Origin of the sequence: Rhizobium rosettiformans, from assembly GCF_016806065.1 — a bacterium.
In the GTDB taxonomy this organism is placed as follows: Bacteria; Pseudomonadota; Alphaproteobacteria; order Rhizobiales; family Rhizobiaceae; genus Allorhizobium.
On record NZ_CP032405.1, the window covers coordinates 1,613,595 to 1,670,719 of the forward strand.

The 57,125-nt window shown below is 60.1% G+C and carries 52 protein-coding genes (2 of these 52 cut by a window edge); 27 read left to right on the forward strand and 25 right to left on the reverse strand.

Annotated elements, in window-relative coordinates; translation table 11 throughout:
* Positions 1 to 2,582: the 5' portion of a UvrD-helicase domain-containing protein gene (locus D4A92_RS07640; RefSeq protein ID WP_203019083.1), read on the reverse strand. The gene continues 223 nt to the left of window position 1, outside the view; 2,582 of the gene's 2,805 nt are visible here — the first part of the coding sequence; its start codon is at positions 2,580 to 2,582; its stop codon lies off the left edge, out of view.
* 404 nt (positions 2,583 to 2,986) lie between these two features.
* On the opposite strand from D4A92_RS07640, the gene D4A92_RS07645 reads away from it, so the two are divergent.
* Both D4A92_RS07645 and D4A92_RS07650 read left to right on the forward strand, forming a co-directional pair.
* Positions 2,987 to 3,661, forward strand: a complete 675-nt coding sequence (locus D4A92_RS07645; protein ID WP_203019085.1) for a ParA family protein — start codon at positions 2,987 to 2,989, stop codon at positions 3,659 to 3,661.
* Entirely contained in the window at positions 3,658 to 3,948 is a 291-nt protein-coding gene (locus D4A92_RS07650; RefSeq protein ID WP_203019086.1) for a hypothetical protein, read from the forward strand. The genes D4A92_RS07645 and D4A92_RS07650 overlap by 4 nt, the downstream gene beginning before the upstream one ends.
* Before the next feature lie 371 nt (positions 3,949 to 4,319).
* Here D4A92_RS07650 and D4A92_RS07655 read toward each other — a convergent pair whose 3' ends face one another.
* Positions 4,320 to 4,979 carry an SH3 domain-containing protein gene (locus D4A92_RS07655; protein ID WP_203019087.1) on the reverse strand — a complete coding sequence of 220 codons (660 nt, stop codon included), beginning with the start codon at positions 4,977 to 4,979 and terminating at the stop codon, positions 4,320 to 4,322.
* Between the two features lie 28 nt (positions 4,980 to 5,007).
* A complete protein-coding gene (locus D4A92_RS07660) occupies positions 5,008 to 5,493 on the reverse strand; it encodes a CC0125/CC1285 family lipoprotein (RefSeq protein ID WP_203019088.1) in 486 nt (161 codons plus the stop codon).
* 279 nt (positions 5,494 to 5,772) lie between these two features.
* Here D4A92_RS07660 and D4A92_RS07665 point away from each other — a divergent pair, with 279 nt between their 5' ends.
* A complete protein-coding gene (locus D4A92_RS07665; RefSeq protein ID WP_203019089.1) occupies positions 5,773 to 6,747 on the forward strand; it encodes an ArdC family protein in 975 nt (324 codons plus the stop codon).
* A 238-nt stretch (positions 6,748 to 6,985) separates the two neighbouring features.
* Here the strand turns inward: D4A92_RS07665 and D4A92_RS07670 are convergent, their stop codons facing one another.
* The 13 genes from D4A92_RS07670 to D4A92_RS07730 all read right to left on the reverse strand — a co-directional run bounded on the left by D4A92_RS07670 (position 6,986) and on the right by D4A92_RS07730 (position 22,405).
* Positions 6,986 to 7,963, reverse strand: a complete 978-nt coding sequence (locus D4A92_RS07670) for a hypothetical protein (protein ID WP_246754044.1) — start codon at positions 7,961 to 7,963, stop codon at positions 6,986 to 6,988.
* A gap of 663 nt (positions 7,964 to 8,626) precedes the next feature.
* A complete protein-coding gene (locus tag D4A92_RS07675; RefSeq protein ID WP_203019091.1) occupies positions 8,627 to 9,076 on the reverse strand; it encodes a hypothetical protein in 450 nt (149 codons plus the stop codon).
* A gap of 241 nt (positions 9,077 to 9,317) precedes the next feature.
* Entirely contained in the window at positions 9,318 to 9,854 is a 537-nt protein-coding gene (locus tag D4A92_RS07680) for a hypothetical protein (protein ID WP_203019093.1), read from the reverse strand.
* A 103-nt stretch (positions 9,855 to 9,957) separates the two neighbouring features.
* The gene (locus tag D4A92_RS07685; RefSeq protein ID WP_203019095.1) at positions 9,958 to 11,061 is read right to left on the reverse strand and encodes a hypothetical protein; all 1,104 of its coding nucleotides are present in this window, start codon (positions 11,059 to 11,061) and stop codon (positions 9,958 to 9,960) included.
* Positions 11,058 to 11,447: a hypothetical protein gene (locus tag D4A92_RS07690; RefSeq protein WP_203019097.1), complete on the reverse strand. Its 390-nt coding sequence runs from the start codon at positions 11,445 to 11,447 to the stop codon at positions 11,058 to 11,060. Before D4A92_RS07690 ends, D4A92_RS07685 begins: the two co-directional genes overlap by 4 nt.
* A gap of 1,036 nt (positions 11,448 to 12,483) precedes the next feature.
* The gene (locus D4A92_RS07695; RefSeq protein WP_203019098.1) at positions 12,484 to 12,942 is read right to left on the reverse strand and encodes a helix-turn-helix domain-containing protein; all 459 of its coding nucleotides are present in this window, start codon (positions 12,940 to 12,942) and stop codon (positions 12,484 to 12,486) included.
* A complete protein-coding gene (locus D4A92_RS07700; protein ID WP_203019099.1) occupies positions 12,939 to 13,274 on the reverse strand; it encodes a DUF4258 domain-containing protein in 336 nt (111 codons plus the stop codon). Before D4A92_RS07700 ends, D4A92_RS07695 begins: the two co-directional genes overlap by 4 nt.
* Before the next feature lie 538 nt (positions 13,275 to 13,812).
* Positions 13,813 to 15,102: a hypothetical protein gene (locus D4A92_RS07705; protein WP_203019100.1), complete on the reverse strand. Its 1,290-nt coding sequence runs from the start codon at positions 15,100 to 15,102 to the stop codon at positions 13,813 to 13,815.
* Positions 15,099 to 15,395, reverse strand: a complete 297-nt coding sequence (locus tag D4A92_RS07710; RefSeq protein WP_203019101.1) for a helix-turn-helix domain-containing protein — start codon at positions 15,393 to 15,395, stop codon at positions 15,099 to 15,101. The genes D4A92_RS07705 and D4A92_RS07710 overlap by 4 nt, the downstream gene beginning before the upstream one ends.
* 274 nt (positions 15,396 to 15,669) lie before the next feature.
* Entirely contained in the window at positions 15,670 to 16,437 is a 768-nt protein-coding gene (otnI, locus tag D4A92_RS07715) for a 2-oxo-tetronate isomerase (protein WP_203019102.1), read from the reverse strand.
* Positions 16,438 to 16,636: 199 nt separating this feature from the next.
* Positions 16,637 to 18,859 carry a mechanosensitive ion channel domain-containing protein gene (locus tag D4A92_RS07720; RefSeq protein WP_203019103.1) on the reverse strand — a complete coding sequence of 741 codons (2,223 nt, stop codon included), beginning with the start codon at positions 18,857 to 18,859 and terminating at the stop codon, positions 16,637 to 16,639.
* Positions 18,860 to 19,193: 334 nt separating this feature from the next.
* Positions 19,194 to 21,602, reverse strand: coding sequence for a phosphoenolpyruvate synthase (ppsA, locus tag D4A92_RS07725; RefSeq protein WP_203019104.1), 2,409 nt, complete (start codon positions 21,600 to 21,602; stop codon positions 19,194 to 19,196).
* A 155-nt stretch (positions 21,603 to 21,757) separates the two neighbouring features.
* Positions 21,758 to 22,405 (reverse strand): TetR family transcriptional regulator, encoded by a 648-nt coding sequence (locus D4A92_RS07730; RefSeq protein WP_203019105.1) that lies wholly within the window; start codon positions 22,403 to 22,405, stop codon positions 21,758 to 21,760.
* Positions 22,406 to 22,590: 185 nt separating this feature from the next.
* On the opposite strand from D4A92_RS07730, the gene D4A92_RS07735 reads away from it, so the two are divergent.
* The gene (locus tag D4A92_RS07735; protein ID WP_203019107.1) at positions 22,591 to 23,478 is read left to right on the forward strand and encodes a shikimate dehydrogenase; all 888 of its coding nucleotides are present in this window, start codon (positions 22,591 to 22,593) and stop codon (positions 23,476 to 23,478) included.
* A gap of 214 nt (positions 23,479 to 23,692) precedes the next feature.
* Positions 23,693 to 25,582 (forward strand): bifunctional sugar phosphate isomerase/epimerase/4-hydroxyphenylpyruvate dioxygenase family protein, encoded by a 1,890-nt coding sequence (locus D4A92_RS07740; protein ID WP_203019109.1) that lies wholly within the window; start codon positions 23,693 to 23,695, stop codon positions 25,580 to 25,582.
* A 35-nt stretch (positions 25,583 to 25,617) separates the two neighbouring features.
* Here D4A92_RS07740 and D4A92_RS07745 read toward each other — a convergent pair whose 3' ends face one another.
* Positions 25,618 to 26,295, reverse strand: coding sequence for a GntR family transcriptional regulator (locus D4A92_RS07745; protein WP_203019110.1), 678 nt, complete (start codon positions 26,293 to 26,295; stop codon positions 25,618 to 25,620).
* 206 nt (positions 26,296 to 26,501) lie between these two features.
* Between D4A92_RS07745 and dctP the strand changes: the two genes are divergently transcribed.
* The 4 genes from dctP (at position 26,502) to D4A92_RS07765 (ending at position 30,409) form a co-directional block, all read left to right on the forward strand.
* Positions 26,502 to 27,512: a TRAP transporter substrate-binding protein DctP gene (gene dctP / locus D4A92_RS07750; protein ID WP_203019111.1), complete on the forward strand. Its 1,011-nt coding sequence runs from the start codon at positions 26,502 to 26,504 to the stop codon at positions 27,510 to 27,512.
* Between the two features lie 78 nt (positions 27,513 to 27,590).
* Complete coding sequence (locus tag D4A92_RS07755) at positions 27,591 to 28,154, forward strand: TRAP transporter small permease (protein ID WP_203019112.1); 564 nt, start codon at positions 27,591 to 27,593, stop codon at positions 28,152 to 28,154.
* On the forward strand, positions 28,151 to 29,446 hold the full coding sequence (locus D4A92_RS07760; RefSeq protein ID WP_203019113.1) for a TRAP transporter large permease: 1,296 nt from the start codon (positions 28,151 to 28,153) through the stop codon (positions 29,444 to 29,446). The genes D4A92_RS07755 and D4A92_RS07760 overlap by 4 nt, the downstream gene beginning before the upstream one ends.
* Positions 29,447 to 29,479: 33 nt before the next feature.
* Complete coding sequence (locus tag D4A92_RS07765; protein WP_203019114.1) at positions 29,480 to 30,409, forward strand: dihydrodipicolinate synthase family protein; 930 nt, start codon at positions 29,480 to 29,482, stop codon at positions 30,407 to 30,409.
* A gap of 17 nt (positions 30,410 to 30,426) precedes the next feature.
* Here the strand turns inward: D4A92_RS07765 and hydA are convergent, their stop codons facing one another.
* From hydA to D4A92_RS07790, 5 genes are all read right to left on the reverse strand, one after another.
* A complete protein-coding gene (hydA, locus tag D4A92_RS07770; RefSeq protein ID WP_203019115.1) occupies positions 30,427 to 31,836 on the reverse strand; it encodes a dihydropyrimidinase in 1,410 nt (469 codons plus the stop codon).
* A 25-nt stretch (positions 31,837 to 31,861) separates the two neighbouring features.
* A complete protein-coding gene (locus D4A92_RS07775; protein ID WP_203019116.1) occupies positions 31,862 to 33,133 on the reverse strand; it encodes a cysteine desulfurase-like protein in 1,272 nt (423 codons plus the stop codon).
* A gap of 28 nt (positions 33,134 to 33,161) precedes the next feature.
* Positions 33,162 to 33,911, reverse strand: a complete 750-nt coding sequence (locus tag D4A92_RS07780; protein ID WP_203019117.1) for an amino acid ABC transporter ATP-binding protein — start codon at positions 33,909 to 33,911, stop codon at positions 33,162 to 33,164.
* Positions 33,911 to 34,582, reverse strand: a complete 672-nt coding sequence (locus D4A92_RS07785) for an amino acid ABC transporter permease (RefSeq protein WP_203019118.1) — start codon at positions 34,580 to 34,582, stop codon at positions 33,911 to 33,913. Before D4A92_RS07785 ends, D4A92_RS07780 begins: the two co-directional genes overlap by 1 nt.
* A 61-nt stretch (positions 34,583 to 34,643) precedes the next feature.
* A complete protein-coding gene (locus D4A92_RS07790; protein ID WP_203019119.1) occupies positions 34,644 to 35,438 on the reverse strand; it encodes an ABC transporter substrate-binding protein in 795 nt (264 codons plus the stop codon).
* A 154-nt stretch (positions 35,439 to 35,592) separates the two neighbouring features.
* On the opposite strand from D4A92_RS07790, the gene D4A92_RS07795 reads away from it, so the two are divergent.
* The 10 genes from D4A92_RS07795 (at position 35,593) to ngg (ending at position 45,910) form a co-directional block, all read left to right on the forward strand.
* Positions 35,593 to 36,291 (forward strand): FadR/GntR family transcriptional regulator, encoded by a 699-nt coding sequence (locus D4A92_RS07795; protein WP_203019121.1) that lies wholly within the window; start codon positions 35,593 to 35,595, stop codon positions 36,289 to 36,291.
* A gap of 148 nt (positions 36,292 to 36,439) precedes the next feature.
* The gene (locus D4A92_RS07800; protein ID WP_203019123.1) at positions 36,440 to 36,742 is read left to right on the forward strand and encodes a hypothetical protein; all 303 of its coding nucleotides are present in this window, start codon (positions 36,440 to 36,442) and stop codon (positions 36,740 to 36,742) included.
* Positions 36,743 to 36,783: 41 nt separating this feature from the next.
* Positions 36,784 to 36,993, forward strand: coding sequence for a DUF2945 domain-containing protein (locus D4A92_RS07805; RefSeq protein WP_203019124.1), 210 nt, complete (start codon positions 36,784 to 36,786; stop codon positions 36,991 to 36,993).
* A gap of 95 nt (positions 36,994 to 37,088) precedes the next feature.
* Positions 37,089 to 38,246: an osmoprotectant NAGGN system M42 family peptidase gene (locus D4A92_RS07810; protein WP_006725133.1), complete on the forward strand. Its 1,158-nt coding sequence runs from the start codon at positions 37,089 to 37,091 to the stop codon at positions 38,244 to 38,246.
* Positions 38,247 to 38,417: 171 nt separating this feature from the next.
* Positions 38,418 to 39,404: a GlxA family transcriptional regulator gene (locus tag D4A92_RS07815; protein ID WP_203019126.1), complete on the forward strand. Its 987-nt coding sequence runs from the start codon at positions 38,418 to 38,420 to the stop codon at positions 39,402 to 39,404.
* A gap of 183 nt (positions 39,405 to 39,587) precedes the next feature.
* Positions 39,588 to 39,935 (forward strand): hypothetical protein, encoded by a 348-nt coding sequence (locus D4A92_RS07820; protein WP_246754045.1) that lies wholly within the window; start codon positions 39,588 to 39,590, stop codon positions 39,933 to 39,935.
* Between the two features lie 175 nt (positions 39,936 to 40,110).
* Complete coding sequence (locus tag D4A92_RS07825) at positions 40,111 to 40,713, forward strand: helix-turn-helix domain-containing protein (RefSeq protein ID WP_203019128.1); 603 nt, start codon at positions 40,111 to 40,113, stop codon at positions 40,711 to 40,713.
* Between the two features lie 27 nt (positions 40,714 to 40,740).
* Positions 40,741 to 42,153: a PepSY-associated TM helix domain-containing protein gene (locus D4A92_RS07830; RefSeq protein ID WP_203019129.1), complete on the forward strand. Its 1,413-nt coding sequence runs from the start codon at positions 40,741 to 40,743 to the stop codon at positions 42,151 to 42,153.
* A gap of 174 nt (positions 42,154 to 42,327) precedes the next feature.
* A complete protein-coding gene (locus D4A92_RS07835) occupies positions 42,328 to 44,103 on the forward strand; it encodes an N-acetylglutaminylglutamine amidotransferase (RefSeq protein WP_203019130.1) in 1,776 nt (591 codons plus the stop codon).
* 1 nt (position 44,104) lies between these two features.
* Positions 44,105 to 45,910, forward strand: a complete 1,806-nt coding sequence (ngg, locus tag D4A92_RS07840; protein ID WP_203019131.1) for an N-acetylglutaminylglutamine synthetase — start codon at positions 44,105 to 44,107, stop codon at positions 45,908 to 45,910.
* A gap of 78 nt (positions 45,911 to 45,988) precedes the next feature.
* Here the strand turns inward: ngg and D4A92_RS07845 are convergent, their stop codons facing one another.
* Positions 45,989 to 46,981 carry a YihY/virulence factor BrkB family protein gene (locus tag D4A92_RS07845; RefSeq protein ID WP_203019132.1) on the reverse strand — a complete coding sequence of 331 codons (993 nt, stop codon included), beginning with the start codon at positions 46,979 to 46,981 and terminating at the stop codon, positions 45,989 to 45,991.
* Positions 46,982 to 47,111: 130 nt separating this feature from the next.
* On the opposite strand from D4A92_RS07845, the gene D4A92_RS07850 reads away from it, so the two are divergent.
* The gene (locus D4A92_RS07850) at positions 47,112 to 47,567 is read left to right on the forward strand and encodes a hypothetical protein (protein ID WP_203019133.1); all 456 of its coding nucleotides are present in this window, start codon (positions 47,112 to 47,114) and stop codon (positions 47,565 to 47,567) included.
* Positions 47,568 to 47,649: 82 nt separating this feature from the next.
* Here D4A92_RS07850 and D4A92_RS07855 read toward each other — a convergent pair whose 3' ends face one another.
* Entirely contained in the window at positions 47,650 to 50,736 is a 3,087-nt protein-coding gene (locus tag D4A92_RS07855; RefSeq protein ID WP_203019135.1) for a DNA translocase FtsK, read from the reverse strand.
* A gap of 253 nt (positions 50,737 to 50,989) precedes the next feature.
* Between D4A92_RS07855 and D4A92_RS07860 the strand changes: the two genes are divergently transcribed.
* Complete coding sequence (locus D4A92_RS07860) at positions 50,990 to 51,382, forward strand: hypothetical protein (protein ID WP_203019137.1); 393 nt, start codon at positions 50,990 to 50,992, stop codon at positions 51,380 to 51,382.
* A gap of 11 nt (positions 51,383 to 51,393) precedes the next feature.
* Positions 51,394 to 51,981: an IMPACT family protein gene (locus D4A92_RS07865; RefSeq protein WP_203019138.1), complete on the forward strand. Its 588-nt coding sequence runs from the start codon at positions 51,394 to 51,396 to the stop codon at positions 51,979 to 51,981.
* 4 nt (positions 51,982 to 51,985) lie between these two features.
* Here the strand turns inward: D4A92_RS07865 and D4A92_RS07870 are convergent, their stop codons facing one another.
* Positions 51,986 to 52,759 (reverse strand): tetratricopeptide repeat protein, encoded by a 774-nt coding sequence (locus tag D4A92_RS07870; RefSeq protein WP_246754093.1) that lies wholly within the window; start codon positions 52,757 to 52,759, stop codon positions 51,986 to 51,988.
* A gap of 195 nt (positions 52,760 to 52,954) precedes the next feature.
* Between D4A92_RS07870 and D4A92_RS07875 the strand changes: the two genes are divergently transcribed.
* The 5 genes from D4A92_RS07875 to D4A92_RS07895 all read left to right on the forward strand — a co-directional run.
* A complete protein-coding gene (locus tag D4A92_RS07875; RefSeq protein ID WP_203019139.1) occupies positions 52,955 to 54,346 on the forward strand; it encodes a leucyl aminopeptidase family protein in 1,392 nt (463 codons plus the stop codon).
* A 94-nt stretch (positions 54,347 to 54,440) separates the two neighbouring features.
* Complete coding sequence (locus D4A92_RS07880) at positions 54,441 to 54,788, forward strand: MarR family transcriptional regulator (RefSeq protein WP_203019140.1); 348 nt, start codon at positions 54,441 to 54,443, stop codon at positions 54,786 to 54,788.
* A gap of 13 nt (positions 54,789 to 54,801) precedes the next feature.
* Entirely contained in the window at positions 54,802 to 55,656 is an 855-nt protein-coding gene (locus D4A92_RS07885) for an NlpC/P60 family protein (RefSeq protein WP_203019141.1), read from the forward strand.
* A gap of 71 nt (positions 55,657 to 55,727) precedes the next feature.
* Positions 55,728 to 56,108 (forward strand): hypothetical protein, encoded by a 381-nt coding sequence (locus tag D4A92_RS07890; protein WP_203019142.1) that lies wholly within the window; start codon positions 55,728 to 55,730, stop codon positions 56,106 to 56,108.
* A 193-nt stretch (positions 56,109 to 56,301) separates the two neighbouring features.
* Positions 56,302 to 57,125, forward strand: the 5' portion of a protein-coding gene (locus D4A92_RS07895) for a TadE/TadG family type IV pilus assembly protein (RefSeq protein ID WP_006725115.1). Its footprint extends 403 nt past the window's final position; the window shows 824 of its 1,227 coding nt (coding positions 1–824); it begins with the start codon at positions 56,302 to 56,304; its stop codon lies off the right edge, out of view.

Genomic DNA, 57,125 nt, shown 5'->3' on the forward strand with positions numbered 1-57,125 from the left:
TCAAGTTCATTCAAGAATGTTGAGCACTGTCCCCGCACGCTGAACAGTGCAACGGAGCGTTTGGCACGTGTGAGGGCCACATAGAACAGCCGCCGCTCCTCACTGTCGGGGTAGTTGTCTCCGGCTGGCATTGCCAAACCTAAGACCGGATCATCCGCACGCGTGTTGGGAAAGCTACGCCCTCTCAACGCGCTGATCATTTCGGGCAGGATGACAAAGTCCGCCTCGCTGCCTTTAGACCGGTGGATGGTCAGGAAGGATACCGTTACCCATTTCTGCGCGGCACTCGTAATGCGAGGCACATATTGCTGATCGGCATTGTACCGACCCAGGACATAGATCGACACCTTGCCATTTCGGCCGGGTCTGACGTCTCCAGACTGGATGCGTTCCGCCAAGCGCTCGACATACTGGCGGATGGCGTCCGCCAGTTGCTCTCGTCCATCCACCTGATAGGCTTGTATAACAGGCCCTTCAGCAGGCGTTTGTGAGCGTACCTTCTTCGGGAGCTGGGCAGGGTTCTTGGACACGAACCGGCTGGAAATATCACACAGTTCTTGCGGGCAGCGGAATGTCTGCTCGAGTTTCATGACCTGGCCATGGCCGAACCAGTCGCGGAAGCCCGTCATGACAGAGATGTCGGCCCCCGCAAATCGGTTGATGGATTGCCAATCATCGCCAACGGCGAAGAAGAAGCGCCCCTTCTTCTGCACTAAGGCCCGGCAAAGTCGGGCTCGCGCCCGGGACGAATCCTGAAACTCATCCGCCATCACAAGTTGATACGGTTCTTCAATAGCACCCTCTTCAAGGTATTTGGCTGCGAGATTGAGCATGTCTTCAAAGTCGATGCCGCCTTCCGCCGCAAGCGCTTCGTCCCAAGCTTTGATGATGGGGAGAGCGAGTGCGGCAAACATCCGATAGCGATACTTAAAGGCATCCGTGGGCAGTCTATCCAAGCGTTCCTCTAGGTCTGCCGGAGTCATGCTATTGCTTTTAAAATGGCCGATGAACGCCCGGACCAAGCCTATCAGTTCCTCTGCAGGCATAGGCTTCAGACCATCCTTGGGGATCTGTCTGTCGGGATTTGGGTTGAGCACGATGCCCCGTTGGGTGAGTTCCCTTTCGAGATGCTCAAATAAGGTTCCCGTGCGCACCTGGTGCGAGGTCGTCTCGATCAGCGCGGTGCCCTGCTCTAAATGCAGGTTTCGCTTCCATTCCACGCCTGAGACATAATCGTCGAAATGGGTAGGGGCGTTGCCTCGCGCATCAAGCGCGAAATGCTCGTGATAGAGGTCTATGTCGGGATAATAGAAATCTGGACGGTATTGCCGGTGCGTCGCATCCGCCGTGTCCAAGACATAGGATTTTTCATACCTGTAATTGACCCCGTTGTAGAAAAGCCAGTTCGCAATGAGCGCTTCTTCCTGGCTGCGCACGCGTGTCCCGTCAGCCGTGAGAACCATTCCCCTGCCTTGCTCGTCCCACGCGGTCGGCGCGGACTCGCCAGGTTTCGGCAAATCCCGTTTGAAGACAAAGCGAAACAGGTCCCACTGCGCGCGAAAGCTCAAAGAGCTGTCTTTCAAACCGTCGATCAAGTCAGCGAGCTTGCGCAGGCCATCCGCAGGATCGATTGCCCACTGCGGGATATCTGGCTTCTTTCCGGTGGCCCTACCGATGATTCCAAGACCCAGAGCGTTGAACGTGAAAGCCTTCACGGGGACATCATACATGCCCAGACGCGCAAACGATTGGCTGGCCCGTTCTGCAAGTTCTTCGGCAGCCTTCTTATTGAACGCGAGCATGACGATCTGTTCGGGCTTGGCGATACCTCGATGGATCGCGTAAGCCGCTCTAGCTACCATTGTGGAGGTTTTACCAGAGCCCGCAGAGGCGACCACCTGCACTCGATTGTCGAAGCAGACGACGGCTCGCGCCTGCTCTGGTGTCAGTGGTTTGCTTTCGACCTTGTCGAGCAGCTCTTTGCACTCGATGAGCTCTCTGTCTGTGTGTTTGGAGTTCAGGTTTTGCCATGCTGTAGCGATGTCGGCGCCCCAGTCCCGCAAGTCCTGTTCCAGCTGGATGGCTCTCTGGCCGAACCGGGCTTTCAGCGAACCATCACGCAGCAGCATTCTCATCCTGGCCGTATCCAGTTGAGGCCGTTCACTCTCCAGAGAATTTAACATCTCGTGCGTCAGCCAGCGCCTTTGTGACGCCGCCGTGTCCTCCACCGATCTGCGTTTGCTAAGCCAATCGCTCATGGTCTCGTGAGCGCGAACCAGCAGGGCGGTATCTTCCCTGAGGCGGATCTCGCTCAGGACATCATCGAAATTGGCTCGCAGGTTTGCTGCCCCGCTCTTGGACAGTCCGCCGACCTGAATGGCATCCGAGCCGGCAGGCTTCAGCGTGACGCTGGCCCACAGTAGGCCGTTTCTCACCGAGAATGATGCAGAGTCGCGGACATTGACCGTGTGAGAATCTCCATCGATTAGGAGGGTCAGGCATATGCCGTCCTGAACCAGCAGCCACTTTGGCGACCGGGAAACAATGCGTCCCCATTTCGATGGCTCCCACTCGTTCTTCATTAGATTATCCAAATGGTTGCATATGGAGTCGGCACTACCTCGTCTGCTGCATGCGGACAAGCCCGTTCAATCGGACATTGCTTAGGCAGGGAACATCAGGGGCAGGTTAAGGGCGGTTTCTTGAGATGCTGTCAACAAAGGAGCTGTCGTCATACTGGATCGCCAAGACGGGGGTGCGGGTCATAGTTCGTGTCGAGGGGGGAGATTTGCGGCTCCGTTATTCGCCGAATATCCCGCCTGCTCTTCAGACATTTGCTTTCCGAGGGCGCTGTTGAGCACACAAGAAGAAAATTGCGGAAGGATGACGCTAATTAACGCGCACGCATTGTGATGCGTGGTAAGGCATTATAACGTCTATTGACGCATCATGATGCGTGTATTCTGCGTTAGGTTGGAGACTGAAGATGCCGGTCATTACGGTGGCGAACCCCAAGGGTGGGGCCGGGAAGTCAACAGCGGCCCTCGTGCTCGCCACGTCGCTTGCCCAGCAGGGTGCGAGCGTCATTATTCTCGACTGCGATCCCAACAGGGCGATCGAGGGGTGGCGGGCAGGGGCCTCGAAGAACCCCGTCATCGTGGATGGTGGGATCACTGAGAGCACGATCACCACCAAGCTCGATGAATATCGCAAGAAGTATCAGTTCGTCTTTGTCGATCTGGAAGGCACCGCCAGTCGGCTCATGTCGCGTGCTCTTGCCCGGGCGCAGCTCGTGATCATTCCGATCCAGGCAAGCCCGCCTGACGCGGAACTCGCAGCGCGCGCAATCCATCTGATCCGTGAAGAAGAGCAGGCCTTCGAAAAGACCATCCCCCATAGGGTGCTGTTCACCCGGACCTCTCCGGCGATCGCCTCTAAGCTGGAAACGCAGATTACGGCTCAGTTGAAGGCAAGCGAGGTGCCGATGTTTCGCAATCATCTGAACGAGCGGTCCGCCTACAAGGCGATGTTCTTCTACCAGCAGGATCTGGAGGAGCTTGATCCGCGGAATGTGAATGGGCTGCCGGCAGCCCGGGACAATGCGTTCCGGCTTGCAGAGGAACTGGTCAATCTGGTCATTGATGCGAGGGTTGCGGCATGAGCGGGAAGAACCTGGGCTTTGGCGACAAGCTCGCCAACATCACGCCCGACACGGAAGAGCCGGCGCGGATTCCTGATGCCAGGATCGACGAGGTTGGTGAACGCCATGGTTTCGTAGCACGAGAGCCTATCCAGAAGCTGACGCGGCGCAAGCCTTCTGAGCCGTCTGCAAATCTCAACATCCGCCCGCCGATCACGACCTTCAATCGGTTTCTGATCTTTTGCGAGCAGAACCGCATGTCATATCCTGAGGCGTTGAAGGAGCTCATGGACCGCGCAGGTGTCTGAACCTGATGCAGAGAGTTGGCTGCGTCACCATTGACGCGCGTTCATGAAGCTCGGCATCCGAGTTCCGTTGATATGCAGCGACAGCGCGTCTATGCGACCGATTGATAGAGGGGAGTTGTCCTGATCGCCGGGCTTCGCAAGGTAAACCCGCGCCTGAAATGCAGGCTTAAGGGCTCCAAGCGTTTCTACGGTGCCGTAGGAGGTCGTGGGAGTCATAACTAAACACGATAAGGATCACGTCGACGGTCAGGCCCCGGCATAGGCGCTTGCTTTGGCGATGCAGGCTATCAGCCCCTCAAGCAACCATGAACGAGTGATGGGCTCGACCCTCGGGGCCACAGTCTCGATACCTCCCAGGCGGGAAGAAGTCGTCACTGCTGGCGAAAGGCCGCGATCATATCTCTGGACACATCTTCGGCAAAGCAGACGGGCGCATAACCACCAGGCTTGGAATATGCACTTCGCTTGCCGCATTGCCGACCTCGACGATCCCGGCTGTAGGGGCATGGGCAGGAACCGGAATAACGTTCGATCGATTGAGCGATGATCCGCTGGACGATTGTTGCGTCCGATATGGCAGGTACGGACCGAGGCTGCTGCTGCGGCGGCTGTTGCGACTTAGTTTGTCGAGGGGCTTCACGCGCTGGCTGGCTTTTAGACAAGAAGCGGGTCGCTATCCATCCTGTACGCTGTGTCAGTTGATCGCGCACCTGCGACCAGTCTGCACTCATGTTCACGCGCATCACCTCACGCCCCTTGTCAAAGCGATCGAGAATCGAGTTCGCAGTGCCGGGACCAGCGCGAAAGGCAACTCCACTGCCCGTCACATACATCGTCTCCGCGGGTGCCGCCTGAATAGAGGGTTGAGTGGTGGCACCTGGCTGATCCGAGGCGACGGCTTGCGGGGATTGCTCAGGCGATACGACTGCGGGCTGTGGGGCAGAATACGGCGCAGAGGGCTTCTCGTCTTCCCGACCAAACAGGGCGAGTGCGACAAGGAACACTCCAATGCAAGCCGCGATCTTTCGCATCAGGAATCCTCTCCTGAGCTGCTGTCTGCTATTTCTTGGGCCTGATCACCCTGGGGCTGATGTTGTTATAGACCTGTTGGGCGTCGAATGAACCGGGCGGCGATACTGCACCGCCAGGAAGCTTCAGGACCTGCACGATCAGATCTTGTCCGGGTTTGACAATGTCGTAGGCCACGCCGGGGTTATAGGTGGTGTATGCTGTGTTGCCGTAAACATTCGTCTGGAAGGTTCCCGGGGTCGAGCCCACGGATCGATTTGTCGAGTCGTTCGCCGTCACGACGAGGAAGTGGGTGCCCCCGGCAGCCAAGGTCACTTCAGCAGCTTTCAACAGGCTATAGTCCTGAATTGTGGTTGGGTCGGTAAACCCGTTTCCCCGTGAAGAGATGCGATAGGTATCGTTGGTTATCGGGGCCGCGGTGACCCCTCCGGTTGCACCCATCTCCTGATATTGCGTTTGGCAGCCGGACAAAATCATGGTTGTGGCGGCGACCAAGGCGAGGTGCCTGAAAGTCATTGAAATCTCCCCCTGTTTTCCGTGAGCAAAGGAGAAGTCATCATCGAAGTCAACCTAAGGCTGCGACTTATTTTGACGCGGCAAATCCACCGGGGCTGACGCCCCATCACCCGTCAAGACCTTGAACCCTTCGGGCAAAAGCGTCCGGGCCGTGGCTCGGGGCTTTTAGCCCCTGCGCCCGCACCACCCCGGACGCTTTTGGGTCTGGACGGGTTCCCCCCTCTCTTCGCCAGAGGGGCAGATCGGTTGCATGCGCAACCCGATCAAAGGAAAAGGGACATGAAAAACAGTATTTACGCTGAAGTGACGGACAAGATTATTGCCGATCTGGAAAAGGGGGATCTGACCTGGCTAAAGCCGTGGAATGCCGGCAACACGGCCGGGCGGATCACAAGACCCTTGCGGTACAATGGGCTTGGCTATGGCGGCATCAATGTTCTGATGCTGTGGGCGGCGGCGATCGAGGCGGGGTATTCGTCTGCCTGCTGGATGACGTTCAAACAGGCCCGCGAGCTCGGCGCCCATGTGCGCAAGGGTGAGACGGGCAGCATGGTCGTCTATGCGGGGACCATCAGCCGGGAAGGGGATGAGGACGAAAACGAAGATAAAGACAAAGAGGAAGGAGAGGGGGTCAAGCAGATACCGTTTCTCAAAACCTACACGGTCTTCAACGTCGAACAGATCGAGGGACTGCCCGAGCATTATCATGAAAAGCCGGCGCCGGTGATCGACCCGGTTGAACGTATCGCACATGTGGATCAGTTCTTTGCAGCAACGCGTGCCGAAATCCGCCACGGCGGCAATCGGGCCTATTACAGCGGTTCAAGTGATCATGTTCAGATGCCATGTTTCGAGAGTTTCCGGAGCGGGGACGCCTATTGTGCAACGCTTGCGCATGAAATGATCCACTGGACGAAACATGAAAGCCGTCTTGATCGCGACTTCGGGGCAAAGAAACGGGGCGATGAGGCGTACGCGTTCGAGGAGCTCGTTGCTGAATTGGGTGCGGCCTTTCTATGCGCGGATCTGGCATTGACGCCGGAGCCCGGTGCCGATCATGCGGCCTATATCCAGAGCTGGCTCAAGGTACTGAAGGAGGACAAGCGTGCCCTATTCAGTGCCGCCGCCCATGCGCAGCGCGCGGTCGAGTTTCTGCAGGGTCTGCAGAGCTTGGCCGGAACAGGAGAGCCGCCGCGTAAGCGGCGGATTTCCTTTCTCGGCAAGAACGCGCGCCCGCCGACGGCGGACACCTAATGAACGGATCTGAAGCCACGTTCAGTGGTTACCCCTCATTCACTCGAATGCCTGAAAATCAGGGGAACTCAAGGCGCGGCGGCACTCCTGAACCGGCTCAGACTGTAAGACTGCAACGCAGGTGCGTCGAAATGCGTCAACATTGACGCGCGTTAAAGATCTGGATTGGGGCTACGCCTCGGGAGCAAGTCTCGCCCACTCGCAAGGCGCGCCTCAGGCTGTGTGAGAGGTCCAGATGCTAATCGTGTGCCGCACCAGGGTCTCCCGGGCTGGCTTCAGGGTCGCTCTCGTACGGAGACCGGTAGCGCTCCTCAGGAGCAAGCCAGGATGCGAGGAACTGGAACGGGTCCGTATCGCCGACCATCTTCCTGGCCAGCGCCATGCGCGTTTCGAGATGCGGTCGTCGATCGTCCGAAACCTTGGCCAGGCGATTTTCCGCTTCCCTGAAGAACCGCTCCACGCCCATCACTTTCGTCCACTGCTCGATGATCTGGGCAAGCTGTTTCTGGCTTTCGAGCAAGGCCTCCGCCTTTTTTCTCTGGTCTTCGCGGCGACGGCTACGCTCCCGCTCGGCTTCCCATTCCTGTCTCCGCTTTTCGGCGGCTTCGTCTGCCGCCGTCATCAAGGCCTGGACCTGGCCGACGGCGCCTTGCAGGGACTCGATAAACTCCGGGATCGAGCTTTCCAGCGAGGCATGCTCCGCGTCCTGACGGGACAAGAACCACTCGACACCCCGCTTCGGTGAATACGCCACGATCTTGAAGCGTCCGCTTGGTACGTCCTGGAGATGTGTGTAAGAATGAACCAACTGCCAGGCCTTGGCGGACTTGATGACCTTGCTCTCGGTTCGATGGTATTTGCCGGCGAAATATCGCATAGACACCCGCTCCGTCATTTCAGTCACTGCAATGCCAATCGGAACCGAGTCGAGCTGGAACACAGTCGGTCGGTCCGGACCCCATATGTAGCCAGATTGATAGCGGCCATACTTGCGGTCCTTCCGCTCGGTTTCCCGTTCGTCGATATCGATGCGGTGAAGGCCATCTTCGGCTGCCGCGATGCGCAGCTTGCAGCCTGCGTCATCGAGGGCGAGATAGACCTGATTGGCAATCGCAAGCGCGCGGGGCAGGGCACTCTCTGAGGCGACGATATCGGGCAGGATCCTCTTGTAGGGGCGGAGAAATTCATACTCCTCCACGACACGGGTCTTTCGCAAATGCTCCTCAACGCCAAGGAGCAGAGGATGTCGCGACCTCCTCGGCGGTTTCAGGCCCCGCTTTTTCCGGATATCCGGGCTTGGAGGCGGACCTTGTCGCCTGGGCCGGGGGGCCGGCTGTGCGATCTCGATGATAGCGTCGAGGGCCTCGGGAAGTAGTGGCAGTTCCGCTGGCAGGCCCATCGCCTTGCGGGTCCAGTAACCTGCCCCCGGAAACGGAACGTCATGTTTCCTGCAGATGGCTGACAACGCTGTCGGCGATAGTCCGAGTTCAGGGGCAATTTTGTTCAGGGGCGAGTTGCAGACTCTTTGGTAAAGCTCAAGGCGCGTCAGTTGCATTGCTCGAAAAACGTCTCGTTCAGTGAGCTGGTACAGAATCGGCACTGAGCAGCTTATGGCCAGCGGTGGCACTTCTCCCGCCGCCTTGCCGTTCCCCGGCTTAATCCAATCGCCGACTGGGCCTCCACTATTGCTGGCGGCTCCATCGGCATGGGTTCATTTTTAGCACGAGAATTACATCATCGTGTGCGATCCAGTTCAAAAGGATCTAGTATTCTTACCCTTATGTCCATCAGCCGTCGCGACTGTGCAACCGTCTGGATAGATTAGATTGGAGTATTGTTTTAAGCGATCGTTCAGCGCGAATCTTGCTGATTGGTTGGCTCAAATCACGTGAATTCGAATATCTATGGAACGCGGATTAAGGTCACGCAAAAGCGAGTTTCCGTACTTGCCGTCAACCTGACTATCTCTCCTTCGCTCGGAGACGCGCACATCGTATGTGGCGTTTAACATCGCATCAAGAATTTTAACTTCCTCAGGGTGGCCGGCGTATTGGCTTTTGGTCATGTTAAAGGGCTTCGGTGATGGCGTGAATCCGGTGCTCACCTTTTCTTCGTCTTTGCGACGACCGATTTGGTTGAACCAAAAGCCGAGCGCCAGAAGTATAACCGACGCGACGAAGAAAGAAGCAGTGAACCAATAAATCTGTAGCTCGTAATTCAATACATCTTCTTTTCCTATCAAGCCAACAGCGAGACCGGCAAATGAAGATATGCCGGTGGCAATCGAGGCATTGCTGAGCCACTGGCCAAGATAGGTGTCATTGTTCATAGATTGTCGCTCCTTCCCATTTGTATAATTGGAAAATGCAAATATTTTGTCTGAGGCAAGGCTAAATTTTTAATGGAACGCTGCACGACCGGAGATGGCATTGAACGATAACCACAAAAGTTGAGTTCGCGAATTGCTGAGCTATCTCGCGGTACTGCCGTCGACGATCAACGATCAACGATCAACGATCGCGATGGTCGCCTGGTCGCCTTGAATGTGTGATATCGGCGTCCAATGGAGCTCAATACAGCGGATCAGTGAAAACGACCGTGGAGCCACGCTGCATGGCGTTTATCTTCTTCACGTCAAACCCGCATCCACCTTCACTCGCGATGGGCTGTAGCGCGCAGGCGACTTGTGACCAATCAGCAGGAAGAGGAACCTGCATATTGTTCCTGCGTGCAGCGATAAAGCTCTCCCACCATTTGAGTAGCTGAGTGCCATTAGATTCACTCAGCACGTCGAGGTGCTCGATGTGGGTGACAGCCCAGGCTTGAGATCGATAAACGTTCTCCAAATTGGGTAGGCAGTCCATGGGGTTAGTGATTACGTAGTCCACGAACGCAAGGTAGCATTGATCCCCGTCTGACACTTTGATGACGGTAGTATCACCTGCACGGTGAAACACCCGGCTGCATGCCCCTTTGCCAACCTCGGACCACCCCGCCCGCACGAGCTCGTTGCAGTATCCAGCTGCACCGTTGGAGCAAGAAGGATCAGGCGGATTTGTCTGGAATTCCATACCGCGACTACCGGACAATCCGACCATGTCGATCATGATTGTCGCCAATTATAACTAGCATCATGCTGGGCTGATTGTACAACTTTTGTCCCGATTCTGATCGATTAGTACGTATTCGAAAATCTAATCATAATGATGATTAAGCGCAGCCATTGATCTTTTTGGCTATCTCCATCAAGTGACTCCCGTAATATTTGTTCTGCTCCTCGGTCGGCATAGTAATTTCGCTTAGGTTAGCTGAGTTTTGCTTCGTGATTGCAAAGGAAAATGTCATAGTTACGGAAAATTGTCCTGATCCAGATTCCTCGCTAACGCTTTTTATGCCCGAGAGACGAAGGTCCAGCAGTTCTCTATACCCAACGAACAGCTTGGACGCCCCTGCAACCTTTTTGAGTACTATCCTGAAGCTATCATCTTGTGTCCTGTCCAAGTTTCTTTCGTCTGATGTTAGCTCCAGCCTGTTCGCAAAAGCGTTCCTTACAGTCTCGTAAACCACGTGAGATGGGTTCTTTGAGTCAGATGGCCATCGGCAAACAAATTCATACTCTGGTTCAAAAAGGTAACCGCCTTCGAAACTTTTGACGACAAACCTTGCGAACTGCCTGCCGTCCCGCTCAAGCAGCACAGGGTGGCACGGTTCGGCGAATGGGTCTTCGGGGCGAAAAAACCACCAGCAAGCACTATAAACTTTTGTAGCTCCCTGCTCGTTTTTGGTTATGAAAAAACCATCCTGTAAAAGCGGTTGATCGGCAATGGCCTCGACAATCTCGCGCCATATCTCGCCAACTTTCTTAGCTGTCTTGTCACTCTCTTCGTCGATCCATACGAATGTGTTTTCAGCAGCCCAGTCAGTCCTCAGCGGAGTGAGGAATTCAAATTCATTATCAAAATTGAAGTTCGTTAAGTTGCGCGAGAACTCAGCAAAATCTAGTTGGTACGGTTCGGGAAACCAGCTCCGATCTTTTACCTTTCCATCCTGAATGTACTCTAGAAGATCTAAGGGCATCACAGGGATTGGATACTCTGTTATTCGGTCGCCTTGGATATTGACGCAGTCAACATGCAATCCATGAATATTGCAAACCGAGGCTAGATCGGGATCAAAATTTTCGTTTTTAGCCCAAATGGAAGATTCTTCTTGAGAGGTAATTCCCTTATTCTGAGGCGTAGAATCCAAGAAAACGAGCGCATGGGACGCGTCAGTAGAAAATATTAAGAACACTAGGAACAAAAGTATCCTCATTTTGATTCACCATTACCGAATAACCATGCTGTAATTACAGAGACCGATGCTGAAAATAGCCCAAGTAGGATCGATATCCAGTCTGTTAAGCGTGCAAATGACATGCCTGTATCCGGTGGACTATCAATGTTGTTGGATACGGTGAATGCAAATATGATGGCGACCATGATGACTGTAAAAACTAAAAATGGCCCGACACTTAATATGTATATAAACCCGCCTTCTTTTAGTTTGTCTTTGCCGGTTGTGCCGTTTTGCCTCGTGACGTAGTACGCAGCTTGCCCAACGTATCCAATAAATATTGGTGCTATCTGTTTAATTGCAATATATGATTGATCGTAGCTCAAAGGAGCTCCGTATACCGGTGCAAGTGCAAAGAACACCATACAGATCAGTAGGGCTCCAAATGACGAGGCAAGAATAAAATACCGGCACCAAGAAAGCGATGGCAATGAATTTCCCTCCCTAAAGATCGTAAAAGCGTCTCGCATACTTGCACTGTATTTGATTATAGAGGCGCTTTACTGAGGTTGTTGATCCGTTTCGCACATGCGTTTTCGTGCCAGATTTGAAGTATTCGTTCTCATTCAGTGACATAGAGATCGAATTTACCGATGTTACGGTGCAATATCCAAATGGCTTCTCAATAAAATCATCATCAAAATTCAATTTGATGTCGAACACATTAAAAGACAATTCCCTCGCGGCGTTTTCTAAATGTCCATCTATTCCCGTAAATTGCATGTCCAAAACAGAGTTGGTCAATAAAGAAATCGATGCGGCTCCATAGTTTAGTTTAAAGGAAAATGATATCTGTAAAACACTTTGTGGATGTGATTTATTTTTACTGTCGCAACTAAGTGAAAAGTGAGAGGAGGCTCCATCAAAAGATGCTGCGACCCCTTGTTTATTCTGAACAATATCTATTAGTCGTGTACCGCTATTGCACCCGTGAACGAAGTAGAACACTTTTCCAGATCGATCTATGTAAAGGATATATCGGTAAACTTGGGCAGTGCCCGCATCTTTCAAGAATTCTGCTCTTCCGTTCTCAACTGAATAATAGTCGCCAATTTGGGCGAACTCTACGTGTACGAAGACGCCGTTACCGTAGTCCGATGTTGAGAACGATGCCTCCGCCGAATGGGCAAGGCGCCAAGGCGCTAGTAAGCATCCAGCGATCATAATTTGGAGAATTGGTCGGTACAAGACACGCTCCTTGCCCAAGTCGAGCTCGCGAGCACTCTAGAGGACAATTTATTACTTTAGAAGCGGCTTGATATACCGTCATTAGGGAGGCAGAGGTACATTTTGATAGTAGGTGGCCAAATTGACCTCCTCCCGGACATTTGGGATCAGGTCACAGGCTCAAACAAAAAGGGCGAGGAAATACCTCGCCCCATCACCCGTATGTTTACGGTCCTAGGCAGCAACCAGCTCGTAAGCATGTCCGCCATTATCGACTTTGCTGATTTGGATAGGCTGCGGTACCGCCGAAGGAACGCTTCGGCGAGAGAGCTCATCGATCCCAGCATCAGGAAGCTGGAGCTTCTCGATCGCAAGCCTCCTGATCAGTGCTTCGGCCGAGCCGTCAAGTTCTATTTCACCACGCTCCCACCGACCGAGCGACTGCTTATCGCGATGCACGTGGTTCGCCAATTCGGTCTGTGTCAGCCCCATTTCCGTTCGCAGGAAACGCAGCTCCTCACCGCTCATTCCCTTGGAATGGCTAACGATTCCGTGAGCAATCACGCGATGCAATTCGTTGACAGCAGGGATGCTGACGACCTCATCGCCATCATCATCCACGCATACGTCGATTCCGCTGATGAACACATTCATCAACCCGCATTCTGTGTAGTGATGATCAACCTTACTCATTCTTCTTCTCCAATTATCGAGCCTGCTACACGCTCGAACTCGTCGATCCACATGACCGTGATAACTTTTAGAAAGTACCCTTGGTTCTCTGGAATCACGACGACACCAATAGAACGGCTTCCGCTGTTTGGTGTCCGACACTCAACCCGATATCGAAAATACCCAGCGCGAGTTGCAGGAATTGCCTTTTCATAGACAAACCCGTTTTTCAGCGCGTACAGGACGTCGGATATGATAAGCCCACGCTCGGAGAGGCGATCCCTGGCGTGTAGCTTATACGTTAGGGTCAATGCCGGGTTTCGAGAAATCAGTCTGATTTTGTCGGTAGCCACCGCCGGCTCCCAAGGCTGAATTCCTATCACGCTACCCTTCATTCCCTTAACGCACCCTACTTCTGGTATCATGGTGATACTTACATAGGCGTTAATCGTCAATTGACAAGAGCGTCAAATGGTGAAGAAATGTTGGGAGCTTTTCTTTCTCTTTGTTTTTTCAAGATAAATTTAGCGTCCCTAGCGCTTGACATCTCGACGCATGAAGCATGCGATTCTAATGCCAACAATCTGCACACGCTTCATGGCTCGCTGACCTTAACCAGCGCGGTCTTCAGGCCGTGCACTCCCTTGAAGGGGATGAACTTCCGAGCGCCTCGAGCTTTGCTTCGTACTGGACGCGATCTGTCTGAGCGTCCTGGAGTGCCGCAGCGGCCGGCGACGCGCCGGAAACGACCTTGGCGCCTGGTCGACAGATGGCCGCTGCGCTCCAGCCGATAGCATGCCAGTTCCTTTTCTCAAAAAGCAGGTTCGTCAGGTCTGTGTCGGTCTGTCAGGGTTCCGTCAGACTTTAAGGTCAGCTTTCTTGACCTCGTCACTAGTCAAATCGCGAGGTCGCCCCGACCCGCTTGGGGCGGGGGCTGATGATTGCTGCAGCCTCGCTCGGCCCGCCTTTCGGAAACCAGACGTACTTCACTGCGCTCGGCACCTTCAGCCATGGCCAGCCTTTGTCCGCGAAGTGCACCTGCCAATCGTGGAAGGTGACGGAGTCGACGGTCAGCGCTTCCATCTCCGGAAGCGCTGCCGACAGCTCGGCAGCAACCGTGCAGCCCTTCCCCTCCAAAGCCTGTTGGAACATGAAGTTTACCTTTGGCCATCCGAATAACGCGAGGCGGTTACGCCGCTCGCTAAGCCCGATAGCCGTTCCCTGCTCGATCTGCTTGGCCAGATAGGCAGGAGCATGAGGCAGGGGTGCATGAGGCTTGCTCAGTTCGACCAGAACGCCGACCATCCAAGCCTTACCAAAGGGTGCCGCCATCTTCAACGGCGATGCCTCGACCTCGTCTGACACGCCTTCCCAGAGCCTTTCGTGGAGATAGGTCGAGGGCGCTGGTGTGTGATCCTTGCCGTTCTTCCGCAGAATCGAGATCCAGGCGTCGCGCTTGGCCGCTGCCGCCGCTTGATCCTCGTCGCTCAGAGCGAACCATTCTCGCTCGGCCTTGGCGAGTGACAGCCCCTCGAAGCCGGGCCAGTTCTTGACCAGAAATCGAAAGGCTCTGTGGTCAGACTTGTTCGCCTCACGAGAATTGTCGTCACCGTCGACGGTTTCAGAAATGGTCCGAGCCGTGGACCTATTTGCAAAAGCGTTTCCATTGAAAGCGCTTTCTCCGGAACTATTCTCTTCGGGGATATTTGCGAGATCACTCTCTCGTGGGCGCGCATGCGCACAGAGAGGTTCCTTTGATGGTTCTATGACGGTTAGGGTGACGCCCACGTCACCCCCTGGTGTCGGGTTTGTCACCCCTTCCGCTTGATTTGTCACCGGGTGACAAGATGTCGGGGGTGCCAATTTGTCACCCCTTTTGAGCGCGTCGCACTGCGCGAACAGATCCGGAAAGGCGTCCAGCTTCTCGACGTCGATCTTGTACTTGTTCGTTCCGCTCGGTCCCGCGTTCGGTATGATCTTGATCAGCCCAGAGCGCTCCAGTCCGCGAAGGCATCGCTGGGTGTTGCGCTGGCTCATCCGCGCCTTGGTGGCCAGATAGGGAATGCCGGGATAGGCCGTACCGCGATCGTCCGCGTTGTCGGCGAGGGCCTGCAAAAGAAGAAGTTCGCCCCCCTGAACGGGTGCCTTGCTCCATACCATCGACATGATCCGGATGCTCATGACTGCACCTCCAGACCTTTTGCCGAGTTCAGCGCTTTGATACGCACCCGATACTTGTTGACCTCTAGATCACCTTCGCGGGTGCCAATCTCGACGAAACCCGCCGACCTCAGAAGGCCCAGCACATGGCGCAATGTCTTAACATTGCAGCGGCTCTTGGCGGCGATGAGATGTAGGCTAGGGGTGCAGAAACCATGATCGTCCGCCATGTCCGCAAGCGCTAGCAGCACGAGAAGGTTTTGAGGCTCACGAGGTCCGTTCTGCCATACTTGGCTCATGATCTGGATGCTCATGGCAGCACCTCGACCCGGTTGGGAATCGCACCATTTTTATCAATGATTTCAATGAATGGAAAAGTGTGGTTGGGAGGGCTAACCCGTTGGAAAATCGGGCGCGGCAGATGACCACCCTGTCCGCCATATTCTAAGATACCAATCCAATTTCATTGTAGAATCTTGGGCTGCAGTCTTGTCCGTTGATCAGCGTGCGACGCGATTTGGATCGGACGTTCTTAGCGGGAACCGTTGATCCAATCCAGCGCCTATGGCCCATCCCCCTCAGATTCAATCAAAGTCTGGCCATCCAGCCTAGTCCTTCGAGGGTGCCGTCGGCCGGCCGGTATTCACAGCCGACGTAACCCTGATAGCCGATGGCGTCGATTGCGGCGAAGATCCTGCGGTCGTCGAGTTCACCGGTTGTCGGTTCATGGCGGTCGGGCACCGAGGCAATCTGGATGTGGCCGATCAGAGGTGCCATCTGCCGGAGTGCCATGATCACGTCGCCATGCAAAATCTGCCGGTGATAGACGTCGAATTGCAGTTTGAGATGACTTGCATCCATATCGCTGATGAAGTCGATGGCACGCTCGAAGTCGTTGAGGAAATAGCCCGGCATGTCACGGCCGTTGATCGGCTCGATGACAAGGCCGATGCCGGCCTCTCCCGTGCGGTCGACGGCGCGCTTCAGGTTGTCGCGATAGGTCTTGATCGCGGTCTGATCGGCGGCTGGTGCAACACCCGCCATCATATGCAACAGCGGCGTGCCGATGACCTTCGCATAGTCGATCGCCATGTCGAGAGCTTGTGCAAAATCCGCCTCCCGTCCGGGAAGCGCCGCCATGCCGCGCTCGCCGGCCGTCCAGTCGCCGGGTGGCATGTTGAAGAGCGCCTGGGCGAGACCGGCCCTTTGCAGCCTTTCGGCGACGACCTCTGCCGGCTGGTCGTAGGGAAAGAGGTATTCGACCGCCCTGAAGCCGCATTCTGCCGCCGCCGCGAAGCGGTCGAGAAAGGGGACCTCGTTGAACATCATCGTTAGATTGGCGGCAAATTTCGGCATGTCAGTCCTCTTCCTCCATACCCGGCCGTTTGAGGCCTACAAACGTTCCGGACTGCGTGCCAACGAGCTGTCATCGTCACGTACCATGCTGCCGGCCTCGGTCGCGAGGCTTCGCGCCGCATGCGCGATCGGCAGGGATCGATGCTCACCTCGTAGGAAAGTTCAACTGGATCAAGGACGCTGGCAAGCCCCTGCTCGATCACTCCGCGTCCGTGATCAAGACGGGCCGGTCGGCCGATCTGGACTCTGATTGAACCTCGTTCTTTACCCTCAATGGTGGCGACATACCTGCCTTGTCCTCACCCATGTAGAGCGTGACGTGCGGGAACGGGATTTCTATGCCTCGGCGGTCGAAGACCTGCTTGATCAGCTCGTTATACGCGCGACCGGTTGCCCAGTGCCCCCCTGGAACGGTCTTGATGCGTGCGCGCACCATCACGGCGCTGTCGCCGAAAGCGGTTACACCATGCATGTCGAGCTTGTCGACGATCATTTCCCGCCATTCGCTTTGCATCAGAAGGTCGAAGGCCTCGTGCATCGCCTCCTTCACCTCGGCGATGTCCTCTCTGTAGGCGACCCCGATCTCGGCGACGTGGTAGCTGAAACCCTTCATCATGTTGGAAACGGTGTCGACGGAGGAGAAGGGGATCAGATGCAAAGTCCCGTCGAGCGAACGGATCGACACCGAGCGGATCGTCAGCCGCTCCACGACCCCGCTGACATTGCCGAGGCTGACGACATCGCCTTCGTTCATGACATTCTCCAGCTGGATAAAGACACCCGTAATGATGTCCTGGACCAGCTTCTGGGCGCCGAAGCCGATCGCCAGACCAAGGACACCGGCGCCGGCCAGCAACGGAGCGATATTGACGCCGATCTGCGCGAGCGCCAGCATGGTCACGAGAACGACCAGAGCAATCGTGAAGGCGTTCTGAAAGAGTGACAGAAGGGTTTTTTCACGGCTGGTCGGAATTGTCCCGAATTGGGGGTTGAGCCTATACTCGACCCAGGAAGACACGGCCAGATAGGCAACGAAGCCGAACAACAGGATGATGAGCGCCGCCAGGGTGGAGCCGCTAACGCGCTGGCCACTGTCGGACGCGAGCCAGCCGAGAAAATCGATCAGTCCCCAGGCTTGGGCGATGGCGATCATCACGCCGAAGGTTACGATGACCCGGATGATCTGCATCACACGTGGCACGAAGGCCTTCAGTCGTGCCTCCAGTGCCGGAAGCCGGGCACGAAGGTCATCCGGAAGCCTGAGACCGGCATTGGCGAAGCGTCCGATAAAGACAGTCACAAGCCCCCCCACAACAATTGCGACGATGGATTTCAAGGTGGCTGCCATCATGTACGGAAGGGCACCGGAAGGATTGACCAACCAGACCAGTACAATCGCGAAGAGATAGGCGATAGCCAACAGATGCCATATCCCGGCGAGCAAAGCGCTGCTGCGACTGATGAAATCGCTTCGCCCCTGAGCAGCGCGCGACGACAGGGTGTGGCGCACACGGTCTTGGTTTTGCAAGATGATGACGACACCGATCACCAGGGCGGTAAACATGACCAAAACGCGAACGGCCTGGGCCGCGGACTCCGAAACATTGGTTGCCATGATCGGTGCGACAAACATGAAGGCATAACCGATGAGCGAAACGATGCGCGCGAGCCAGAAATACCAATAGGCTGCCGACGTGTCCGAGACCGGTATGGGTCTGAGGTTTGGAAACCGCGCATGCAACAGTAGGCGCATCGTCACCTTGATCATCTCAACCAGGAGGAAGGCATTCAGGAGGAGAGTCTGATTGATATCCATCTGGCCGGTTACGCCACCGACCACTTGCAGAGCGAGGAAATAGCCCACGCCCCAGGCCAGAGCGACGGTGACGACATCCGAGACGGTAGCGACCAGTACATATATCGCTTTGACGAACCAGTGACGACCGGCGGCGCGATTGTCGAAGCTGCGCTGAAGAGGATGGACAAGTATCCGCAAGACAAGGAACGAGGCGAATAGCCCGGCGGCCACCAGCACTACGTTCAGGATGATAGAACGGAGCGCTGTGTAGTCGCCCGGGTCGGGATCCGTGATCATCGCGGCGAGCGCCACCAACCCGGTCCAAACCGTGCTCCCACCGGCCACGATCTGCTCGGCTGCCGCTCGTGTTTGTTCTGCGACTTGCCGCGCAATGGTGGCTTCGCCGCTCGGTTGATCCGTGGACGCCTGTGTTGCCGCCTCGGTCTTCAGCCTGGTCAGAAGTGCTGTTCGGGCCTCTTCACTTTCCAGGATACGGATAAGCTCGTCGACGCCCGTCACGGTCTGCGGCGTCGATTGATCGTTCTCCTGCGCCTCGGCAGCTGGCGGCAGGGCGAATAGCGCTAGGAGCGCCAGAAGGCTGACGAGGTGGCGAAGAGTGATCATGTGTCGCTTTCAAACGGATTTGGTCATGATGCGACATGGAACTTCCGCCTTTTTCGTCAACCCTCGCTGTTATGCGAAGGCGGACAAATTGCAAAATACGACGATGTTTGCCTTCATCGGAGATGCTGAGGAAGGGGCGCCAAGGTCAACGACTGATCGAGCGGCAAGGACTGCTCGCAGAAACATCATCAGTTGCGCTGACGCGAATGCGAACACCTGCACTCTGCCGACCGAGGTGTTCAAGCGAGAACAGCCTCGCTACCCGATGTCATGACCCGAACGACAAAACCGCGCGGTTTCGCTGCTTCTGATGAGGATTTGACGTCATTCAACCCTATGACTCCGCACCGCCGGCAACTCCCTTTGCATTCTCGGCTTCCGAAACATTCTGCTTGACCGCGATGAAGCTGTCTGGCGTGACCGAGATGCTGTCGATGCCGCACTCGACGAGGAACTTCGCAAATTCCGGATGGTCGCTCGGTGCCTGGCCGCAAAGGCCGATCTTGGCCCCGGCAGCCTTGGCTTCGCCGATCACGCTGCGGATCATCCATTTGACCGCTTCGTCCTGCTCGTCGAACAGATCGGCCAGTTCGCCGGAATCGCGGTCGACCCCGAGTGTCAGCTGGGTCAGGTCGTTCGATCCGATGGAGAACCCATCGAAATGCTGGGCGAACTGCTTGGCAAGAATGACGTTCGAGGGGATCTCGCACATGACGAAGACCTGCAGGTCGCTTTCCCCGCGCCTCAGTCCGTTTTCGGCCATCACGCCAAGTACCTTTTCGGCCTCCGCAACGGACCGGCAGAAGGGGATCATCACCACGACATTCTTGAAGCCAAGTTCGTTGCGCAGCTTTCGAATGGCTCTGCATTCCAGGGCAAATCCGTCCCGGTATCGCGGCGAATAATAGCGCGAGGCGCCGCGAAAGCCGATCATCGGGTTTTCCTCGGTCGGCTCGAACGCCGCGCCGCCCAGAAGCCCTGCATATTCATTGGTCTTGAAATCGCTCATCCGGACGATGACCGGTTGCGGGTAGAAGGCTGCTGCGATCCTCGCCAGCCCTTCGGCGAGTTTGTCGACGAAATAGGCGGACTTGTCGGCATAGGTCGCCGTCAGCTCGGCGATTTCGGCCTTGGCGCTTTGATCGGTCAGGCTGTCGAAATTCACCAGCGCCATGGGATGGATACGAATGGCATTGCTGATGACGAATTCCATGCGCGCCAGGCCAACGCCGTCCGCCGGCAGTCGCCACCAGCGGAATGCGGCACCCGGATTGGCGAGGTTCAGCATCACCTTGGTCTTTGTCGCCGGAATATCCTCCATGTCGAGTGTCTGGACCTCGTATTCGGCGCGGCCCTCATAGATCGACGCCTCGTCGCCCTCGGCACAGGACACGGTGATCTCCTGGCCGGAATGGAGGATCTGGGTGGCTGTCCCCGTCCCGACAATTGCCGGTAGCCCCAGTTCCCGGCTGACAATGGCGGCATGCGAGGTGCGGCCGCCATGGTCGGTCACGATGGCAGCTGCCCGCTTCATGATCGGAACCCAGTCGGGGTCGGTCGTGGACGTGACCAGGATCGATCCGTCGACGAATTGCCCGATGTCGCGGGCATTCTCGATCAGGCAGACCTGGCCGGAGACGACGGCGTCGCCGATCGACAGGCCCGTGAGCAGTGTCTTGCCCTTGCTCTTGATCTGATACGAGCTGAACACTGCGGTTTCGCGGTTCGACTGGACCGTTTCCGGCCGTGCCTGGACGATATAGAGGCGCCCGGTATGCCCGTCCCGGGCCCATTCCATATCCATCGCGCAGCCGTAATGGCGTTCGATGGTCGTCGCCCAGCGTGCCAGTGTCAGGATCTCGGCGTCTGATAGCACATAGGCGGCGCGCTCCGCTTTCGACGTCGGCACGTTGCGCGTCGGCTGCTCGGCAGAGCCATAGACCATCTTGATGGTCTTGCCGCCGCACTTCTTTGAAATGATCGGGCTGAGCGCCGGATCGTCCAGGAGCGGCTTGAAGACCTGATATTCGTCAGGGTCGACGGCGCCCTGAACGACATTTTCGCCGAGCCCCCAGGCGGCATCGATCAGGACGACCTTGTCGAAACCCGTTTCCGTGTCGATTGAGAACATGACGCCGGACCCGCCAATGTCGGAACGCACCATTTGCTGGATCCCGACAGACAGCGCGACCTTCATATGGTCGAAGCCTTTCGTCTGACGATAGGAGATCGCCCGGTCGGTAAACAGCGAGGCAAAGCAGCGCTTGCAGGCCTGCAAGAGTTCCGTCTGCCCGACGATGTTGAGAAATGTCTCCTGCTGTCCGGCAAAGCTCGCATCCGGAAGGTCTTCGGCCGTTGCGCTGGAGCGGACGGCGACACTGACGTCAGGTTGACCGGCTCTGTCTGCCAAGCCGCGATAGGCCTCGACGATGGCAGCGGCCGTGGCAGCCGGCCAGTCTGCCCTGAGGAACAGCTGGCGGATGGCTGCCCCCGTCTCGGAAAGGCTTGCCTTGCCGGCAGTCCAGTCGGCGATCGATTTGCCGATCGATTCACGGATCTGGTTTTCGTCGATGAAATGCCAGTAGGCATCGGAGGTGGTCGCAAAACCCGGCGGAACATCGACGCCCTGGAGGCTGAGCTCCTGGATCATTTCTCCGAGCGAGGAATTCTTACCGCCGACCTTGGCGACATCCGAGCGTTTGAGGTCATCAAACCAGACGACATGAGTTGTTACATGATGCATGCCTACCTCCTCCAGGGACGGGTTGCTTCAAGCGAACCCAAGGGGAAGGCTATCGGCAAAGCGCCGACTGGCGGTTGACACACATCAATAGCGGCCAGCATTCGTTGCCGGAGCGTTTCGCCCGGCCTCGGAGAGTTCCTCGATTTTCCACGCGCTCAAAGATCGGTGCTACGCAGATATCCAAGCACGGCGTCAGCGATCATCGACTTGTGACGGTCGTAGAGGTCCGGTTCGGAGAGGTCGCGCTTGAAGATCGTGCCGAAGGTGTAACGGTTTGAGACGCGAAAGAAGCAGAAGGCGCTGATCAGCATGTGCAGATCGATCGCGTCGACTGGACGCCGGAACAGGCCGCTCTTCAGGCCGCGGTCGATGATGTCCTGCAGCGTGCGAATGACGGAGATGTTCAGATCGGCGATTTCACTCGATCGCTTCATATGCATAGCATGATGGATATTCTCGATGCTGACGAGCCGCACGAAGTCGGGATTGTGCTCGTCGTGGTCGAAGGTCGTGCTGATCAGCCGGCGCAGAGCTTCGTCTGGCGCCAGTTCCGACAGCTGCAGGTCCGCTTCGAGCGATCGGATCTTGCGATAGGCCTTTTCCAGCACCGCCAGATACAGCCCCTCCTTGCTGCCGTAGTAGTAATAGATCATCCGCTTGGACGTGCGCGTCTTCTCGGCAATCTGATCCACCCGTGCGCCCGACAGCCCGAACTCGGCGAACTCTTCCGTTGCGACATCCAGGATGTCTTCACGTGTCCGCTCAGGGTCGTTCCTGCGCGTTTCCCTCGCCGTTTTCGCCATAGTCTCCATCCCCGATCGCGATTGCGGCCATTGCCGACGCAGCGCGCCTTCAGTTCATAGTGGTCTCGGGACCACGCTTCAAGCCAGCCAACGTTGACACTAACTAGTTAGTACATTATCGTCGTTGTCAGGTTGGGAGGCCGGAAGCGTGGACGAGGTCCGGGCTTCGACATTGGGAGGCGGTTATGAAGCAAAAGCGCGATATCTTGCGCGCCGGACTGATCGGGTTCGGCATTCAGCGCTCGCTGACCCCTGCCATGCACATGCGCGAAGGCGAGGCCCAGGGCGTCGACTACCGCTATGAACTTATCGACCTCAACGAGCGCAAGCTCGGGCCAGATGACCTCGAGACCCTTGTCGTCGAGGCCGAAGAGCAGGGCTTCTGCGGCCTCAACATCACCTATCCCTGCAAGCAGAGAATCCTGCCCTTGCTGACCGACATCTCCGAGGACGCGCGCAAGCTCGGCGCCGTCAACACGGTGATCTTGCGCGACGGAAAGCGCATCGGCCACAACACCGACTGGTGGGGATTCGCGCAAGGGCTTTCCCGCCAACTGCCTGACGCGGACTTGTCGTCTGTGATTCAGATCGGTGCTGGCGGTGCCGGCGCGGCGACGGCCTATGCCGTGCTCGAAATGGGCGCGCGGTCACTCGCGATCTTCGACATCGATCCGGACAAGGCATCGGAACTGGCGTCCCTCATGGGCATGCATTTCCCGGAAGCATCGGTCAGCGTGGCCTCAGATCTGCAGGCCTTCATCGGCCACGCCACCGGGCTCGTCCATGCCACGCCGATCGGAATGGACAAGCACCCGGGAATGCCACTTTCTGCAGAACTGTTGCACCCGGGCCTCTGGGTTGCCGAGGTGGTTTATTTCCCCTTGGAGACGGCGCTGCTGCAGGCCGCCCGTCAGCGCGGATGTCGCGTGGCGAACGGAGGCGGCATGGCGGTCTTCCAGGCCGTCGGCGCTTTCTCGTTGTTTACGGGCCTGGAGCCCGATGTCGGTCGCATGCTTCGCCATTTCGAAGCGCTGACGGAAGCGGGCGTCACACGCCAGCCTCAGACGGCTTGAGGCGAAGAGTACATTTGGAATGGTAGGTGTCAGGCGCTGACAGCCTGGCTGGATTGAAACTGGTGGCCCGGAAGGGCAGGGAGGAGGAAGACATGTCCGGCATCATCGACATCCTGTACTCCCAGGCTATTAGTCACGCGTCGCTCTCCCGTACGCCAATTCCTTGCATAGTATCCGCTCTGCTGGCTGTTCCCGCCTGTGAGAGGAGGCGCGCATGAAGACCTCGATTGCGACCGTCTCCATCAGCGGTGAGTTCGAGGAAAAGCTCGCCGCCATCGCGCGCGCCGGCTTCGATGCCGTCGAGATCTTCGAGAACGACTTTCTAGCCTTCGACCGTTCGCCGGCAGAGGTCGGACAGATGGTTCGTGATCACGGGCTTGCCGTGTCGCTTTTCCAGCCGTTTCGCGACTTCGAAGGCATGCCCGAACCGTTCCGGTCCCGCAATTTCGATCGCGCCGAGCGTAAGTTCGATCTGATGGCCGAGCTCGGCACGGATCTGATGCTGATCTGCTCGAACGCCTCACCGGTCGCGCTGGGCGGGATCGATCGCGCCGCCGAGGATTTCCATGCGCTCGGCGAGCGTGCCGCCCGCCGCGGCTTGCGGGTGGGCTATGAGGCGCTCGCCTGGGGTCGGCATATCAACGACCATCGCGACGCCTGGGAGATCGTGCGCCGCGCCGATCATCCCAGCATCGGGCTGATCCTCGACAGCTTCCACACATTGTCGCGCAAGATCGAGTTGAATTCGATCCGCTCTATTCCTGGAGATCGCATCTTCATCGTCCAGCTCGCGGATGCGCCGCTGATCGAGATGGATCTCCTTTATTGGTCGCGCCACTTCCGCAACATGCCGGGCGAGGGTGACTTGGCCGTCACCGCCTTCATGCAGGCCGTCGCGGCCACCGGGTATAACGGCTACCTGTCGCTCGAGATCTTCAACGACCAGTTTCGTGGCGGCTCACCGGACGCGATCTCGCGGGACGGGCGTCGTTCCCTGGTCAACCTCATGGATCAGGTGGCGCGAGCCGAACCGCAGATCAATATACCGGTGCCGGTCATGCCCGATCGGGCCAAGGTATCCGACGTCGCCTTCATCGAATTCGCGGCCGGCGAGGACGAAGAGCGCGAACTCGAAGCCCTTTTTACACTCCTCGGCTTCGTGCCCACCGCCCGGCATCGCTCCAAGGCCGTGACGCTCTATCGTCAGGGTGACATCAATCTCGTCATCAACAGGGAAGAGAAGGGTTTCGCCAACGCCTCCTATCTCGTCCATGGCGCCAATGCCTATGCCTTCGGACTCATGGTCGATGACGCGGCAGAGGCCCACAGGCGCGCGCTTCAGCTCGGTGCCGAGGATTTCCGCCAGTCCGTCGGTCCAGGTGAGCTGCAGGTCCCGGCGATCCGCGGCGTTGGCGGAGGTCTCGTCTACTTCCTCGACCAAAAGAGTGAACTCGCGCGGATATTCGACGTCGAGTTCACGCCTATCGATGAAACGCCGGAGAGCATCGTCGACATCGGCCTGACCCGGGTGGACCACATCGCCCAGACCACGCGCTACGAGGAAATGCTGACCTGGCTCCTCTTCTACACATCGCAGCTTGATGCCCGGAAGACGCCGATGGTCGACATCATCGATCCGGCGGGCCTCGTCAGAAGTCAGGTGGTCGAGACCCCGGACGGGCGCCTGCGAATCACCCTGAACGGCGCTGAAAACCGCAACACGCTGGCCGGCCGCTTCATCGCCGAAACCTTCGGCTCGGGTATCCAGCATATCGCCTTCGAGACCGACGATATCTTCGCCACCGCCGAGGCGCTTGCCGCCAAGGGTTTCCGGTCGCTCGTGATTTCGCCAAATTATTACGACGACATCGAAGCCCGCTTCGGTCTCGACCCCGATCTCGTTGAGCGGATGAAATCGGCGAATATTCTCTATGATCAGGATGAGGCGGGGGAGTATTTCCAGCTCTACTCGCCGACCTATGGCGAAGGCTTCTTCTTCGAGCTCGTCGAGCGCCGTGGTTATCGGGGCTATGGTGCGCCGAACGCGATCTTCCGCATCGCCGCCCTCAAGCGCCATCTGCGTCCGAAAGGAATGCCGAAATGAGCGCCCAGATCAACCATTCGGCCGGCCGCGGCCGTTCAGTTCGCCACCGTGCCACCGAGCGCGATCGTCAGCGACTGGTCGATGTGACGCGACAGAGCCGCGGCAGCCTGCTCGGCAGACCCCTCCATCAGCGGGTTGAGGAAGGCCAGATGCTCGGAGATAACCCGTTTGGCATTGTCCCGGGTCACGCGCACTCTGGTTTGCGCGGTCATCCGGATCTTGATCGCCGTGACACGGTAGACATTGGAGATCAGGCTGTTCTCCATGACATCGACCATGTCGGCATGCATCTGCCAGTCATACACCTGCAAGTCGCGCAGGAAGGCCGGAAGATCGGTGATGTCGTCGCCGCTGAGCCGCTCGCGCGCCTGGATGTGCCAGTCGAGCCAGTTCGCGATCACGGCACGGTCGAGGCGCTGGATCATGTCCGGGATGGCGCTGAGTTCGATGATGCGGCGCATCTGATACGCTTCCCGCACGAAGGTCACATCGAGGCTGGGCACCATCAGCCCGCGTTGCGGCAGCGTCTGCAAAAGGCCTTCAGCCTCGAGCCGCGGGATGGCTTCGCGGATGGCGCTGAGCGTCAGACCCGTCGTCTCGACCAGCGCGCGCTGGGAGATGACCTGGCCCGGCTTCAGCCGGCCCCAATTCAGAAGTTCTTCAATTCGACTATAGGCGAGCTGCCTGAGGGAGCTTTCACCTGTCGTCGACATAACTGCCTGCCGGGCGCTCGGTTTGTCTCTCATGGGGTCACACTGTCGTTGTTCGGGATTGATAACAGCACACTAACATGTTAGTTCGATATCAGTAAGGTAGGATCTCTGCCAGCAGCGCGTTTTCACAGGTTTGGAGGACCGGAAGCGTGCTGGGGCGGAAAAACAACCAGAAGTTCCATAGTCAAACGGGAGGAGACTACGCAATGAAACTCACACTGACCCGCCGCTTCCTGATGGCATCCGCCATCACCTTCACGGCACTCGCAGCAAGCGGTCCGCTCGCAATCGCACAGGACAAGCCAGTGATCCGCATGTCCACACCGGCCTCCGAAACCGATCAGCGATCCGTTGCGCTCGCAACCGTCTTCGGCCCCGCGATCGCCGAATTCGCCACCTATCAGCCGCACTACAACGCCTCTCTGGTTCCGCAGGGCTCGGAACTCGAGGCCATTGCATCCGGCGACCTCGAAATGTCGATCACCTCCGCACAGGAACTCGCAAACTTCCTGCCGGAATTCTCGATCTTCGCCACTGGTTATGTTCACCGCAGCGCCCAGCATCAGGTCAACGTGTTCAGCGACCCGCTGATGGATCCGTTCAAGGAGAAGGTCGAGAGCGAACTCGGCGTGAAGCTCCTCGCCGTCATGTATCTCGGCAAGCGCCACGTGAACCTGCGCTTCCCGCGCTCTGAAAAGAACATCATGACCCCGGCAGATCTAGCTGGCGTCAACCTGCGCATGCCCGGCAGCGACGCCTGGCAGTTCCTCGGCCGCGCGCTCGGTGCAAACCCGACGCCGGTCGCCTTCACCGAAATCTACACCGGCCTGCAGACAGGCTCGGTGGACGGTCAGGACAATCCGCTGCCGACGGTTGTCGATGCGAAGTTCTACGAAGTCACCAAGCAGGTGAGCCTCACCGCCCACCTCGTCGACCTGAACTACGTCGCATTCTCCAAGGCCGTATGGGACAAGCTGACGCCGGAACAGCAGTCGACCGTGCAGAAGGCGGCCGAAGATGCAGCCCAGGCCGGCCGTGAAGGCCAGCTGAAGAAGGAAGACGAACTCGTCGCCTTCCTCAAGGATCAGGGTCTCGAGGTCTACGAGCCCGATCTCAACGCCTTCCGCACCCATGTCCAGGCACAGTATGTCGGTTCCGACTTCGCCAAGGCCTGGCCGGAAGGTGTTCTCGACAAGATCAACGCCATCGCTGACTGAGCGCGATCTGGCCTGAACCGGGCCGGGGAGCGATCTCCGGCCCATCGTCGAACATGATGTCCTGTCGAAGGTGATGGTGTGTCTTCTCTAACCAGACTGTTTCGGACCTCGGCGGAGGCCGTGGCTGCCGCGCTGATGGCCGCCATGTTTGCGACCTTCATCCTGCAGGTCCTCGTTCGCTACACGGCGCGCCTGCCCTGGGTCGCCGAGAACATGCCCTTTCTCCAACCGACCAACTTCGGCTGGACGCTGGAATTCTGCCTCGCGCTCTGGGTCTGGCTGATCTTCTGGGGCAACAGCTTCGTCGTCAGGGTTGAGGATCACGTCACCTTCGACGTCCTCTATGTTTCCGTGTCCCCGCGCATCCGCCGGATCTTCACCGTCGTTACTGGCCTTGCCGTCGCCATCGCACTGCTTCTGTCCATCGCGCCCACCTGGGATCGCCTCGCCATCCTTCGCCTGAAGAAGACAGCTACCCTCGGCGATCTCTTCGGCGACTGGATCCGGATGCGGGATGTCTACATGATCTATATCGTCTTCCTCGTCGCCGTCGCCGGCCGCTATCTCTGGCAGGTCTGGCAGGCATTGCGCGAGAGCCTCAGCGGCACGGGTGACACCGGACATACGGGAGGCCAGGCATGAGCATCGCCTTCCTCCTTTGCATCGTTATTTTGCTCGGCCTCGCCGTGATGGGCACGCCCATTGCCTATGCGATCCTCGTCGCCTCCTTCGCCTATCTTGCCGCCAGCGGTCAGAGTATCGGCATCAGCGGCAAGATCCTGCTGGATGGCCTCTATCAGAGCTTCATTCTGCTCGCCGTGCCGCTGTTCATCATCGCGGCCAACATCATGAATGCCGGCTCGGTCTCAGACCGTCTGCTGCAGTTCTGCGTCGCCCTGGTAGGCCGCTTCCGCGGCGGCCTTGGCCATGTCAACATCCTCTCTTCCCTGGTCTTTTCCGGCATGTCCGGTTCGGCCATCGCCGATGCCGCCGGCATCGGCAAGATGATCATCGACATGATGGTGAAGTCCGGTCACTACACGCGCGGCTATGCCGCCGCGATCACGGCCGCATCCGCCACCATCGGCCCGATCATCCCGCCGTCGATCCCGATGGTGCTCTATGCCCTCGTGTCCAACACCTCCATCGGCTTCCTCTTCCTCGGCGGCATCGTCCCCGGCCTGATGATGGGGGCCATGCTGATGGCCATGAATGCCTGGATTTCGCACCGGCGCGGCTTTGCCAAGCATGAACCCGTGCCGCTGCGGGAATTCCCGGCCCTAACGATCAATGCCGGCCCTGCATTGATGATGCCGGCGATTCTGCTCTACGGCATCTATGGCGGCGTCACGACACCGACTGAGGCAGCAGCAGTGGCAGCCTTCTATGCGCTGATCCTGGCGACGATCTTCTACAGGTCGCTCAGCTTCAAGCATTTCTACGAGATCCTGGTCACCAGCGCCCGCTCGTCCGCTGCCGTCGGCCTGATCATCGGCGGCGCGCTCATCCTGAACTACATCGTCGCCTCGGAAAACATTCCGACCGTCGTCGCCAATGCCCTGGTCGATCTCGATGTGCATCCGCTGGTCTTCCTGCTCGGTATCAACCTGCTGCTGCTCGTGCTCGGCTGTTTTCTGGATGCCTCCACGATCATCCTGGTCATCATTCCCTTGTTCATCCCGACATGCCGGGCGCTTGGCATCGACCTCGTGCATTTCGGTGTGGTGGCCGTGGTCAACTGCATGATCGGCCTGATCACCCCGCCCTACGGCATCCTGCTCTTCGTCATCAATGCCGTGACGCGCATACCGCTCGCAGAAATCATCCGAGAGATCTGGCTCTTCCTGGCGGCCCTTATGGTTGCCCTGCTGCTGCTGATCCTCATTCCCGACATCACCCTGATGCTGCCGCGTGCCCTCGGTTATGCCGGCTGATCGCAACTGCCCCTGTTTCGAGGACCCGCTTCAATGACGCATAACTTTCATGGGATCGTCCCGGTGATGATCACTCCCTTCGATGATAACGACCGGATCGACTGGGATGGCTATGCCAGGCTGATCGAATGGTACATCGACAATGGCTGCCATGGCCTGTTCGCCGTGTGCCAGTCCTCGGAAATGCTGTTTCTGACGCTCGAGGAGCGAACCGAGCTCGCCTCCTTCACCGTCAAACAGGTCAAGGGTCGCGTCCCGGTCGTCGCGTCCGGACATATTTCCGAGAGCATGGACGACCAGAAGGCAGAGCTTCGGGCCATGGCGGAAACGGGTGTCGATGCCGTCGTGCTCGTGACCAACCGCCTTGCGTCTGCCGAAGAGGATGCGACCGTCTTCCGCTCTAGGATGCAGGACCTGCTCGGCGCGATCCCCGCCGACATGACATTGGGGCTCTATGAGTGCCCCGCACCGTATCGCCGATTGCTGACCGATGATGAGGTCCGCTGGTGCGCCGAGAGCGGCCGCTTCGCCTTCCTGAAGGACGTGTCTTGCGACCTCGATCACATCCGCCGCCGGTTGGCTCTGGTCGAAAACACGCCGCTTGCGATCAACAATGCCAATGCAGCGATCGCCTGGCCCTTCCTTCAGGCCGGCGGCCACGGCTTTTCCGGCGTGATGAACAACTTCCACCCGGATCTCTATCGTTGGCTCTACGACCACGGCAAAGCCCATCCGGAACTGGCCGCGGAACTGGACACCTTCCTCGTCCTATCGGCGATGTCAGAGAGCCTCGGCTATCCCAAGCTGGCCAAGCATTTCCACCGCCGCATCGGCACGTTCGCGAATGTTCACAGCCGCGCCGTGCCACATGACATCACGGAGCGCCACTGGGCCGTGGAAACCATTCTGGATCATATCGTGACGGGTGCAGACCGCTTCCGTTCGAAAATCGCGCGAGCCTGAACCGGTTCTAGCCCAACTTAGGCCGGTGCGGTGCTCAAGGCCGATCGTTTGCGACTGAGGTAACGTCCCTCTGCCGCACGAACGATGGATCCCTGATCCATCACGGTCTTGCCGCGGACCAGCAGGCGCACCGGCCACCCCGTCACCGCAAGCCCTTCATAGGGCGTGTAGTCTGCTCCGTGCTGCAGCATCTCATTGGTCAGGGTGAGCTGCTTTCTTGGGTCCCAAAGCGCGATGTCGGCATCTGAGCCGATCGCGATCGTGCCCTTCTGCGGATACATGCCGTAGAGCTTGGCGTGGTTGGTCGACGTTACCGCGACGAAGCGGTTGATATTGATCCGCCCCTTCATCACCCCTTCGGAAAACAGAATGGGAAGCCGAGTTGCCACGCCCGGTATTCCGTTCGGGATCCAGCGGAAATGCCGCTTGCCCTTCTCGTTCAACTTGCCCTCCGGATCATCGAAACGGAAGGGGCAGTGATCGGACGAGAAGAGGTCGAAGACGCCCTGTTCGAGACCCTCCCAGCAGGCATCCTGGCTCGGCTTGTCGCGCGGCGGCGGCGAGCAGACGAATTTTGCGCCGTCCAGACCTTCGAGATCGAGATCATCCGCCGTCAGCATCAGATATTGCGGGCAGGTCTCGCCGGCGATCTTCTGTCCGCGCTGGCGGGCGCGGCGGATTTCCTCCATCGCCTCGCGGTTCGAGACATGGACGATGACGATCGGCACGTCGACGATTTCGGCGAGCGACAGGGCCCGGTGGGTCGCCTCGCGCTCGGCCGCCACCGGGCGGGTGGTGGCGTGGTATTTCGGGGCGAATTTGCCCTCTTCCTCGTGCCGGCCGATCAGGTAGCGGATCGCATCCTCGTTTTCACAGTGGACCATGACCAGCGCGCCGGTGCGACGTGCGGTATCGAGCGTGGCTAGAATTTCATCGTCACGCAGGCGCAGGCCCTCATAGGTCATGAAGACTTTGAGCGAGGTGTAGCCAGCCTCGACAAGCGCCGGCAGTTCCTGGCCGAGAACTTCCACCGTCGGATCGGTCACGACGAGGTGGAAGGACACGTCGATATGACATTTCCCCTCGGCTTTGCCGTGATAGACCTTGAGCGCCTCGCGCAGTGACTGACCCTTTTCCTGCATGCAGAAGGCGAGCACGCTGCTGTTGCCGCCGATCGCAGCCGATCGCGTGCCGCTGTCGAAATCGTCGGCCATGACGATGCCCTCGCCGGAGGGCTGGTCGAGATGCACGTGGCTGTCGATCCCGCCCGGCAGGACGAAGAGCCCCGTTGCATCGATGACCTCGTCTGCATCCCTCAGATCGGTTGCCAGCGCCACGATCCGACCATCCTTGATGCCGACATCGCTGACGAAGCTGTCGCTTGCGGTCACCACCGTTCCGTTGCGGATCACCGTGTCGAAATGCATGGGGCTCGTCCTTCTCTGTTGCGGTTCAGCTCGCCTTGGCGAGCCCGGCCTGTCCGGCCAGGATCCGGTCAAGCGCTGCCGTGAAACGGTCCACTTCCTCCAGGGTGTTGTAATGCACCATCGAGACGCGCAGCATGCCGCCATGATCCGTCAGGCCGAGATATTCGGCGAGCCGGCGCGAATGAAAATCGCCGAAGCGCATCGCGATCTTTTCTGCGTCCATCGCCCTGCACATCTCGCCGGCCTCGCGACCGTCGAAACGGAAGGCGATGGTCGGCACCCGACGGCTCTCGTGATTGGCAGACTGGCCGACGATCATGCAGTCGTTGCGGGAGCGCAGATAGGTGAGCAGGCGTTCGGTAAGCGCGTCTTCCTGCGCCGTGATAGCTTCATAGGCGGCCTCGATCTTCTGGCGCACGCTGCCGGTTTCCCCGGCCTGTACGCCAAGGCTCACGAGGTAGTCGACGATACCGCATGTGGAATAGGCGAGCTCGTAGTTGGGGTTGCCCGGCTCCAGCTTGCCCGGCACTTTATCCTTGCCGTAAAAGTAGTGGTAGAGCGGGTCGAGCTCGAGAAGCAGGTCGTATTTGCCATACATCAGCGCGTAATGCGGACCATAGGTCTTGTAGAGGCTGAAGACATAGTAATCGACGTCGAAGGCCTGCACGTCGACAGCGCGGTGAGGGGCATAAGCGACGGCATCGACGCAGATCTTGGCGCCGCGGGCATGCACGAAATCGGCGATCTCGCGGATCGGGTTGATCGAGCCCAGCAGGTTCGAGCAATGGGTGACGCAGACGAGTTTCGTGCGCTCGGTCATCAGCGGTGCGAGATCGGCGAGATCCAGCGTCAGCGTCTCCTTGTTCAGAGGCCAGATCTTCAGCACCACGCCGCGCTCCTGCAGCCGGTCCCAGGGGCCGATATTGGATTCGTGGTCCGCAATCGTGATGATGATCTCGTCGCCTGCCGATAGCTGGCTATGCATCGCGCGTGCGAGGTTCTGCAACAGCGCTGTGGTGGAATTGCCGAAGACGATCTCTTCCGGCTGGCCGGCATTGACCAGATGCATGGCCGCCGTGCGGGCCTCGTAGAGCGCGGCGGCTGCCGCCTGCGAGACCTCGTAGGAGCCGCCGATCTGCACGTTTTTCTCGAAGAGGAAGGTGTTGATGCGCTCGACCGCACCTTTGAGGATCTGCGAGCCGCCCGCATTGTCGAAGAAGGTCCAGCCGCGGGCAAGGCCCGGGAACTGGCTGCGGACATAGTCGAGATCGAGCGTCCTGGGGGATGGGGTTGCCATGGCGGGGTGTCCTCCGGTCTTTTTTTGTTCAGTGGTTGAGGACTGCGCGCAGGAAGCCGCGCGTCCGTTCATGCTGTGGGGCGTCGAAGATATCCTTGGGCGCTCCGCTTTCCACGAGGCGGCCGCCATCCATGAAGATCACCCGATCGGCCACCTGGCGGGCAAAGCCCATCTCGTGTGTCACCACGATCATGGTGACGCCGGAGCCTGCAAGCTTGCGCATCACGTCGAGCACCTCGCCGACCATTTCCGGGTCGAGCGCCGATGTCGGCTCGTCGAAGAGCAGCACTCTTGGCTCCATGGCGAGCGCTCTGGCAATCGCCACGCGCTGCTGCTGGCCACCGGACAACTGCCCGGGAAACTTGTCCGCCTGCTCCGAGATGCCGACCCGCGCCAGAAGCTCGCCTGCCTTGCGCGCGGCCCCCGCCTCCGACGTGCCGCGCACCCGCATCGGTGCCAGCATGACATTCTTGAGGACGGTCATGTGCGGGAAGAGGTTGAAGGACTGGAAGACCATGCCGACTTCCGCCCGCACCTTGGCAAGCGCCGGGCCGGGTTCGACGCGGATGCCGTCGACGGTGATCCGGCTTTCCGGCGCAAAGGCCTCCAGATGATTGATGCAGCGGATCAGCGTAGACTTGCCCGAGCCCGAGGGGCCGATGACACAAACCACTTCGCCTTCGGCGATATCGAGGTCGATGCCGTGCAGAACCGTGAAGGTGCCATAGGCTTTCGTGAGCCCGCGGATGGAAATGAGCGGGGCTGTGGGTCCGGTCATCAGCGTTTCCCCCGGCTGAAATGTTTCTCGAGACGCGAGACGATGGCAACCATCGGCCAGAGCAGGGCGATATAGATGAGAGCCGCCCCGATCAGTGGCGTCGGATTGGCCGAGAGCGCCTGCGCCTGAGTCGCCTGCTTCAGGAGATCCGGCATGGCAACGACCGAAGCCAGAGCCGTATCCTTCATCACGTTGATGCAGTTGTTGGTGAGCGGCGGGATGACGATCCGGATGGCCTGGGGCAGGATCACGTCGATCATCGTGTGACGATTGGAAAGACCGAGTGCGGCCGATGCCTCGAACTGGCCATGCGGGATTGCCTCGATACCGGCGCGGAAGATCTCGGCAGTATAGGCGGCAGACACCAGCGACAGCGCCGTGACCGCCGACAGAAAGGGCGACAGCCGGATGCCGACGAAGGGCAGCGCGTAATAGACGACGATCAGCAGGACCAGAAGCGGGATCGAGCGGAAGATGTCGATGTAGACGCGGATCAAAAGCTTGAAGAAATTCGGTGCGTAAAGGCGGGCGACGGCGAGAAACAGTCCGCCGGCAAGGCCGACCAGAATGCTGGTCACGCCGATCTGCAGGGTCACCACCAGACCCCAGAGGAGGGCCGGCAGGCTGTCCGCGAGGACCTGCAGATTGAAGAAGGTATTCAGAAGTGTCATGCCGCATCGGCTCCCTTGGTGAACCGGCGGAACGTATCCGTCCCGCCGGATGCATCACAGGTTACTTGCCCTTGGGCATGTCGAGTACGGTGACCGTCGAAGTCGTGTCCTCGGCCTTGGCGCCGAACCAGGTCTCGTGCAACTGGGCGATGAAGCCTTCCTGCTTGAGCGTGGTGATCACGGCATTGACTTCCGTTGCGAGCGGATCGTCCTTGTTGAACATAATCGAGTATTTCTCGCCGGTCGGGATGCGCTCGACCACCTTCAATTCCGGCTTGTCCTTGACGTAATAAAGAAGCGCCGGGATGTCGGAGATATAGCCATCGATGCGACCGGCAACCAGATCGAGCATCGCGGGCTGCAGGCCCTCGAAGCGGCGGATTTCGCCGAGTTTATATTCGCCCTTGTTGGCCTCGGACCACATGTCACCGGTCGAGCCGGTGTCGACGCCGACGACCTTCTCGCCCATGTCCTTCAGACCGGTGATGCCGGAGGCGGCGGTCACGGTGAGCGACTGGTCGCTGTCATAATAGGGCTGAGCGAAGGACACCGATTCCAGGCGCTTTTCGGTGATGGTGATCGACGAGATCGCCATGTTGATGCGGCCCGACTGCACGGCCGGGAAGAGGCCGTTGAACGGCGTGTTGACGAATTCGACCGTCTTGCCGAGGCGTTTGGCAATCTCGTTGACGAGGTCGACTTCAAAGCCGGTGACCTTGCCGCTGGCATCTTCGAATTCCCACGGTACATTGCCGATATTGGCGCCGACGGTCAGATCGGCTGCATGCGCGGACGTACCGAGTGCGGCAAGCAGGCCTGCGAAGATGGATGCTTTAAAGGTGCTTGAACGTGTCATGAGAGTTCCCCTTGTTTTTTGAACATGACTCAATCTACATTGGTCTAACTGGTCAGACCAGTCAGGCCAAACAAGCATGCGGCTTTCCGCTTGGCAAGGGGATGCCGAAAAAAATAGATTGCGCTGAGAAGCACGCCGCCGGGGAAGGGACCGCATGTTCAACAAGACGCTCGTGCCGCAATCGGTGGCACGCGAGATCCAGGGCATGATCCAGTCCGGGCAGTTAAAGCCCGGCGAAAAGATCCCCTCGCAGCGGGAGTTTTCCCAAAAGTTTGGCATCAGCCGCGCCTCACTGCGAGAAGCCCTGCTGACGCTGGAAACACTCGGTCTGTTGAAGACGGAGGCGGGCAGGGGCACCTTCGTCGCAAGTCCTGCCACGCCAGCCTCCGCTGCCACCGGTCACATGGCCCCCTGGCGCTATTCCGACAGCCATTCGGTCTTCGATGTCTTCCAGACCCGCATCCTGCTGGAAGGCGAGATCGCCCGCCTGGCGGCCGGCCGCCTCACACAGCTGCAGCTCGACAAGATGGAGCAGGCGACGCGCACCATGGAAGAGTGCTGGGCCAATCAGGATCTGCTGGCCAATGTCGAGGCTGACCTCGAATTTCACGGGCTCATCGTCTCCGCCTGCTCGAACGCCATGCTGAAGGCCCTCTACCAGACCGTCCGCGATCTGGTGACGGAAACGCAGCGCCAGCCGATCCCGATCACCGATCCCGAACGCATGCGGGAATCCATTGCGGAACACCGCAGGATCATCCTTGCCCTGCGCTCCAACGACGGCGCGCGCGCCAAGCTCGAGATGGAAATTCATATTCGCAACACTGCGCGTTGCGCCGGCCTCGAGCCGTAGGCGGCCAGCCAGTTCTATCCCGAGCCGACCCGCCCGGTGGGAACCTGTCGGATCCCTTTCCCGTTCATCGCCCAGACGGCAATTGGTGCGCACATTCCGAAGGATTGAGCGGCGCCGTGCTGTCCTGCCCCGACCGAGGAAGGACCCCATGACCGACACCTTCAAGCCGACGGCCGCCATGGCGGATGAAGCAGCCCGTGGTCTGGAACTGCGCGAGAAGTTCAAGCGCGGCGGAACCGCAGTCGGCGTTGCCCGCGCACGGGACCTGAAAAACCGGCGCAACCTGAGCGAAGACACGCTCAAGCGCATGAAAAGCTATTTCGCCCGCCACAAGGTCGACAAGCGCGCCAAGAATTTCGGCGATAATGAAAACCCGTCTGCGGGTTACATTGCCTGGCTCCTGTGGGGCGGTGATGCCGGGCGCGACTGGGTGAAGGACAAGGTCACCTGAAATTGACGCAGGCCGAAGCCAACAGGACCAGGGAGAACCGCATGACAAAGACTTTTCACAAGGGCGACAAGGTCGAATGGAAGACCAACCAGGGCAAGACCGAAGGCAAGGTGGTGAAGAAGCAGACCAGCCCGACGAAGATCAAGGATCACCCGGTCAAGGCGTCCAAATCCGCTCCGCAATACATCGTCGAAAGCGCAAAGACCGGCAAACGCGCCGCGCACAAACCGGATGCGCTTCACAAGGCTTGATCGAAGCCGGGGGACGCCCAAGCGGACGGCAATGTTCGGGATTGGGCAGGGACGCTGGTGTTGACCCATTGTCCAAGGACTGCGACAAGGCTCGAATGCATACACCGATCGATATTGACCCGGATTATCTCAGGTCTCGGCTGAAGGCATTGCTCGCCATTCCGAGCCCTACAGGCTTCACCGATGAGGCCGTCCGGCACACCGCCCGCGAACTGGAACGTCTTGGACTTGAGGTCAAGCTGACCCGCAGAGGGGCGATCCGCGCCCGTCGACCGGGAGCGGCCGACAGGCCTGCCCGTGGCATCGTCTCCCACCTCGACACCCTCGGCGCCCAGGTGAAAGCGCTGAAAGACAACGGACGTCTGGAGCTTGTCTCCATCGGCCATTGGTCGGCCCGCTTTGCCGAGGGCGCCCGCGCCTCGATCTTTTCGACCAAGGGCATTTACCGTGGCTCCATCCTGCCATTGAAGGCATCCGGGCATACCTTCAACGACGAGGTCGACACGCAGCCGACAGGCTGGCGGCATATCGAAATGCGCATCGACGCTCTGGCGCGTGACCGCAAGGACATCGTGCAGCTGGGCATCGATATCGGTGACATCGTTGCGATCGACCCGCAGCCGGAGTTTCTCGACAACGGCTTCATCGTCTCGCGTCATCTCGACGACAAGGCCGGTGTCGCCATCATGCTGGCAGCACTCGAGGCGATGCAGCGGCAGGAAATCGAGACACCGGTCGATACCTATTGGCTGTTCACCATCGGCGAAGAAGTCGGCGTCGGCGCCTCCGCCGCGCTTGTGCCGGAGATCGCCTCCCTGGTTGCTATCGACAATGGCACCACAGCACCCGGTCAGGCTTCCGACGAATTCGGCGTGACACTTGCCATGGCCGACCAGACTGGCCCCTTCGACTATCATTTGTCCAAGAAGCTCTTCGAACTCTGCGGCGAACATGGCATTCGCGTCCAGAAGGACGTCTTCCGCTACTATCGCTCCGATGCCGCCTCGGCAGTGGAGGCCGGCCATGACGTGCGCACGGCGCTTCTGGCCTTCGGCGTCGATGCCTCCCATGGCTACGAGCGCATCCATCTTCATGCCCTGATCTCGGTCGCCAAGCTGGTGGTCCATTACGCGGCCAGCGAAGTGCAGATCGAGCGCGATTCCGAAGAGGTTTCCGGTCTGCGCGGCTTCACGCGTCAGAAGGTGGCGCCGGCCGAGCAGGTGCTTCGAGCAAACGAACCCGACGAACCATAATTCCGGCACGTCGAGCCATCTGCCCGCGTCGCGGATCGCCGCAGTTGGAGCCGCATTTGAGGCACGATTGTTGCGAAGTTTTGCGCATGGCTTGACATCCGATTGCGGCGATTGTTTCCCCCTGCTAGCGTTCGGAATGGCGGATGCGCCGAAGCTGCGGAGAGTGAGACAATGTCGGGCGACGAGGCAACGAAAAGGCCGCGGCTGAAGATCGGCTTCGTGCTGTCGCGCTCCTTCACTTTGTCCGCTTTCGCGCTCTTTATCGATACGATCCGGCTTGCCAGCGACGAATATGATCGCTCGGGCCGAGTGCTCGCCGATTGGCAGGTGCTGGGCAGCACGCGCCACCTGATCAGTTCCAGTTGCGGTGTGCAGGTCGCACCGACCAGCGACTTCGTCGATCCGAGCCGCTTTGACTACATCGTTGTGGTCGGCGGGCTGCTCGGACGTCAGGCCGCGGTGGACGACCAGACCATCGCCTTCCTGAGAAGGGCCGATGCCCAGAAGGTGCCGCTGATCGGCCTTTGCACGGGAACCTTCATCCTCGCGGACGCGGGTCTGATGAAGAGCCACCAGACCTGCGTCAGTTGGCTCCACTACCAGCAGTTCCGCGACCGCTTTCCCGATCATGAGGTCCGCTCCGACCGTCTGTTCAATCTCGATCGCCGCCGCGGCTCCTGTGCCGGGGGCAGCAGCTCCGCCGACCTCGCCGCCTTTATTGTCCGCCAGTATCTGGGCCACGATGCGGAGCGAAACGCGCTGGAAGTCCTGCAGATCGAGAAGGCCCGCACAAACAGGGACATCCAGGTCCGCCGCCCGCTCACCATCGAATGCGACGACCCCCGTGTGAAGGCGGTTCTGATCTTGATGGAGCAGAGCCTCGAAAACGAATTGACCATCGATCAGCTTGCCCGCTCGGTCGGCCTTTCGCGCCGCCAGCTCGAGCGCCTCTTCGCCCAGAAGATCGATGTCTCACCCGCCCGCATGTACACCAAGCTGCGCATGGAGCGTGCCAAGATGCTGGTCACCCAAACCAATGCGTCGCTGATCGATATCGCCCTTCAGGTCGGCTTCCAGAACACCTCGCATTTCACCCGCGTCTTCAAGGGCACCTATGGCAGAACACCCGGCCAGATGCGCAGCCATCCGACGGTTTGACGTCGGCACGGGTCGGCGCAGCGAGTGCATGAGCGGGACCTTTTTTAGGTCTGCTGCCTGCGACGCAAAGGCCCCGGCCGCCCGCTTGTGAGCCGGCTCTGCCGGTGCTATCCCAGCAGACATCTGTCGGGGGATAGAATGGCCGAACGGGGCTTTGAGTTGAGTTTTGACCGGGCGATACGCATGATCTGCGTCATCGCGCTGGTGCTGCTCGGCCTCGCGCATCGTCCTGCCGTTCCATCCATACCGCAGCTGACACCGCAGGAAATCGCAGCCCTTACCTTGCCGGATGGCAGCCTGCCCGAACTCTGCCTGCCCACAGAGGACGGCAAGGCCAAGGGCCACACCGCCTCGTCCGATTGTGAAGCTTGCCGCATCGCGGCATCAGCACTGTTGCCTGCCCCGGCCGATTCGGTCGGCATCCGCATGCCGCTCATCGCAGCAGTGACCTTGCCGCAGCCGGCAGAGGCTCACTATCGCCAGCTTTTCCCTCCCGATAGCCATCCCCGCGCGCCCCCTATCACCGCCTGATCGAAAGCCATGGCCGGCGCATGTGTGCGCCCGGCTGTCCGTGTAGTCAGGCCGGTGAGCTAGCAGTCGCAGCTCCGGTCGAAATCGGATGTCTGTTATGCTGCAAATGTTTGCCGATTGCGGGGCGCTATCTGCGTTCCCGCCTGTCTCGTCAACCTTGTCCCCACAAAGGGCGATGTCGCTCGCCGGTCCGCTTCTGCCACCGCGCACCGTCGTCTTTCTCGAAGGTCTGGCCCGCTCTCCGCAATACCGCGTCGTCGATGGCTGTGTCGCCACCGCCCAGACATTGGTCGATGGTCGGCGCCAGATCATCGATCTCGTCGGCCCCGGACGCCTGATCGGCCTCGGTTTTGGCGATCAGAACCGCTATTCCGCCGAGACGCTGGGTTTCACCCGGCTGGAGGCCGTGTCTGAAAGCATGGCCCAGGGCGAGCGTGATCTGGCGCTGAGCGAAATGCTGGCCCGGTCGCAAAGCCTCGTCATGTTGCTCGGTCGCAAGACCGCACCGGAGCGTGTCGCCTCTGCCCTCATCGATCTTGCGGAGCAATTCGGCCGCGCCGCGCGCGACAGGAAGCGGAGATCCGTCACCTTCCATCTTTACCCGACGCGCGGCGATCTCGCCGACTGGCTCGGCCTCACGATCGAGACCGTCAGCCGCTGCCTCACCCGCCTGAAGAAGGCCGGGCTCATCGAGATCAGACACGGAGATCTCGTCACTGTGCTCGATCCCGAACAGCTCTCGGGCGTCGCCGCCGGCGCCCGTGCGCTCACCAATTGAATTTTCTCAAGATAACAGAGTATTAGGATGACCATCGTTTCCGACCTCACCCCCGCCCAGGCGACAGACAAGGATCTGTCGCGCCGCTTCTATATCACCGCCTGGCGCTGGCACTTCTATGCCGGCCTTTATGTCGCGCCCTTCATAATCATGCTCGCCGTCACCGGCCTGATGATGTTGTGGACGGCAACCCTGTTCGGTCGCGATGGCGAGAAGACCTATACGGTCGAGCCGCAGGCCGCGGTCTCCTCCGTATCGGACCAGGCGGGAGCCGCGACCCTCGAAATCCCCGGCCAGATCATCCAGTACATCGCCCCGCGCACGCCTGAACAGGCCGCCCTCTTTCGCATCAACCAAGGCGATGCGTCCTACATGGTCGCGGTCGACCCCTACCGTGCCGAAGTCCTCGGGTATTGGGACCGGCGCACCGGCCTCTACGATCTCGCCGACAACATTCACGGCACGCTGCTGATCGGCACACTCGGCGACCGCCTGATCGAGATCGCGGCCGGCTTCGGCATCGTCCTCGTTGTCACCGGTCTTTATCTGTGGTGGCCTCGAGATGGCCGCGGCCTCGGCTCCGTGCTCGTCCCGCAGCTCTCTGCCAAAGGTCGCCAGCTGTGGAAGTCCCTGCATCTGACCATCGGCTTCTATGCCTCGCTCTTCCTCGTCATCTTTCTGCTGTCGGGCCTGACCTGGGCCGGCATTTGGGGCGAAAAGTTCACCCAAGCCTGGAGCACCTTCCCGGCGGAGAAATGGGACAATGTTCCGCTGTCCGACAAGACCCATGCCAGCATGAACCATGGCGGCGTCAAGCAGGTGCCGTGGACGCTGGAACAGACCCCGATGCCCGCGTCCGGCTCGGATGCCGGTGTCACCGGCACACCGGCAGGTGAGCCCGTTTCGCTCGACGCCGTCGTCTCGCTCGCCCGCACCATCGGCTTTGATCAGCGCTTCCAGCTGGCTTTCCCTGGCGATGAGACAGCCGTCTGGACCATCTCGCGCGACACGATGAGCAATGACAGCGCCAATCCGCTTGACGATCGGACCGTGCATGTCGACCAATATACCGGCCGCATCCTCGCCGATGTCGGCTTCCACGACTACGGCGCAGCCGGCAAGGCCATGGCCGCCGGTATCGCCTTCCATGAGGGCGATATGGGCCTCTGGAATCTGGTGCTGGTCAATATCGTTTGTCTGTCGATCATCTTCCTCTCGGTCAGCGGCTTCGTCATGTGGTGGAAGCGCCGGCCGAAGGGCGCGGCCCGTCTGATGGCCCCGACCGTTGGCGAGCCTGGACCACTCTGGAAGACCGGCGCCTTTGTGATGCTGGCGACAGCACTTCTGTTCCCACTCTCCGGCGCCGTCCTCCTGGCAGTCCTTCTCCTAGACTTCCTCGTCTTTCGCCACATCACTCCGCTGAAAAAGGCCTTGAGCTGATTGAATATCGGCGCCCCCAAAAGCGGGGCGCCGAGCAAGCGTCTGCCATGTTCCGAAAAAAGAATGGAACAATGGAACCTCTCGACCATTTGCAAATCATGTGTCCGGTAAACCGAAGAACGGTTTGCCGGCACCTTTTCGTTTGGTCTTTCAACGGAGGTTTCAGCCCGGTTCATGTGTGGCATTTGTGGAGAAGTGAGATTCGATGGCGCATCGCCGTCGGTAGCGGCAGTTTCGATCATGGCGGATGTTCTGGCCCCACGAGGGCCGGATTCGGCCGGCGTGATGGTCAGGGGCAATGTCGGGCTCGGCCATCGACGATTGCGCATCCTCGATCTTTCCGACAAATCCCAGCAGCCGATGGTCGATCCCGATCTCGGCCTTTCGCTCGTCTTCAACGGCTGTATCTATAACTTCCGCGAACTGCGCAGCGAACTGGAAGCCAAGGGTTACCGCTTTTTCTCCGATGGCGACACCGAAGTGATCCTGAAGGCCTGGCATGCCTGGGGCACGGACTGCGTATCCCGCTTCCACGGCATGTTCGCCTTCGTCATCCATGAGCGCGACACCGGCCGCGTCGTCATGGCGCGTGACCGTTTCGGCATTAAGCCGCTTTATCTCGCCGAAGTCTCGGGTGGCCTGCGTTTCGCCTCCTCGCTTCCCGCCCTCGTCAAGGCGGGTGGCGTCGACACCGCGATCGATGTGACCGCGCTTCATCACTACATGACCTTCCATGCCGTCGTGCCGCCGCCGCGGACGATCTACAAGGGCGTGCGCAAGCTGCCTCCCGCAACCATCCGCGTCTACCAGCCCGATGGCAGTTTCGAGGACAAGCGCTATTGGGACCCCGCCTACACGCGTCGGTCCGAAGATGCAGGCATGAGCCGCGAGGACTGGCAGCAGCAATTGCTCGATGCGCTGCGTCTTGCCGTCAAACGCCGGATGATTGCCGATGTGCCCGTCGGCGTCCTTCTGTCCGGCGGTGTCGATTCCAGCCTGATCGTCGGTCTTCTGGCGGAAGCCGGCCAGACGGGCCTGATGAGTTTTTCCGTCGGCTTCGAGGAAGCCAATGGCGAAAAGGGCGACGAATTCGTCTATTCCGACCTGATCGCCAAACGCTTCGGCACCGACCATCACAAGATCTTCGTACCCTCGGCCGATCTGATGGGGGCGCTTCCCGGCACCATCGCTGCCATGTCCGAGCCCATGGTCTCCTACGACAATGTCGGCTTTTACCTTCTGTCGAAGGAAGTCTCGAAACACATCAAGGTCGTCCAGTCCGGTCAGGGCGCCGACGAGGTCTTCGGCGGCTATCACTGGTATCCGCCACTGGTCGGCTCCACCGATGTCGTCGGCGACTACGGCCGTGCCTTCCGCGATCGATCGCATGAAACGCTCGCAACCCAGCTGCAGGATCGCTGGATCGCCAGCAGCGATGTCAGCGGCGACTTGCTGCGCGAACATCTGCTGCGCTCCGGTGCCGATAGCCCGGTCGACCAGGCACTCCGCCTCGACAGCAATGTCATGCTCGTCGACGACCCGGTCAAGCGCGTCGACAACATGACCATGGCCTGGGGCCTGGAAGCCCGCGTGCCCTTCCTGGATCACGAACTGGTCGAACTCGCCGCCCGCATTCCCCCTGAGGAGAAGCTGCGGGACGGTGGCAAGGGCATCCTCAAGGATGTCGCCCGCAAGATCATCCCGTCAGAGGTCATCGACCGCAAGAAGGGCTACTTCCCGGTCCCGCAGCTGAAATACATCGCCGGCCCCTATCTCGACATGCTGCGCGACGCCCTGTCGTCCCAGGCTGCACGCGAGCGCGGCCTCTTCCGCCAGGACTACATCGATCGTCTGGTGGCCGATCCTGCCTCGCATATCACGCCGCTTCAGGGCTCCGAGCTCTGGCAGATCGGCCTTCTCGAAATGTGGTTGCAGGCCCAGGAGAACTGACGTGAGCAAGGCAGAGAAGAAGCCCGCCACCCAGCCGCGCAAGGCCCGTCGCGGCAATGCCCTGTCACACCGGTTGACCCGGCTCCGCACCCCCGGCGGCGGCAGTCAGGGAGCGACCAGTCGCGCCTGCGAAGCGGATGCGCGCAACCGCAACGTCGCCCTCGATTGCGGCTGGGGTCGGCTTCTTTTCACGCCGACCTTCGACGCCTATCCCGACCTCCTCGAAGCGCTGCGCGAGGAAGCCCCAGATACGCGCGACATCGCCTTTCACGTCGGAGATCCCCATGTCCTGCTCGCCCAGGCGCCACAGGAGATCTTCCTCGATCCGTCCCATACCTTTAGGCTCGATCTTTCCACCTATCGCGCCGGCGGTCGTCGCCCGAAGGGCGTCACCTTCAGGCGCTTCTCGTCCGAAAGCGATGCGGCGGGCATCAATGCGGTCTATGCCAGCTGCGGCATGGTCCAGGTGCGCGAGGACTTCTTCGCCGGCGAACGAGACAACCGCCCCGTCACTTATTTCGTCGCGCAGGACGATCTGACCGGCGAGATTGTCGGAACCGTCACTGGAATCGACCATCACCGGCTGTTCGACGACTCGGAGCGCGGCGCCTCGCTTTGGTGCCTCGCTGTCCATCCGCAAGCCCGCCAGCCGGGCATCGGCGAGGGCCTTGTGCGCATCCTCGCCGAACATTTCCAGGCGCGGGGCCTCGCTTATCTCGATCTCTCCGTCCTGCACGACAACGACAAGGCGATCGGTCTCTATGACAAGCTCGGCTTCCGCCGTGTGCCGCTCTTCGCCGTCAAGCGCAAGAATGCCATCAACGAGAAATTCTTCGCCCAGCCGATCGAGGGCTACGAGGCGCTCAACCCCTATGCCCGCCTGATCGTCGACGAGGCACTCCGCCGCGGCATTCATGTCGAGGTGACCGACCCCGAAGGCGGCTTTTTCCGGTTGAGCCACGGCGGCCGCAGCATTCATTGCCGCGAAAGCCTCTCGGATCTCACCTCTTCGGTCGCCATGTCGATCTGCGACGACAAGGCCGTCACCCGCCGCTTCGCCGAGGCAGCCGGTCTCAGCGTCCCCGAACAGCTTTCCGCCGATGCCCCGGATGCGGAAAAACAGGCCTTCCTCGAAAAGCACGGCAAGCTGGTTGTGAAGCCCGCCCGGGGAGAACAGGGCAGGGGCATTTCGGTCGGCATCTCCTCGATGGACGCCCTGCAGGCTGCCATTCGCCAGGCCCGCCAGGTCTGCGACCGGGTTCTCCTGGAAGCCTGTTTCGAAGGGGAGGACCTACGCCTTGTGGTCATCGACTACAAGCTCGTCGCCGCCGCCGTCCGTCGCCCGCCCCGCGTTGTCGGCGATGGCCGCTCGCCCATCCGCAAGCTGATCGAGCAGCAGTCCCGCCGCCGCGCTGCTGCAACCGGCGGCGAAAGCCGCATTCCGGTTGATGCCGAGACGAAACGTTGCCTTGCTGAACAGGACCTCGATCTCGACAGCGTGCTGGAAGAGGGCCGTGAGATCACCGTGCGCAAGGCCGCCAACCTCCACACCGGCGGCACGATCCACGACGTCACGGCCCAGGCACATCCCGATCTCGTCGATGCCGCCTGCCGGATTGCCAAGGCCATCAAGATCCCGGTCGTCGGTATCGATTTCATGGTCCACGATCCCGCCAAGCCGGACTATGTCTTCATTGAAGCCAATGAGCGGCCCGGGCTTGCCAATCACGAGCCCCAGCCAACGGCCGAGAGCTTCATCCAGCTTTTGTTTCCCGGCAGCCGCGCCCGCGAGCGCCGCAACGCCTGACCACAGAGGTGAAACACAGCCTATGAAAGAGGGGCGGCATTCCGATGCCGCCCCTCTTTCAAGAGCACCCCTTCGCCGTTAATGCGATTCGCCGAGCGTGTCGGCCACATGCGCACCCCGCTGACCCATCGGCTGAGCCGGCCCCGTCGTCGTATCCTCGGCCGTCTGATGCTCGAGCTCGGCATTCAGCATAGCCCCGACAATCAGGATCACCACCGACAGCCAGGCCCAGAACATGAAGCCGATAAAGGTGCCGAGCGCGCCATAGGTCGCGTTGAAGTCGGCGAAATTCTCCAGATAGAAGGTGAAGCCGAGCGACATGATCATCCAGATAAGCGTGCTCAGCAGCGTGCCCCAGGTCAGCCATCGGAGTTGCGCGTTTTCGCGGCTCGGCCCGTAGCGATAGATCATCACGGTCCCGAACCAGATAACACCGATCAGGATCGGCCAGCGGATTAGTCCGACCATCATCTCGGCCCGGTCGGACATGAGGACTACCGCGATGATCAGCGGCAGGATCGCCAGCGCCGTGACGATGATGGCAAGAATGGCCATGGCCCCGAGCGTAAAGGCGATGGCAAGCAGCGTGGTGTGGACGAAACCGCGCTTCTCCGGCTCCTGATAGGCAATATTCATCGCCTCGAAGAGAGCAACCATGCCGTTGCGGGCGCTGAACAGCGAAACGCCGAGACCGACGAGAAAACCGGTGCTCAAGGTGCTGTCGTTTTCCTCGGCCAGCGCCTGCAACTGCCCGAGGATCATCGTGACTCCATCGGCGGGCAGCAGTTCGGAGAGGAAATCGAGTCGACCGGCGATCGTGGTCGGATCGGCAATCAGCCCATAGAGCGACACCAGCGCCGCAAGACCGGGAAAAAGCGACAGCATCACATAGAAGGATACGCCGGCCGCTGCCAGCATCACCCGGTCGGATGTCAGGCGCGACAGGACCCTGATGGAAACATCCCACAGGCCCCGCACTGGAATGTCACCGGGACTGCACGCGTCCCGTCCCCGTTCATCGCGGCTGTGGGAGGCGGTGAGGGTTGGGGATGCAGGTGTCACTGGCGGCATGTCGGGCTCCTTGCTCTCAAGGAAAATGGTCCGCAGGCCGCCATGTTCCCTCACAAGGCGCGAGAAGCAGGGCGGAACCGTATCCGGCCGAGATCGGTTGGACACCCGAGTGTTTCACAGGGAGAAGACCATGTCCGACAACAACGACCACGAAGTGCCGAACAACCTTCAGCAAGAGGACATTGATCCTCATCTTGCGCAGCCCGTGGAGGTGGCCGCGCGCCGGTCGGACGCCGCTGCCGCAGAACATGGAATGTCGAAGCATGGCGAACTGCTCAACATCTACCGGCTGGAACCCATCGCCGCGCCGGACGATCCGCGTTGGGACAATGCCCCCAGCCATGGTGTGGTAACCGTGGCCGCCCGGTCAACGGGCGATGCTCGCCTCGTCGCAGCCTCGCAGGAACTGGACTATATGGAAATCGACGCCAAGCCTGCCGAGGACGTCACGACCGGAATGGCAAGTGCCTTCCGCTCGGAGAAACTCTACACGGTCATCGAGATCGCACGGGACAGGCAGGGTCTCACCCGCGGCCTCATCGAGGGCAAGATCGGCATCGATACTATCCGCCCCGTGCAGATCTGATCGCTGGAAAGCATCGGGCGACAGCGCCTTCGCTGATTGACGCGGTCGGGGCCTCCATCGACCCCGACCAGATCCAATCGTGTCAGCCTTCGAAGTCGCCCTCGCTATTCACCTCTCGTCCACCGACAATGATCGCCCGCTTGCCGACATGGTTGGCAGCCCCCACGATACCTTCCTGCTCCATCCGCTCTACCAGCGAAGCCGCCTTGTTGTAGCCGATGGATAGCCGGCGCTGGATGTAGGAGGTCGAGCACTTCTTGTCGCGCAGCACAACCTTGACCGCCTTGTCGTAGAGATCGTTGCCGTCCTCTTCGGCCATGGCGCCCTTGTCGAAGACGGCGGTATCTTCTTCCGGCTCTTCCTCGACCTCATCGGCATCCTCGGTGACGGTGCCCAGATAATCCGGACGGCCCTGCATCTTCAGATGCGCGACGACCTTCTCGACTTCCTCGTCGGACACGAAGGGACCGTGCACGCGGGCAATGCGGCCACCGCCGACCATGTGCAGCATGTCGCCCTGGCCGAGCAGGTGTTCGGCGCCCGGTTCACCCAGAATGGTGCGGCTGTCGATCTTCGAGGTCACCTGGAAGGAGACACGGGTCGGGAAGTTCGCCTTGATCGTGCCGGTGATGACGTCGACGGAGGGACGCTGGGTCGCCATGATCAGATGGATGCCGGCGGCACGCGCCATCTGCGCCAGCCGCTGGATCGCACCTTCGATCTCCTTGCCGGCGACCATCATCAGGTCGGCCATCTCGTCGACCACGACGACGATGTAAGGCATTGGCGAGAGGTCGAGCTCCTGCTCCTCATAGACGATCTCGCCGCTCTGCCGGTCAAAGCCGGTCTGCACGGAAACGGTGATCGTCTCGCCCTTTTCGCGGGCCTGGGCGGCACGGGCATTGTAGCCGTCGATATTGCGCACGCCGAGGCGGCTCATCTTGCGATAGCGATCCTCCATCTCGCGCACCGCCCATTTCAGCGCCATCACGGCCTTCTTCGGGTCGGTGACGACGGGGGTCAAGAGATGCGGGATGCCGTCATAGACGGAAAGCTCGAGCATCTTCGGATCGACCATGATCAAGCGGCACTCGTCCGGCCGGAACCGATAGAGTAGCGACAGGATCATCGTGTTGATCGCAACCGATTTGCCCGAACCGGTGGTACCGGCAACGAGCAGATGCGGCATCTTTGCGAGTTCCGCGATCACGGGCTCGCCGCCGATGGTCTTGCCGAGGCAGACCGGCAGCTTGTAGCGCGTCTCGGCATAGTCAGGCGTCTCGATCAGTTCGCGCAGATAGACCGTCTCACGCACCGGGTTCGGCAGCTCGATGCCGATCACGTTGCGGCCGGGCACCACGGCGACACGCGCCGAGAGTGCCGACATCGAGCGGGCGATATCGTCGGAGAGACCGATGACGCGCGAGGACTTCACCCCCGGCGCCGGCTCGAATTCGTAGAGCGTGACGACAGGGCCGGGGCGCACGTCGATCACCTCGCCCTTGATGCCGAAGTCCTCAAGTACGCTTTCCAGAAGCCCGGCGCTCTGCTCCAGTGCTTCGGCCGTCATCGTGACGCCGGTCTGAACGGGCGGCATCTGCAGGAAGTCGATATACGGCAGCTCGTATTCGCCTTCGCCGAGAGCCTCTTGCGCCTTGAATAGGGGCTGGCGTGGCAGGGCGGCGGACATTGGAGCAATCGACGAATGGTTCGCCTGAAGCGGCGCCGGAGCAACGGCCTCAAGCGGGGCAGCGGTCTCGCTTGCCGCTGCCTGTGCCTGCTGCAATGCGTAGGACTGAGCTGACACCTCCCGATATGCGACTTCCCGATAGAGCGCGACGACCGAGCCCGGGGTTGCCTCGAACACCGGCTTGCGCATTGCGATGGCGAGCGGCGGCACTTGCGCAGACACTCCTTCCGGGCTATAGCGCACGACTTCGGGGCGAACGGGTGAAACGGCCTGAGCTACCGGCATTGCAGCGGTCGCAACCGGCTGTGGCGCAATCTGTTGCGCCTTCTGCGGCGCTGCCTGATTGCTGGCCTGTGAGACAGGTTGCGCGATCGCCGGACGCGCCATTTCGATCTCCAATGGAGCGTCCACCGGCGCGATCATCGCCTCGAAGAAGATGTGGTCCGACAGCAGCGCTGCGATTGGCAGACGTTCAGTCTGCGCTTCGGGCACGGCCGCCACGGGTGCTACGGCAGTCACGGCCTCGGGCTGCGTCGGCGACGGATTGGTCATCTGCGCCCATGCGATAAAGCCCGACGATACAGGCGGCGTTCCGGCCGGAGCCGAGAGAACCGGCTGTACCGGTGCTGAGGCAGCAACCGGTGCCGAAACTGGCTCAGGTGTCGCTGTCGCCGGCGGTGTCCGCAGAAACGCATTGCGCACCATGGGCGCGCGCGCCGCGGGGGCTGCCCGCTGGGCGGCAAGCCGTGCGGCTTCGGCTTGCTGGGCGAGTGACCGCTGCAGATGCGGCGGCACATGGGCTTCGGTCGTCGGTCGAACATTTGTCCCGACGGTCGCAGCCTGCGTGCTGGCCAGCACGCTGCGCATGCCCTGAACCAGGGGTGCTGGCTGCAAAGGTTGGGGAGCCGGGCCGATCTCGTGTGGCGAAGCGCCGTCCGCTATTGATGCTTCCCAAGCGGCCTGTTCGGCCTGCTGGCGGGCGAGTTCCCGGCGAAGCTTGTAGGTGAGCGCGCGCGCGCCCACGGCATCCGGCGGCTGCGGCAAGGTCACGGAAGCCGGCATGCGTGGTACTTCGGGCTTCGGTGCCGGGACGGGCGCGCCGGTGCGCGGCAATCCGGCATAGGGGACGCTGCTCGCCGCGGACGAGGCGGGCTTTGCCGGGGCGGGGGCCACGGGCTGGCGTGTCGGCTGATAGGCCTGTCGTGTCGGCGCCTGCGGCATCGCCGGCTGCGGTGCGACCGTGCGTGCAGGCGGCGCGCTCGGCTGAGCGGCGGGTGCAGGCGTTGGCTCGGCCTTGCCCGGCACGCGGTCGGGCGTACGGGTGAAACGCACATTGGGGCCCAGGACGAAGGCCTTCTGCCAGACGGGCGTTTCCTCGCGCCCCTCGATCTGGTCGGCGGCCGACTGATCGGCACCTTCACCCTTGTTGTCCCCTAACTGATTGAGCTGATACGCGGAATTTGAACGGGGAGGGTGCATCGGAAACCTGAACGCTGGCGGGATACAAGAACGCGAAAACTGAGCTATCTGAGTAGAAAATAAAGGTTAACGACCGCTTTCCGTCCGGCAGGAATTTCTAATGCATCGTGGTCTGAATCGGGCTGTTTTGCCCCCGATGCCGCTGTTGCCAAAGCCGAATTTCGCCCCTTGCCGGAAGATGCGTGGCCCCAAGTTTTTTTCTCGCACCGTGTCTCCGCTCGGGCTATGGACGGGGACGAACAGAAAGCCGGTCATGTCGAAGAAAGAGAAGCCCAGCCCCCTGAAGAAGCTCCTGAAGGCATGGACGTCAGCAGGTCCTGAGGATCGCCAAGCCTTTCTGGATCTGGTCGCCGCAGAGATGCGGGCCCGCGCATCGGCCGCCCCCGATCCGTCCGGTGCTGAACCGATTCCCGAAGATGCCGCGGCCCTCATCGCCAATGGCCGGTATCTGCTGCCGTCGACAATCGAGCGGGTCGAAGCGGTCATGCGCGCTCGAAAACTCTCGCCCTCCGGTGTCATGGCCGAACTCGGCTTCTCCAGCCGCGACGCCTCGCTCACCCGCGCGCTCGCCATGAAAGCAGCCTTGCGTCTCTCCGTGATCGCGGCACTTGCCGAATGGCTAGCCGCGCATGAAGCGGACGGCTGAGGTTCGAGGCCATGCCCTTCACTCTCGTCGCGCCGGTTGAATTCGTTCAGGACATCAAGAAAAGCCGCTTCATCGGCCAGGGAGCGCCCATTGCCAGCGAGGAGGAGGCGAAAGCCTTCCTCGCCGCGGTCTCCGATCCCGCCGCCAACCACAATTGCTGGGCCTGGCGCATCGGTCAGGCCTACCGCTTTTCCGATGACGGCGAGCCTTCGGGCACGGCCGGCAAGCCCATCCTCCAGGCCATCGATGGCCAGGATCTCGATGGTATCCTCGTGGTCGTGACCCGCTTCTTCGGCGGCATCCTGCTCGGCAGTGGCGGGCTGATGCGTGCCTATGGCGGAACGGCAGCCCAGATGCTGCGGGCCGCCGAGAAGCGCGAGATCATCCCGATGGTAACAGGCGAATCATCGGTGAACTTCTCGGACCTCGCCCTCGTGAAGTCACGGCTCGCCGCGATACCGCACCTCACCTTCGTCGAAAGTTTCACGGCAGAGGGTGTGGATCTCACGGTCACGCTGAGGCAGGGCGATGAGGATCAGGCGATCCGCCTGGTGCGCGATCTGACCAGCGGCCGTTCAAGTCTGGTCTTTCCAGACTGAAGCCTCAGCTCTTCTTTTTCGGCATGTCCTGGCTGGAAAGCTGCTTCCAGGAATTCTGCTGGGCGAGCATGCCGCGCAGATATTGCAGATTGGCCGCCGCCTGCTGCGGATCGAGTTCCTGGGCCGCCAGCTGTTCTGCCTCCTGGAACCGGCCCTGCAGGCCGACCACCAGCGCGAGGTTCTGGCGAACCCGGCTGTCGGCACGGGGCTGCTGCGACGCCTGTCGCAGATAGTCCTCGGCCGTCTTCAGGTCGCCGGAAAGCACGAAGGACATGCCCATGTTCGACAATACGCTTGGATCGTTCGGCTGCATCTGCAGCGCCATGCGGTAACGCGAGCGCGCCTCGCTGGAACGGCCGAGCTGGTCGAGCACGGCCCCTTCTGCCGAGTAGAGCCGCCAGTCAGGGCGGTCGGGTGTCTGCGCCCGCTGAATGGTGCCGAGTGCCTTTTCCAGCTGCCCCGCCGCAGCCTGCGCCTTGCCGAGCGAGGAGAGCACCTCGCGATCGTTCGGATGGGCAATCGCCACCTGCTGCATGACGGCAAGCGCCTGCGTGTTGCGGCCTGTCATCATCAATCCATTGGCATAGGAAAGCCCGGTATTCCGATCCCGCGGGTTGCGGTCATAGGCCTGGCCGATGCCTTCAACGGCGCGGCTGAGTTGCGGACCGCTGAGCGAATCGAGTTGCTGGCTTGCCTTGGGGATCGAACCGGTTGTCAGCTCCTTCTTCGCAGAGCCGCAGCCGGTGAGCGTCATCGCCGCCATCACCAGACCTGTCATGGCCACGATCCGCAGATGGTTTGCCGAGCCTGGAATTCGCATGCGCATGGTGATCGTCCCGAGTTAACTAGTCCCCGCCGCCGCGCCTCGTCCGGGCGGCGCAACCTCCACTCAAGCAATAATCTGTTAACCCTAACGGAGTGTTAATCGAGCCCCCACCGATTCTTCAGCCGAATCTCCAGAAAGCGTCTCCCCATGGCCCCGTTCCAGTATATCGAAAGACCGTCCCCCTTCAGCACCAAGGGCGGCAAGACGCTCCCGGTCTTCGCCGTCACCCCGGCCCATGTCGAGACCGGCACGCTGGAACCGCTCGCCCTCGACTGGGCCAAGAAGGCGGGCTTCAAGGCCGAGGCCGGCTCGGTGCTGCTGATCCCCACCGCCGACGGCCATGTCGGCGGCGCGCTGTTCGGGCTCGGCGCCAACCCTTCTGAAAATCCCTATCTGACCGGCAAGCTCGCGCGTGCGCTGCCGGCCGGCGAATGGCACATCGAAACCGCCCCGCTCACGGCCAACCGCCTGTTGCTCGGCTACGGTCTCGGAGCCTACAGCTTCGACCGCTATCGCTCTGAACGGGTCACCGAACCGCGCCTTTTGATCCCGCAGGATGCCGATGCCGCCGACATCAAGCGCCAGTTGGCGGGCGTCTATCTCGCCCGTGATCTGATCAACACCCCGGCCAACGACATGAGCCCGGCCGATATCGAAGCCGCGGTCCGTCGCCTTGCCGAACACTACAAGGCCGAGGTCTCTGTCATCACCGGCGACGAACTCCTTGAGAAGAACTTCCCGCTCGTCCACGCCGTCGGCCGCGCCTCCACGGTCGCCCCCCGTTTGATCGAGATGCGCTGGGGAAAGAAGGGCCATCGCAAGGTCACCATCGTCGGCAAGGGCGTGAGCTTCGATACCGGCGGCCTCGACATCAAGCCGGCCTCCTCGATGCTTCTGATGAAGAAGGACATGGGTGGCGCCGCCAATGTGCTGGGCCTCGCGCTGATGATCATGGATGCCAAGCTCAAGGTCGACCTGCATGTCGTCATCCCAGCCGTCGAGAACGCCATTGCCGGCAATGCCTTCCGCCCCGGCGACGTCTACAAGAGCCGCAAGGGTCTGACCGTCCAGATCGACAACACCGATGCCGAAGGACGCCTGATCCTTGCCGATGCGCTGGCCTATGCCGACGCCGAGGAGCCGGATCTGCTGATCGACATGGCCACCTTGACGGGGGCCGCCCGTGTCGCGCTTGGCCCGGATCTGCCGCCCTTCTTCACCGATGACGAAGACCTTGCCCATGGCATCGCCGATGCGAGCCTCGCGGTCGACGATCCGCTCTGGCGCATGCCGCTCTACAAGGGGTACGAGCGCATGCTGAAGGCCCAGATCGCCGACGTGACGAATGCCCCCTCGGGCGGCATGGCGGGTGCCATCACGGCCGCCCTCTTCCTCAAGCGCTTCGTCTCGCCTGGCCGCCGCTGGGCGCATTTCGACATTTTCGGCTGGTCTCCGACGGAGCGCGCCCATTCGCCGGTCGGCGGTGAGGCCCAGGCGATCCGCGCCCTTTACCGCTACCTGCAGTCCGGCGCCGACTGAGCCTAAATCCACCAGCCCCTTGCCAGATCGTTCCTTTGCCGGAATGATACTCGCGAGGGGCTGCTGGCCCGGATCAGAACGAGGGGGAGGGGCCATGGGCCTCGAAATGACGGCAACCCAGGCGCTTTGCCTGTGGCACAGGGTGACCCTGGATCAGGTCCAGAAAGACGGCCACGACCTCACCATGCGTCAGCTCGCCGTCCTGCTCGAGATCTATCTTGTGCCGCCGCCCCATACAGTGCGCGGCCTTGCCGCAACCCTCAATGTCACCAAGCCCGTCATCACCCGCGCCCTCGATACGCTCGGGGAGCTGGGCCTCGTTGACCGTATCAGGGACGAGCTCGACCGCCGCAGCGTCATCGTCAAGCGCACCGTCGGCGGTGCGCTTTTTCTCGAAAAATTCGGCGATAACATCATCGCCCGGGGCCGCGCGCTCGGCTGACGGAGACTTGAATATGCTCGACCGGCGCCTCAACGCCTTCCGGCCCGATCTCGCCGATATCGCCCTGAAGGGGCAAGTCGAGGCCGAACGTTTCATCACCCCGGAACCGGCGATGATCACCCAGCCGGTGGTGGCGCTTCGCCCAAAACCGGACCTGAATGTCGGCATCGATAACGAACTCCTGATGGGTGAAGAGGTCCACGTCTTCGAACGCAACAGGGGCTGGGCCTGGGTGCAGGCGGTGGACGATGGTTACGTCGGCTACCTGCCAGAAGAAGCGCTCGGCCCGGTCGCTGCGACCACCCATGTCGTCACCGTGCCGCGCACCTTCGTCTATTCGGGCCCCGACCTGCGCTTCCCCACGCGCATGGCCTTGTCGATGGGAAGCCGGCTAACAATCGTGGGCGAGGCGGAAACCCGTGGAACCCGCTACCTGCTGCTATCAGATGGAGGTGCTCTCGTCGCCCGCCACCTGAGCCCGATCTCGGACCCGCCCGTGCCGGATTACGTCACTGTCGCCGGACTATTCCTTGAGACCCCCTATCTCTGGGGTGGCAAATCCGGCTTCGGTATTGATTGCTCGGGCCTTGTGCAGCTGGCCATGCGCATGGCCGGGCAGGAAGCCCCGCGCGATAGCGACATGCAGGCATCGGGCCTCGGCGTGCCCGTGGAGCGTGCCGAGCTCAGGCGCGGCGACCTCGTCTTCTGGAAGGGCCATGTCGCGATCATGGAAAACGAAACAACCATGATCCACGCCAACGGCAACACCATGTCCGTGGCGCGTGAAACGCTCGAAGCCGCCATCGAGCGGATCGGCTGGCTCTACGGCACCCCAACCGGCTACCGCCGCCCCGTCGCCGAAACGTGATGATCCCGGTCTTGGTGCAGCCGTGGCGAGCGCTTATATCGGCACCATTAGAGCTGACGAGAAGATTGCCCATGCTGCCGGTCTGCCAAGAGAACAAGACTTCCACCAAGATCAGCACGGCTCTGGTGCTGGCATCGCTGGCCGTCTTCGCAGCGGTCGCCCCCGCCTCAGCCTCCGAAGGCATCGCCTGGGGCAGGGCCGGCCAGGAAAGCTTCAAGGACCTGCCGGGTGTCAAGCCGCAAGATCCGGTGAACCAGTTCGGTGAAAACGTCAGTTGTGAAACGCGGACGGTTGTCCCTAACCGCCATCACTTCGGTCGCCGTGATCTGCGCGACAGTCTGCCCTACACGGTCTACCGCTGCGAAAAGAACGGCATTGTCTATGAAGGCACCGAGCCGCCGCGGTCCGGCCGCATGTGGTATCCCGGCGTCAACCCGAGGATTATCGACTGATCTCGGCGGTGTCGCTTCAGTCGTTCGAGGCAGCAAGTTACGCGATCAACTGACGTTGATCGGGTTTTGCAAGATTTTACGTAAGATTAAAACGCGAAAGTAGTATTTCGTTCTTAGGTTGTCCTGAATAGAGGGCATCCGTCCATCCCGCGTGGTTCGGATCCATTGTCGTTTCAAACAATGAGGACACATCATGCTTCTGGAGAAGATCAGACACTGTTGGCAGGATCGGTCGGGCAACTTCGGTCTCATTTCCGCACTGCTCGCACCGATCGTCCTCGTGTCCGCAGGTGGTGCCCTGGATGTCGCTTCGGCCTACAACACGCGTATCGAGATGCAGGCTCAGCTCGACGCCGCCATGCTCGCCGCTGCCCGCAAGAGTGGGAAAAGCGCCCAGGAGCTCGAAGCCCGTAACTTTCTCGGTCTCAACGCCGAGCAGGACGAATTGAATGAAAGCGCCGGCTTCACGCTGACGGTCAATGCCGACGGTTCGCTGACCGGCGGCTACGAGCAGGATGTCGACAACAGGTTTCTCGGTATTGTCGGCCTGAGCAGCTTCACGCTTGGCGTCAACACCACCGTCGCTGCCGGGGCGGAAGAGGCGGCTGGCGGCAATGGCTGCATCTATGCTCTCGGCAACAAGAGCCAGGCCGTGCTCATCAACTCCGGTGCCAATGTCAAATCGACGAAATGCGAGGTCCACGTCCATTCGACCAGCAATCCCGCCTTCATCATGAATGCCGGGGCAACGATCGATACGGCGAAATTCTGCGTCAAGGGCACGAACTACATCAAGAACGGTGGAACGCTCAGCAATCTTCAGACGAAATGCGCGGCGGAAGCGGATCCCTTCGCCGGCAAGATGCCGGAGCCTAAGGTCCCTGCAAACTGCACCACCTCGGGCACGATGGACGGTCAGTCCATCACGCTGCAGCCGGGCAAGCACTGCGGAACCACGTTCAACGGCTCGCCGACCGTCACGTTCAAACCGGGTCTGCACATCATTTCCGGCCGGAT

Excerpts from the sequence above, each read along its gene's own strand:
- D4A92_RS07705 (WP_203019100.1), bottom strand. The coding sequence starts at position 15,102 with ATGAGCATCCGGATCATGTCGATGGTATGGAGCAAGGCACCCGTTCAG.
- D4A92_RS07760 (WP_203019113.1), top strand. The coding sequence starts at position 28,151 with ATGAGCATCGCCTTCCTCCTTTGCATCGTTATTTTGCTCGGCCTCGCC.
- D4A92_RS07665 (WP_203019089.1), top strand. The coding sequence starts at position 5,773 with ATGAAAAACAGTATTTACGCTGAAGTGACGGACAAGATTATTGCCGAT.
- D4A92_RS07730 (WP_203019105.1), bottom strand. The coding sequence starts at position 22,405 with ATGGCGAAAACGGCGAGGGAAACGCGCAGGAACGACCCTGAGCGGACA.
- dctP (WP_203019111.1), top strand. The coding sequence starts at position 26,502 with ATGAAACTCACACTGACCCGCCGCTTCCTGATGGCATCCGCCATCACC.
- D4A92_RS07825 (WP_203019128.1), top strand. The coding sequence starts at position 40,111 with ATGTCGCTCGCCGGTCCGCTTCTGCCACCGCGCACCGTCGTCTTTCTC.
- D4A92_RS07855 (WP_203019135.1), bottom strand. The coding sequence starts at position 50,736 with ATGCACCCTCCCCGTTCAAATTCCGCGTATCAGCTCAATCAGTTAGGG.
- D4A92_RS07805 (WP_203019124.1), top strand. The coding sequence starts at position 36,784 with ATGACAAAGACTTTTCACAAGGGCGACAAGGTCGAATGGAAGACCAAC.
- D4A92_RS07735 (WP_203019107.1), top strand. The coding sequence starts at position 22,591 with ATGAAGCAAAAGCGCGATATCTTGCGCGCCGGACTGATCGGGTTCGGC.
- D4A92_RS07890 (WP_203019142.1), top strand. The coding sequence starts at position 55,728 with ATGCTGCCGGTCTGCCAAGAGAACAAGACTTCCACCAAGATCAGCACG.
- D4A92_RS07780 (WP_203019117.1), bottom strand. The coding sequence starts at position 33,911 with ATGACCGGACCCACAGCCCCGCTCATTTCCATCCGCGGGCTCACGAAA.
- D4A92_RS07650 (WP_203019086.1), top strand. The coding sequence starts at position 3,658 with ATGAGCGGGAAGAACCTGGGCTTTGGCGACAAGCTCGCCAACATCACG.
- D4A92_RS07740 (WP_203019109.1), top strand. The coding sequence starts at position 23,693 with ATGAAGACCTCGATTGCGACCGTCTCCATCAGCGGTGAGTTCGAGGAA.
- D4A92_RS07860 (WP_203019137.1), top strand. The coding sequence starts at position 50,990 with ATGTCGAAGAAAGAGAAGCCCAGCCCCCTGAAGAAGCTCCTGAAGGCA.
- D4A92_RS07785 (WP_203019118.1), bottom strand. The coding sequence starts at position 34,582 with ATGACACTTCTGAATACCTTCTTCAATCTGCAGGTCCTCGCGGACAGC.
- D4A92_RS07710 (WP_203019101.1), bottom strand. The coding sequence starts at position 15,395 with ATGAGCATCCAGATCATGAGCCAAGTATGGCAGAACGGACCTCGTGAG.
- D4A92_RS07660 (WP_203019088.1), bottom strand. The coding sequence starts at position 5,493 with ATGACTTTCAGGCACCTCGCCTTGGTCGCCGCCACAACCATGATTTTG.
- D4A92_RS07845 (WP_203019132.1), bottom strand. The coding sequence starts at position 46,981 with ATGCCGCCAGTGACACCTGCATCCCCAACCCTCACCGCCTCCCACAGC.
- D4A92_RS07875 (WP_203019139.1), top strand. The coding sequence starts at position 52,955 with ATGGCCCCGTTCCAGTATATCGAAAGACCGTCCCCCTTCAGCACCAAG.
- D4A92_RS07800 (WP_203019123.1), top strand. The coding sequence starts at position 36,440 with ATGACCGACACCTTCAAGCCGACGGCCGCCATGGCGGATGAAGCAGCC.
- D4A92_RS07745 (WP_203019110.1), bottom strand. The coding sequence starts at position 26,295 with ATGTCGACGACAGGTGAAAGCTCCCTCAGGCAGCTCGCCTATAGTCGA.
- D4A92_RS07870 (WP_246754093.1), bottom strand. The coding sequence starts at position 52,759 with ATGACAGGTCTGGTGATGGCGGCGATGACGCTCACCGGCTGCGGCTCT.
- D4A92_RS07655 (WP_203019087.1), bottom strand. The coding sequence starts at position 4,979 with ATGCGAAAGATCGCGGCTTGCATTGGAGTGTTCCTTGTCGCACTCGCC.
- ppsA (WP_203019104.1), bottom strand. The coding sequence starts at position 21,602 with ATGCATCATGTAACAACTCATGTCGTCTGGTTTGATGACCTCAAACGC.
- D4A92_RS07810 (WP_006725133.1), top strand. The coding sequence starts at position 37,089 with ATGCATACACCGATCGATATTGACCCGGATTATCTCAGGTCTCGGCTG.
- D4A92_RS07680 (WP_203019093.1), bottom strand. The coding sequence starts at position 9,854 with ATGATCGACATGGTCGGATTGTCCGGTAGTCGCGGTATGGAATTCCAG.
- D4A92_RS07685 (WP_203019095.1), bottom strand. The coding sequence starts at position 11,061 with ATGAGGATACTTTTGTTCCTAGTGTTCTTAATATTTTCTACTGACGCG.
- D4A92_RS07775 (WP_203019116.1), bottom strand. The coding sequence starts at position 33,133 with ATGGCAACCCCATCCCCCAGGACGCTCGATCTCGACTATGTCCGCAGC.
- D4A92_RS07720 (WP_203019103.1), bottom strand. The coding sequence starts at position 18,859 with ATGATCACTCTTCGCCACCTCGTCAGCCTTCTGGCGCTCCTAGCGCTA.
- hydA (WP_203019115.1), bottom strand. The coding sequence starts at position 31,836 with ATGCATTTCGACACGGTGATCCGCAACGGAACGGTGGTGACCGCAAGC.
- D4A92_RS07695 (WP_203019098.1), bottom strand. The coding sequence starts at position 12,942 with ATGAGTAAGGTTGATCATCACTACACAGAATGCGGGTTGATGAATGTG.
- D4A92_RS07830 (WP_203019129.1), top strand. The coding sequence starts at position 40,741 with ATGACCATCGTTTCCGACCTCACCCCCGCCCAGGCGACAGACAAGGAT.
- D4A92_RS07690 (WP_203019097.1), bottom strand. The coding sequence starts at position 11,447 with ATGGTGTTCTTTGCACTTGCACCGGTATACGGAGCTCCTTTGAGCTAC.
- D4A92_RS07885 (WP_203019141.1), top strand. The coding sequence starts at position 54,802 with ATGCTCGACCGGCGCCTCAACGCCTTCCGGCCCGATCTCGCCGATATC.
- D4A92_RS07835 (WP_203019130.1), top strand. The coding sequence starts at position 42,328 with ATGTGTGGCATTTGTGGAGAAGTGAGATTCGATGGCGCATCGCCGTCG.
- D4A92_RS07645 (WP_203019085.1), top strand. The coding sequence starts at position 2,987 with ATGCCGGTCATTACGGTGGCGAACCCCAAGGGTGGGGCCGGGAAGTCA.
- D4A92_RS07850 (WP_203019133.1), top strand. The coding sequence starts at position 47,112 with ATGTCCGACAACAACGACCACGAAGTGCCGAACAACCTTCAGCAAGAG.
- D4A92_RS07765 (WP_203019114.1), top strand. The coding sequence starts at position 29,480 with ATGACGCATAACTTTCATGGGATCGTCCCGGTGATGATCACTCCCTTC.
- D4A92_RS07815 (WP_203019126.1), top strand. The coding sequence starts at position 38,418 with ATGTCGGGCGACGAGGCAACGAAAAGGCCGCGGCTGAAGATCGGCTTC.
- otnI (WP_203019102.1), bottom strand. The coding sequence starts at position 16,437 with ATGCCGAAATTTGCCGCCAATCTAACGATGATGTTCAACGAGGTCCCC.
- D4A92_RS07880 (WP_203019140.1), top strand. The coding sequence starts at position 54,441 with ATGGGCCTCGAAATGACGGCAACCCAGGCGCTTTGCCTGTGGCACAGG.
- D4A92_RS07865 (WP_203019138.1), top strand. The coding sequence starts at position 51,394 with ATGCCCTTCACTCTCGTCGCGCCGGTTGAATTCGTTCAGGACATCAAG.
- D4A92_RS07790 (WP_203019119.1), bottom strand. The coding sequence starts at position 35,438 with ATGACACGTTCAAGCACCTTTAAAGCATCCATCTTCGCAGGCCTGCTT.
- D4A92_RS07820 (WP_246754045.1), top strand. The coding sequence starts at position 39,588 with ATGATCTGCGTCATCGCGCTGGTGCTGCTCGGCCTCGCGCATCGTCCT.
- D4A92_RS07675 (WP_203019091.1), bottom strand. The coding sequence starts at position 9,076 with ATGAACAATGACACCTATCTTGGCCAGTGGCTCAGCAATGCCTCGATT.
- D4A92_RS07795 (WP_203019121.1), top strand. The coding sequence starts at position 35,593 with ATGTTCAACAAGACGCTCGTGCCGCAATCGGTGGCACGCGAGATCCAG.